We start from the raw sequence: 55,347 nt of genomic DNA, 5'->3' as shown, positions 1-55,347 counted from the left end.
AGAGTTGTTGCATGCTAAGAAAGCGGAGCTTTTTGAGTTGCGCGTTAAATTAAAGGCTATGCAATTGAGTAATCCTAACGAGATTAAGAAAGCCAGAAGAAATATCGCTCGCATTAACACGGCCATTAATGCGCATTATTTTTCTAGCGTTGAGTAAAAAAGGGTAAGCAATGAATACGAAAGAGCCGCATAAGAGGTTAGTGCAAGGCAAGGTCATCAGCAAGTTTGCTGAAAAAAGCACTGTGATTCTTGTGGAAAGAAAAGTGGTGCATGAAAAATACCGCAAGATTGTTAAAAAGTTCAAAAAATACACCATTCATGATGAAAACAATCAGGTGAAAGTAGGGGATTTTGTGAGCGCGATTGAGTGCAGACCGCTTTCTAAAACCAAGTCCTTCACGCTTAAAGAAATTTTAGTAGTGGGAGTATAAGCATGATACAGAGTTTTACAAGATTGAATGTCGCTGACAATAGCGGTGCTAAAGAAATCATGTGCATTAAGGTGTTAGGAGGCAGCCACAAACGCTATGCGAGCGTGGGTAGCGTGATCGTGGCTTCCGTGAAAAAAGCTATCCCTAATGGTAAGGTGAAGCGCGGTCAAGTCGTCAAAGCCGTTGTGGTGAGAACGAAAAAAGAAATCCAAAGGAAAAATGGTTCTTTGGTGCGTTTTGATGACAATGCAGCGGTGATTTTGGACGCTAAAAAAGATCCTGTTGGCACAAGGATTTTTGGGCCAGTGAGCCGAGAAGTGCGTTACGCTAATTTCATGAAAATTATTTCTCTAGCGCCGGAGGTTGTATAATGAAAAGCGAAATCAAAAAAAATGACATGGTGAAAGTCATTGCAGGAGACGATAAGGGTAAGGTCGCTAAGGTTTTAGCGGTGTTGCCTAAGACTTCTCAAGTGGTTGTTGAAGGGTGTAAGGTGGTGAAAAAAGCGATTAAACCTACTGATGATAACCCTAAAGGGGGCTTTATCCATAAAGAAAAGCCCATGCACATTTCCAATGTGAAGAAAGCCTAAGGAGTTGGATACATGTTTGGTTTGAAACAATTTTATCAAAATGAAGTGAGGGCAAAACTCGCTCAAGAATTAGACATCAAAAATCCCATGCTTTTGCCCAAGCTAGAAAAAATCGTTATCAGCGTGGGCGCTGGGGCTTATGCAAAAGACATGAAAATCATGCAAAATATCGCGCAAACGATTTCTTTGATTGCAGGGCAAAAAGCGGTTATCACTAAAGCGAAAAAATCCGTTGCAGGCTTTAAGATCAGAGAAGGCATGGCGGTAGGGGCGAAAGTTACCTTAAGGAATAAACGCATGTATAATTTCTTAGAAAAGCTGATTGTGATTTCGTTACCCAGAGTGAAAGACTTTAGAGGGATTTCACGGAATGGTTTTGATGGGCGCGGGAATTACACCTTTGGGATCAATGAGCAGTTGATTTTCCCGGAAGTGGTTTATGATGATATTATGGTCAGTCATGGCATGAACATCACTATGGTAACTTCTACGGACAACGATAAAGAAGCGTTCAAGTTGTTAGAATTGCTTGGATTGCCTTTTGCAAAAGTGAGATAAGGGGTTAATATGGCTAAAAAATCAATGATCGCAAAGGCTCAAAGGAAACCAAAATTTCAAGTAAGGGCTTATACTAGGTGCCGCATTTGTGGGAGACCTCATTCGGTTTATAGGGATTTTGGACTTTGTAGGGTGTGCCTAAGGAAAATGGGCAGTGAGGGACTCATCCCAGGCTTGAGAAAAGCCAGTTGGTAAGGATAAGATATGGTAAATGATATAATTGCAGATTCATTAACTCGTTTGAGAAACGCTTCTATGCGCCGCTTAGAATTCACACAGCTTTATTACGCAAAGATCGTGGTTTCTATTTTAGAGATTTTTAAAGAAAAAGGCTTCATTAAAGATTTCAATATCAAAGATAAAGACAAGAAACAATCGGTTTATGTGCAATTGGCTTATGATGAAAAAGGGCATTCAAAAATCAGCGAAGTGAAACGCTTAAGCAAGCCCGGTCGTCGTGTGTATAAACAAAAAAACGAGTTGAAGCGCTTTAAAAATGGCTATGGCGTGATTGTGGTAAGCACTTCTAAAGGGGTGATCACCAACGAAGAAGCTTACAGACAAAATGTCGGTGGCGAAGTGCTTTGCAGCATTTGGTAAAGGATTAAAAATGTCAAGAATTGGGAAAAGAATCATTGAAATTCCAAGCTCTGTGCAAGCGAGCGTTGAAGGGAGCAAGCTTCTTTTTAAAAACAGCAAAGAAAAGCATGAGTTAGAAACTCACAACCGCGTGAAAATCACGCTTGAAAACAACCAATTGAGCTTCCAGCCTGTGGGCGAAGACGCGCAGTCTAGGGCTTATTGGGGGACTTATGGGGCGTTAGCCAACAACATTGTAACAGGCTTAAGCGCCGGCTTTAGTAAGACTTTAGAAGTCAATGGCGTGGGCTATAAGGTGGCTTTGGGCAATAAAACTCTGGATTTGAGTTTGGGTTTTAGCCACCCGGTGAAATACCCCATTCCAGCAGGGATTGAAATGGTGGTGGAAAAAAACACGATCACGATCAAAGGGAGCGATAAGCAAAAAGTAGGGCAAGTCGCCGCTGAAATCAGGAACTTCAGACCCCCAGAGCCATACAAGGGCAAGGGCGTGAAATACAGCAATGAAGTCATTATTAGAAAAGCTGGTAAAACAGCTAAAAAATAAATAAGGTGGAGTGATGAACGCGAAAGCATTGTATAAAAAGAAAGCCTTAAGAGATCGCCGAAAATTAAGGATCAAAAGCAAACTCTTGGGCGATAAATTAAGGCCTAGGGTGAGCGTTTTTCGTTCGAATCGCTATTTCTATGCGCAAGCGATTGATGATGTTAAACAAAGCACTATAACGCATATTGACGGCAGGAAAATGGGCTTTAAAAACACGCAAGAAGACGCTAAAAAATTAGGCGCTCTCTTTGCTGAAGAATTGAGAAAAGCAGGGATTGAGCGAGCGGTTTATGACAGGAATGGTTACCTCTATCATGGCGTGGTGGCAGCGTTTGCTGAAAGCTTGAGAGAGAATGGGATCGCTCTATGACAGAAAGGAAAGGTATGGAAGAGATTAACAGAGAAGAGTTTCAAGAAGTCGTTGTGAATATTGGCCGTGTAACCAAAGTGGTTAAGGGCGGTAGGCGGTTTCGTTTTAACGCTTTAGTGGTTGTGGGCAATAAAAATGGGCTTGTAGGCTTTGGTTTGGGCAAGGCTAAGGAAGTCCCTGATGCGATTAAAAAAGCGGTAGATGATGCGTTTAAAAACCTGATCCATGTAACGATTAAAGGCACGACTATCGCTCATGACATTGAGCATAAATACAACGCAAGCCGTATTTTACTCAAACCGGCAAGTGAGGGAACGGGAGTGATTGCTGGGGGTTCAACGCGCCCTATCGTGGAATTAGCAGGCATTAAGGATATTCTCACCAAATCTTTAGGCTCCAACAACCCCTATAATGTGGTGCGCGCGACTTTTGACGCTTTAGCGAAAATCAAGGCGTAGTTAAAAAGGAGATATGATAATGGGATTAGAAAATTTAAAACCGGCTAAAGGTAGCGTTAAAAAAATCAAACGAGTGGGCCGTGGTCAAGGAAGCGGCATGGGAAAGACGGCCACTAGAGGCGGTAAAGGCCAAACCGCAAGGACAGGCTATAAGGCTAAAAGAGGCTTTGAAGGAGGGCAACAACCCTTGCAACGCCGTTTGCCTAAAATAGGTTTTAGGACTAAAGATTCTCATGTCTATTCTATCAATGTGGATAAAAATGAAGCGATCAAGCATTTAGAAGAAATCACTTTTTCAAGCTTGCGTTCTTTGCACCATTTCCCCCTTTATATTGAAGGCGTGAAATTGATCGGTAAAGACGCTAAAACTTTGGCTTCTAAAATTAAAGATGAGAGAATCAAAACAAGCGGGCAGAAGTAATGCCCCTATCAGCTTGATTTAAGAGGAATAAGTTATTATGAATAAAGCTATTGCTAGTAAGATACTCATCACTTTGGGTTTTTTATTTCTCTACAGAGTCTTAGCTTATATCCCCATTCCTGGCGTAGATTTAGCAGCGATCAAGGCTTTTTTTGACAGCAATTCCAACAACGCTTTGGGGTTGTTTAACATGTTTAGCGGGAATGCGGTTTCTCGCTTGAGCATCATCTCTTTGGGTATCATGCCCTATATCACTTCTTCAATTATCATGGAGCTTTTGAGCGCGACTTTCCCCAACCTGGCTAAAATGAAAAAAGAGCGAGACGGCATGCAAAAATACATGCAAATCGTGCGCTATTTGACCATTTTAATCACCCTAATCCAAGCGGTGAGCGTTTCAGTGGGTTTAAGGAGCATTAGTGGAGGAGCCAATGGAGCGATCATGATTGATATGCAAGTCTTTATGATCGTTTCAGCGTTTTCTATGCTTACAGGGACGATGCTGCTCATGTGGATAGGGGAGCAAATCACGCAAAGGGGCGTGGGGAATGGGATTAGCCTCATTATTTTTGCCGGGATTGTTTCAGGGATCCCATCGGCTATTTCAGGCACATTCAACTTGGTCAATACGGGCGTGATCAATATCTTAATGCTCATCGGTATTGTGCTGATTGTTTTAGCGACTATTTTTGCGATCATCTATGTGGAATTAGCTGAGCGCAGAATCCCTATTTCTTATGCGCGTAAAGTGGTGATGCAAAACCAAAACAAGCGCATCATGAATTACATTCCTATTAAGTTGAATTTAAGCGGGGTGATCCCCCCTATTTTCGCTTCAGCTTTGCTCGTGTTCCCTTCTACGATTTTACAGCAAGCCACAAGCAACAAAACCTTGCAAGCGGTTGCGGATTTTTTAAGCCCGCAAGGGTATGCGTATAATATTTTGATGTTCTTGCTCATCATCTTTTTTGCTTACTTTTATTCTTCTATCGTGTTCAATTCTAAGGATATTGCGGATAATTTGAGGCGTAATGGTGGGTATATTCCAGGTCTTAGGCCTGGAGAGGGGACTTCATCGTTTTTAAATTCTGTAGCGAGCAAGCTCACTTTGTGGGGTTCGTTGTATCTAGCGCTCATTTCTACCGTGCCTTGGATTTTGGTTAAGGCTATGGGCGTGCCTTTTTACTTTGGAGGCACAGCGGTGCTGATTGTGGTTCAAGTTGCTATTGATACCATGAAAAAGATTGAAGCACAAATTTATATGAGCAAGTATAAAACTTTAAGCGCGGTAGGCTTTTAATGGCAATCTCTATTAAAAGCCCAAAAGAAATCAAAGCTCTAAGAAAAGCTGGGGAATTAACCGCTCAAGCACTAGCCCTTTTAGAGCGAGAAGTAAGGCCTGGGATTTCACTTTTAGAGTTGGATAAAATGGCTGAAGATTTTATCAAATCCTCTCATGCTAGGCCTGCTTTTAAGGGGCTGTATGGATTTCCTAACTCTGTGTGCATGTCCTTAAATGAGGTGGTTATTCATGGCATTCCTACGGATTATGTTTTACAAGAAGGGGATATTATAGGCTTGGATTTGGGGGTGGAGGTGGATGGCTATTATGGCGATTCAGCTCTCACGCTTCCCATAGGTGCAATAAGCCCGCAAGATGAAAAATTGCTCGCTTGCTCTGAAGAGAGCTTGATGCATGCCATTAATTCAATTAGAGTGGGCATGCATTTTAAAGAGTTGAGTCAGATTTTAGAGAGTGCTATTACAGAAAGGGGCTTTGTGCCTTTGAAAGGATTTTGTGGGCATGGCATTGGTAAAAAACCCCATGAAGAGCCAGAAATCCCCAACTACCTAGAAAAAGGCGTCAAAGCTAATAGCGGCCCTAAAATCAAAGAGGGCATGGTATTTTGCTTAGAGCCTATGGTGTGTCAAAAACAGGGCGAGCCTAAAATACTAGCGGATAAGTGGAGCGTGGTTTCAGTGGATGGGCTTAACACAAGCCACCATGAGCATACTATCGCCATAGTTGGCAATAAAGCAGTGATTCTTACGGAGCGTTAATGGCAAGAGATGATGTTATAGAAGTGGATGGGAAAGTGATTGAGGCGTTGCCTAACGCCACTTTTAAGGTGGAGTTAGACAATAAGCATGTGGTGTTGTGCCGTATTTCTGGAAAGATGCGCATGCACTATATTAGGATTGCTTTAGGCGATAGGGTCAAGCTAGAGCTTACGCCCTATAGCTTAGACAAGGGTCGGATAACTTTTAGATATAAATAATTTAAGGGTTATTTCAATGAAAATATGTTAGTATAAAAGTTTTTAGTAGTGCCTAATTTTTTCAAAGGAGAAAAATCATGAAAGTCAGGCCATCAGTGAAAAAGATGTGCGATAAGTGCAAAATTATTAAAAGAAGGGGCGTTATTAGAGTCATCTGCGCTACCCCTAAACACAAACAAAGACAAGGATAAAGCATGGCAAGGATTGCTGGTGTGGATTTACCAAAAAAGAAGAGAGTGGAGTATGCCCTTACCTATATTTATGGGATTGGGCTTAAGAGTTCTAGAGAGATTTTAGAAGCGGTAGGCATTTCTTTTGACAAGCGCGTGCATGAATTGAGCGAAGATGAAGTGTCTAGTATCGCTAAAAAAATCCAGCAAAGCTACTTAGTAGAGGGCGATTTGCGTAAAAAAGTTCAAATGGATATTAAATCTTTAATGGACTTAGGGAATTATCGTGGGATCAGGCATCGTAAGGGTCTTCCTGTAAGAGGTCAAACCACTAAAAATAATGCTAGGACTCGTAAGGGTAAGAAAAAAACCGTGGGTAGCAAGTAGCGAATAAGGAGATGATGATTTAATGGCTAAGAGAAATGTAGTGGCTAAAAAGAAAGTAGTCAAAAAGAATATTGCGAGAGGGGTTGTTTATATTTCAGCGACCTTTAATAATACCAACATCACTATCACTGATGAAATGGGCAATGTGATTTGCTGGAGCACGGCGGGCGGTTTAGGGTTTAAAGGCTCTAAAAAATCCACCCCTTATGCGGCCCAACAAGCTGTAGAAAGCGCTCTAAGCAAGGCTAAAGAGCATGGCGTTAAAGAAGTGGGTATTAAGGTTCAAGGGCCAGGTAGTGGGCGTGAGACCGCCATTAAGAGCGTGGGCGCGACAGAGGGCGTTAAAGTGCTTTGGATTAAAGACATCACCCCGCTCCCTCATAATGGTTGCAGACCCCCTAAAAGAAGAAGAGTGTAAGGAGGCTTTATGGCAAGATATAGAGGCGCAGTAGAAAGACTAGAAAGGCGTTTTGGGGTTTCTTTAGCTTTAAAAGGTGAAAGGCGATTGAGTGGGAAGAGTGCACTAGATAAAAGGGCTTATGGGCCAGGCCAGCATGGGCAAAGACGCACTAAGACTTCTGATTACGGGTTGCAATTGAAAGAAAAGCAAAAAGCTAAAATGATGTATGGCATTTCTGAAAAGCAATTTAGGAGTATTTTTGTGGAAGCCAATCGCTTGGACGGCAATACGGGTGAAAACCTTATCCGTTTGATTGAAAGAAGATTGGACAATGTTGTCTATCGCATGGGGTTTGCGACCACTAGAAGCTCTGCTAGGCAATTGGTAACGCATGGGCATGTGCTTGTGGATGGTAAGCGTTTGGATATTCCCTCTTATTTCGTGCGTTCAGGGCAAAAAATTGAGATCAAAGAAAAAACCAAGAGCAACCCTCAAGTGGTGCGCGCGATGGAATTGACAGCTCAAACAGGGATTGTGCCATGGATTGATGTGGAAAAAGATAAAAAATACGGCATCTTCACCCGCTACCCTGAAAGAGAAGAAGTGGTTGTCCCTATTGAAGAAAGACTCATTGTAGAATTGTATTCTAAGTAAGGGGTTAGAGCATGAAAGTTATCAAAACAGCACCTTTGATCCCATCAGAAATTAAGGTGCTAGAGAAAGAGGGCAATCGGGTTAAGATTTCTCTGGCTCCATTTGAGTTTGGTTACGCTGTTACGCTCGCTCATCCTATTAGAAGGCTCTTGCTTTTAAGCTCTGTGGGGTATGCTCCCATAGGTTTAAAGATTGAAGGCGTCCATCATGAGTTTGACTCTTTAAGGGGGGTTACTGAAGATGTGTCGCTTTTTATCATGAATTTAAAGAATATCCGCTTTATAGCCAAGGCGTTAGTGGGGCAGGATAGCTCTTTAGAAAACCAATCGGTTGTGGTGGATTATTCTTTTAAGGGACCTATGGAGCTTAGGGCTAGGGATTTGAATTCTGAGCATATAGAAATCGTCAATCCGGAAATGCCCCTAGCGACAATCAACGAAGACGCTCAATTGAATTTTTCGCTCATTATTTATAAAGGAATGGGGTATGTCCCAAGCGAAAACACAAGGGAATTGATGCTTGAGGGCTACATGCCATTAGACGGATCTTTCACGCCGATTAAAAAGGTCGTTTATGAGATTGAAAATGTTTTGGTTGAGGGCGATCCCAACTATGAAAAAATCATTTTTGATATTGAAACAGACGGGCAGATTGACCCTTATAAAGCGTTTTTGTCAGCGGTGAAAGTGATGAGCAAGCAACTAGGCGTTTTTGGCGAAAGACCCATCGCTAACACGGAGTATTCAGGCGATTACGCTCAAAGAGATGACGCTAAAGACTTGAGTGCTAAAATTGAAAGCATGAATTTGAGCGCTAGGTGTTTTAATTGCTTGGATAAAATCGGCATCAAGTATGTGGGCGAACTCGTGTTGATGAGTGAAGAAGAGCTTAAGGGCGTGAAGAACATGGGTAAAAAATCCTATGATGAAATCGCTGAAAAATTGAATGATTTGGGCTATCCGGTAGGCACAGAATTGAGCCATGAACAAAGAGAGAGTTTAAAGAAAAGATTAGAAAAATTAGAAGATAAAGGAGGTAACGACTGATGAGACACAAACACGGATACCGCAAGCTTGGGAGAACCAGCTCGCACAGAAAGGCGTTATTAAAGAATTTAGCGATCGCTTTGATTGAGCATAACAAAATTGAAACAGGGATTTATAAAGCTAAGGAATTGCGCAGTTACATTGAGAAGTTAACGACAGCGGCTCGTGTGGGCGATTTTAATGCGCACCGCCATGTTTTTGCATATTTGCAAAACAAAGAAGCCACCCACAAGCTTGTAACTGAAATCGCGCCCAAATACGCACAAAGGAATGGCGGATACACTAGGATCCAACGCACCACTTTTAGAAGAGGGGACGCTTCCACTCTAGCCACCATTGAATTTGTGTGAAATTTAATAAACTGCTAGCCAAGATTTAGTCTTGGTTGGTGGTTATCGCTTTGATTTTATCTTTTTAAAAGAAGCGCTTAGAAGCTTTGATTTTGTTTTATTGATCATGAAATTTAAAAAATGCTAAAAAACATTTTCTGTAATCAAAATATAAAAGAGCTTAGTTAAGCGATAACCTCCAAACTGCAGAAATAAAGTAACTAAAAACCCATTTTTAAAAAATCAAAATAAACTCAAAACTCGCACTGGCTTTTATCCCACCCTTTAATTGAGCGGTATTTCTTGCATTTTTATTGAGATTTCTAATTGGTTTGATGATTTTAAGAAATCCAACTGCTGGAGGTTGATCCAGATGGATTCAAGTGTATTTTGAGACACGCTAGATATTGGCTATTCGTTTATGCTAAACTGCTTTGGATTTTAGCCGATATGAGTGATGGGTTGATTTGTTCGCTTTGTAGTGGTTTTGTTGAAAAAATATGAACTCCTATCATTGTGTCCGCCACACAATGCACATTAAAAACACTAAACCTACCACCTCCACGCAAAGCGAAACTGAATCAATCTTTCTATACTTGCTAACTCAAACGCTTCTTAACTTGACACAATATACAGACAAAAACTTGCCTAACAAAACCCGCTCATAAGAATTTTTGATACACCAACACCACCGATTTAGGTGTAGAGCTAAGGCTAAAAAAATGATCTGTAGCTTCATTGAGCGATCCAGAAAAGAGCGTTTTTAAATGCAAGTTTTTTAAGGGGTATTTGAGATTTTTAGAAGTGAATTGGGCTTTAAGATCCAGGCTAAAAAGCGAGATTTGCTCCCCTTTAAAACTAGGTAAAGTAAAAGGGGTTTCTAACACCCTAAAAAGACCATAGTCGCTTATGGCTTGGATTTTTTGGCAAAATTTAAAATACTCCAACAATAAAAAAGTGTTCGCTAAAGCGTGATCTTCTCGCTTGCCATTCAACCCTAAAAAATAAAGTCATCAAAGCCTTTATTCAAAGCATAAAAAAAGGCTTTGGACAAATCGTTGCTGTTTTGTTCGCTCATGCGTATAGGGTTATACAAAGCTTTCAAATGCGAATCAATGCTATCTAGATCGCCTATAACAACGCTGGGTTTGAATTGAAGTGCATGCAAGGACTGGACAGCCCCATCGCATGCGATTAAAAAGGGAGCGTTTTTTAAAAGGTCTAAGCATTTTTGAGATTTAGGAAACTCCCCATTGGCTAAAATCACTGCTTGCATGACTTGTTCCAGCGCTTAAGATAATACATGCCAATAAAAAGGTATAGAATCGTTGTGAAGAGTTGCACCAAGCTCTCTGTAGAAATTTGGAAAATACAAAACCACACGACAATAGACACGATATTCCCCAAAGTTACTAACGCATAATTCTCTACATAACGCAAAACTTGTAAAATAAAAGCAACAATAAAGATGACGAAATTAAAACTCTCTGCCCATAAAAAATTCGTTTTAATCTCTTTAAAAAACAAAGCGCTCACATAAGTTAAAACCCCTATGCCTAAAATGAGTATAAAACGCCAATTTTTGGGAAGTTTTTGAGCCTTGATAACGCCCTCATGCTGCTCTGTCTTTTTCCATGCGAACAGCCCATAAATCGTTACTGGCATATACAAAAAAAGGCATAAAATCACATCAGCGTTTAATTTCCACTGATAAGCGACATAAGCGTAACTCAAATTATAAACAAGACCAAACACAAAGCAAATCGTTTGCCTTTCTCCGGCAAAAAACGCATACAAAACCCCACTAAGCCCCGCTAAAAGATTGATAAACGAGCCTTTGACAAGGATATTAGTGATGGTTAAAAACACGCAAGAAAGAATGAGCGTAGCGTAAAATCGTTTGGATAGTTGGGTGGTTATTAACATGCTATTCCTTACGCAAGAATTACCTTGACAAGTTCTACGGGTTTGATCTCAGCCTTTTAAAAACTTGAGCGTTTTAAAAAGCACCCCTTAAATGCTCCTTATTGTAACACAAATCAGTGAGAACGCGCTTTAAAGTTTTTTTAATTTTTTACTCCCCCCTCCATTTAATGCTATTTGAGTTAAATCACCACCCTAATTTAGCGCAAAGCCTACAACAAATCCCAAAACACACAAGAAAGCCAAGCATAACCAAACCCTCTATAAGGAAGGTGCTAGGATGCCCGCAATACGCCGAGATCTCATGGATAGCGGCAATAAAGGGCATCGTTAAAAGCATCACATAAAAATCCCTTAGCCTTGCTCCTAACACAGCGTCATGAAACGCGCCAAAAAACCTAGCCTTAAAAATGGCTTTGAGAAACCTAGGGTATCTTACTTGGAAAGATTTATAACAATCCCTACCTCGTGGGTCAAATAAAAGGTTAGACAATAGGGTTGCTATTAAAAGCGTTAGCCATGCGTAATAGCTGTCTTTAGGGTTAAAAAGGATATCGCCTTGGCTCCAAGGAAATGTAGACAGACATCCAGCATAGACTATGACCACTGCCCATTGATATTCCCAGTCGCTCAAACGATTTTTGATATTCATGCTCTCTCCTTTCTTGCCCAAAGCTACCTATCATACACGAAATGACGATCATAGGTGGGTTCTCTTGGGGCTTGTGGCTCTCTATCAACGCCACGGATATAATCTTCTACCCTATCGCCTATTTCACGACCAAATTCTCTCCCTACTCCACCACCAACAAATCTCCCTAATCCAATACCCAATGGACCTCCAGGAGCCCCAATTGCTCCGCCCATTGCACCACCCACTGCACCCCCAACAGCTCCTCCTAAAAATCTGCCTAATTCACCCCTTGCCTCTATTTTAGGACTAGCTATAGCCACATTAGCCATTGCACCGCATAAAACCACTACACAACTAAATGTTCTTAATCCACTCATAACAAATCCTTTCATCAATTGAGATTCAAGGCATGTTTGGCACACCTTGATAAGAATATTTATACCACAACCCTATTAAAAGCATTGTTATAGATCGGAAAAATATCACAAGAAGCTCAATAAATGTTTTGTTTATACACAAATTACAATATTAAGGTAAATCATTGGTTTTATGGTTTTAGTATTTTTTAAGCGTTTTAGAGCGTTAAGTTTCAAGCATTAAAGCCTTTAATTGCGTTTTTACACCAACCGCTTAAAAATTGAACGCTTATTTTGAATATATTAGACGCTTTTTTATTTTTATGCTAAACTATTTGGAGTTTTGACCGATATGACTTCATACAGAGGTTAAACCAATCATAAATGGTAGGGTTAATTCCATCTCGCTCTGTAATAGGTTTGAAACCATGCATCTAAGATTGACTCCTATCTTGTAAGTGCCATACTACAAGTTCCCATAATAAAAACTTCTAAAAATCAAAACCTACAGAGCGAGATGGAATTAACCTTTTATGATTACAAAGGATAGCCAATCTTAAACAACATAAAGGTAATACAAGCCTTATAATATCATTAATCGCTATTCAAAATCACAGATATTTTAATACAGCGTTCAATTTTTGAAAACAAGAGCCCACTCACAAATCTTTTTAACAACAAATTTTTATACCATGTTGCGGGCTTTCGTGTTAGAATGCGTATTGAATTGATTTTAGGAGTGTAAAAATGCAAGTTTCACAATATCTGTATCAAAACGCGCAATCTATTTGGGGGGATTGTATTTCCCATCCGTTCGTTCAAGGCATAGGGCGTGGGACTTTAGAAAGAGATAAATTCCGTTTTTATATCATTCAGGATTATTTGTTTCTTTTAGAATACGCTAAGGTTTTTGCTTTGGGCGTGGTTAAGGCTTGTGATGAAGCGGTGATGAGGGAGTTTTCTAACGCTATACAAGATATTTTGAATAACGAGATGAGTATCCATAACCATTACATTAGAGAACTTCAAATCACTCCAAAAGAATTGCAAAACGCACGCCCCACTCTAGCGAATAAATCCTATACAAGCTACATGCTCGCTGAAGGGTTTAAAGGCTCTATCAAAGAAGTTGCGGTGGCTGTTCTGGCTTGCGCTTGGAGCTATTTAGTGATCGCGCAAAATTTAAGCCAAATCCCAAACGCTTTAGAGCATGCCTTTTATGGGCATTGGATTAAAGGCTATAGTTCCAAAGAATTTCAAGCGTGCGTAAATTGGAATATTAATTTGCTTGATTCCCTCACCCTCACTTCTTCAAAACAAGAAATTGAAAAATTAAAGGAGATTTTTATCACTACAAGCGAATACGAATATCTGTTTTGGGATATGGCGTATCAAAGTTGAATAAAGGTTTTTGTGCTGTTAGAAAAACGCAAGAGAAGAAGATATCTATCTCTTGCAAAACGATTATTGGGCGTAAGCTTCTAGTTTGAGCTCAATCTTTACCTCATCCCCGACGACAGCATCGCTAAAGGTTTTACCGATACCAAAATCCTTGCGGTTGATTTTGCCTTCAGCTTGTAGCACCATGAATTCTTTTTTATTCATGGGGTTTTGTAAGGGGGCTTGGATTTTGGCTTCCAATACGACAGGTTTGGTTACGCCATGAAGGGTCAAATCTCCATGGATTTTACCATCTTCGTATTTGGTCATTTTAAAGCTCCCTTTGGGGTATTTTACCACATCAAAAAACTCTGCTGTTTTTAGGTGGTCATCTCTTTTTTTGTTCCTAGTGTTAATGCTTTTAATATCAATTTTGCCTTCAAAAACATTGAGGGCTTTGGTATTAGGATCGGCATCAATTTTACCATCAAAATTATCAAACACGCCTCTTGTTTCATTGAATTTGAAGTGTTTGACCTCAAACCACACGCTAGAGTTTGCCTTATCAATCGTATAAGGTTTTGCAAACACCAAACTAACGCCCAAAAGGGTGAACATTAACGCTTTTTTCATTGTTTCCTCGCTTCATTTTGAATTAAAAACGCCAACTATACAACAAATTGGTTAATGGTAAAATACTCCTAATCATCTGTTTTAAGGTATAATACAAAAAATCCCCATTAGGTAGGTGTTGTTATGATAAAAAAGACCCTTGCATCAGTTTTATTAGGATTGAGTTTAATGAGTGTGTTAAATGCCAAAGAATGCGTTTCGCCCCTAACAAGAAGCGTTAAGTATCATCAGCAAAGCGCTGAGATCAGAGCCTTACAATTGCAAAGTTACAAAATGGCGAAAATGGCGCTAGACAATAATCTCAAGCTCGTTAAAGACAAAAAGCCAGCCGTCATCTTGGATTTAGATGAAACCGTTTTAAACACTTTTGATTATGCGGGCTATTTGACCAAACATTGCATCAAATACACCCCAGAAACTTGGGATAAATTTGAAAAAGAAGGCTCTCTTACGCTCATTCCTGGAGCGCTAGACTTTTTAGAATACGCTAATTCTAAGGGCGTTAAGATTTTTTACATTTCTAACCGCACGCAAAAAAATAAGGCATTCACTTTAAAAACGCTCAAAAGTTTCAAACTCCCCCAAGTGAGCGAAGAATCCGTTCTATTAAAAGAAAAAGGCAAGCCTAAAGCCGTTAGGCGAGAATTAGTCGCTAAGGATTATGCGATTGTTTTACAAGTGGGCGACACTTTGCATGATTTTGACGCGCTTTTTGCTAAAGACGCTAAAAACAGCCAAGAACAACGGGCTAAAGTCTTGCAAAACGCTCAAAAATTCGGCACAGAGTGGATCATTTTACCCAACTCTCTCTATGGCACATGGGAAGATGAGCCTATAAAAGCATGGCAGAATAAAAAATAAAGTTTATCCATCGCATAAGAACGATTTTTGCTAACATGACAAAAAATTTGATCTCTTAGGCGGAGTTATGGATTTTGTAGGGTTTGAAGATTTAAAATGCAAAGATAAAGAAAACTCTCAAAAAGTTTTTGTGATCCGTAACGACAAGTTAGGCGATTTTATTTTAGCCATACCCGCTTTAATCGCTCTAAAGCAAGCTTTTTTAGAAAAAGGCAAGGAAGTGTATTTGGGCGTGGTTGTGCCTAGCTATACCACCCCAATCGCTTTAGAATTCCCTTTCATTGATGAAGTCATTATAGAAGACAACCATTTGAGCACCACTCTCAAAAGTAAAACCATTGACGCTCTTATCTTTTTATTTTCTAATTTTAAAAACGCCAGACTCGCTTTTCGTTTGAGGAAATTTATTCCTTATATCCTAGCCCCTAAGACCAAAATTTATTCTTGGCTTTATCAAAAGAGCGTGCGCCAAAGCCGATCGTTATGCTTAAAAACCGAATACGAATACAATTTGGACTTAATCCATGCGTTTTGTAAAGATCATAATCTCCCTAACGCTTCAATTAAAAAAATCGCATGGAAGCTTAAAGACAAATCCAAAGAGCGATCCATCATCGCTTCAAAACTCAACGCTGATGTTGGTTTGTTGTGGATTGGCGTGCATATGCATAGCGGAGGCAGTTCGCCCGTATTGCCCGCTCCACACTTTATCAAACTGATTGATTGTTTACACAACAATTTGAGTTGTGAAATCATTCTTATTTGCGGGCCAGGCGAGAGGAAAGCCACAGAAGAACTCCTTAAAAAAGTCCCTTTCGCTCATCTCTATGATACGAGCCATAGTTTAGTGGATTTAGCCAAATTGTGCGCGAATTTAAGCGTCTATATCGGGAACGCTTCAGGCCCTTTGCATGTGAACGCTTTGTTTGACAACCAATCTATTGGGTTTTATCCTAACGAACTCAGCGCCTCCATTGCCAGATGGCGGCCTTTTAACGAGCATTTTTTAGGCATCACCCCGCCTAATGGCTCAAACGATATGGGTTTGATTGACATCAAAAAAGAAAGCGAGAATATTATTGAATTTATCGCACCCAATCTTTCTTGCACACAAGAAAGATAACGACAACAAGCACCACACAAGCAACCTTAACAACGCTCAAGAGTTGAATCTGATTAAAGTGGTTTTTCGCATTCCTAATTAAAATTTCTAATTTTCTCATAAATTGAGCCTTGAGAAATCCAATTTGAGTTTAAGTTAGATTAGCCCTTGCAGACTCTATAAGGCTATTAATTTATTGCCCATTTATCTATTTCTTGTAAAATACGAGTTTATTTTTAGTGTAAAGAAATTGATGGTTAGTCTTATAGAAAAAGCCCCTTACATTCCCTACCCCCTAGCTCTTTATGAAAAATTAGAGCGCGAGCACACCTTGCTTTTTGAAAGTGCTGAGATTGAGAGCAAAGCGCACACCAAATCCCTATTAATGGCTAAAGCCTGTTTGAAGCTAATTTGCAACCACAATATCGTAACCATCACTAGCCTAACGCCTAATGGTGGGGCGTTTTTGCAAAAATTGAGCGCGTTTTTTAAGACGCCCATACAAAACAACACCCTAACTTTAACCTACACCAAAAATAAAAAAACGCAAGATGAGTTTTTAAAACTCTTTGAGCCTAGCCCTTTTGACGCTTTAAGGGGGCTTTTTAAAAGCGTTAAGATAAATTCCAAACACCCCTTTACGCTTTTGAGCGCGGGCGTGTTTTCTTTTGAAATGCTCAATTTTTTTGAAGATTTGCCCCATTTAAAAGCAAAAGACAACACAGCGCATGATTTTATTTTTTATGTCGCGCAAAATTTGATCATCATAGACCACAAAGAAAAAAGCGCTGAAATTTTGGGGGCGTGTTTTGATAAACGCTTTAAAACAGAGGTGGCTAAAGAATTGCAAGATTTAAAAGAATTAGCTAAAAACATTCAAAGCGACTTTATCCCTAAAAAATCTAAGCAAAGCACAGAAGTTAGCGTTAATTGCGATGATAGCGAGTTTGAAAAAAAGGTGTTATCCTTGCAAGAAGAAATTAAAAAAGGCGAGATTTTTCAAGCGGTATTGTCGCGCAGTTTTTACATGGAGTGCTTGGAGGGTTTGAGTGCGTATTATCATTTAAAACTCTCTAACCCTAGCCCTTACATGTTTTATATCAAAGACAGCGATTTTATCCTTTTTGGGGCAAGCCCTGAGAGCGCCTTGAAATACAACGCTTTAACGAACATGGCTGAAATTTACCCCATTGCTGGCACTCGTTTAAGGGGTAAGGATAAAGAAGGGAATATTGATTACGATTTAGATAGTAAAATGGAATTTGATTTGCAACACGACTTTAAAGAAAGGGCTGAACACATCATGCTAGTGGATTTAGCCAGAAATGACATGGCCAGAGTTTCAAAAAAGCGTTATTGCGACAAGCTTTTAAAAGTGGATAAATATTCTAATGTCATGCATTTAGTTTCAAGGGTTGTGGGGGAATTGAAAAAAGGGTGCGATAGTTTGCATGCTTACAGGAGCTTTATGAACGCCGGCACGCTTAGCGGAGCGCCTAAAATCTCTGCAATCAAGCTCATTTACCAGTTAGAAAACCAAAGAAGAGGCTCTTATGGGGGGAGTGTGGGGTATCTAAATAGCGAAGGGTCTATGGATTCTTGCATCACTATCCGTTCATGTTTTGTCAAAAACAACCAAGCCGTGATCCAAGCAGGAGCCGGTATCGTTTTAGATAGCGTGCCACAAAATGAAGCGAATGAAACAAGAGCTAAAGCCCAAGCCCTTATTGATGCGATCAGGAAAACAAGCTTATGAAAATCTTTTTTATAGACAATTTTGATTCTTTCTCTTATAACTTGGTGTATGAATTGGAGTGCTTGGGCTATGAAGTGGCTGTTTATCAAAACGATATTGAGCCTAGTTACCTTATGGATTTAATGCTTAAAGAACCAACAACGCCCTTATTGTTTATTTCGCCCGGGCCTGGTAACCCTAGCAGTTCGGGCAATCTTTTAGAAATCATCGCAATGGCTAAAAAGAAATTCCCCATTTTAGGGGTTTGTTTAGGCTTGCAAGCCTTAGCACAAAGCTATGGGGCTAAAATCATAAGGAGTAAAGAAATCGTGCATGGCAAAGCGACCACTATCGCGCTCAAAAAGCATGCCGTTTTTAAAGGTTTAGGGGAGAGCATGGTGGTGGGTCGTTACCATTCTTTAATGGCGAGCGGGTTGCCTAAAAATTTAGAAGTGATCGCTGAGCACGACAATATCCCTATGGCCATTATCAATGAAGAAGATAAAATCTTAGCCTACCAATTCCACCCTGAAAGCATCATGACTTTACAAGGGAGGGCGTTGTTAGAGCAAAGCGTGGGGTTTTTAAGAGGGTTATAGCCATGAAAGATGTTTTAAACGCTCTCTATCATCAAAAAGACTTGAACGATGAAGAAGTTAAAAAGTTATTCACGCTCATTATTGATGAAAAAGTAAGCCCGGCGCAACTTGGGGCGGTTTTGTGCGCTTTAAAAATCAAGGGCGAGAGCTTTAAGGAGATTAGCGTCGCTGCAACCACGCTTTTAGAGCATGCCCCTAAGCCTTTTAATAGCGGCTTGGATTTAATAGATAATTGCGGCACAGGGGGCGATGGGTTAAAAACGATTAACATCAGCACGATTGCCACGCTCATTGCCAGCTCTATGGGGTTGCCCATGGCTAAACACGGATCAAGGAGCGTGTCCAGTCATAGCGGGAGCGCGGATTTGTTGGAAAATTTGGGCGTGAATATTGAAATGAACCCCATGCAATTAGAGAATTGCTTCAAACAAACGCATTTTGGGTTTTTATTCGCGCCTTTATACCATCAAAGTTTTAAAAAATCCGCCCCTTTAAGAAAAGAGCTTTTCACTAAAACGATTTTCAATTGCTTAGGGCCTTTAATCAACCCCTTAAGGCCAAAAATCCAGCTTTTAGGCGTGTATGACAAATCCTTGTGTAAGACTATGGCGCTAGCGTTGAAGGCTTTAGGCGTTAAAAGGGCGATGGTGGTTAATGGAGGGGGGACAGATGAAATCGTGTTGCACGATATTACGCATGCGTGTGAATTGAAAAATAACGAAATTTTAGAGTATGATTTGAGCGCTAAAGATTTTGATTTGCCCCCCTATGATTTGAAAGAATTACAGATTGAAAACGCCAAAGAAAGCGTTCAAGCGTGTTTAGATATTTTAGAAAATAAAGGCAAAAATTCGCACACGATGGTGGTTGCGGCGAATGTGGCGAGTTTGTTGTATTTAAGCCATAGGGCTAAAGATTTAAAAGAGGGCGTGGGCATGACTTTAGAACATTTAAAAACTAAAGCGCCTTATGCTCATTTACAAAAAATCATAAGGTTAAGCCATGCCTAGCGTGTTAGAAAACATCCTTAAAGACAAACTCCTAGAAGTCTCTATGCTTAAAAAAAATCACACCTTGCCCGCAAACATAACCCCTAGCGATAAGGATTTTAAAAAAGCGCTATTGGAAAAAAAGACAAGCTTTATTTTAGAGTGTAAAAAAGCATCGCCCTCCAAAGGTCTGATCAGAAAAGATTTTGACTTGTTGGAAATAACGAAAACTTATGAAAAATTTGCCTCTTGCGTTTCGGTTTTAGCCGATTCTAAACATTTTTTAGGCTCTTATGAAAACATTAAGATCGTTTCGCAGCATTCCACCAAGCCCATTTTGTGTAAAGATTTTATCATTGACGCTTTTCAGATCAAACTCGCTAGAATGATGGGGGCTAATGCGGCGCTTTTAATGTTGAGCGCGTTAGATGATAAAAATTATTTAGAGCTTTTCAACCTCGCCAAATCTTTAAACATGAGTGTGCTAACTGAAGTTTCCAACCAGCAAGAAATTGAGCGCTTGCTCAAACTCCAATACGACATTATAGGCATCAATAACAGGGATTTACACACCCTAACAACCGATATTAACCACACGCTAGAATTACGCCCCTTATTGCCTAAAGATGCGCTCGTGGTGAGTGAGTCCGGTATTTATTCGCATGCGCAAATCAAAGCCCTAGCTCCCTATGTGAATGGCTTTTTAGTGGGCAGCTCTTTAATGAAAGAAAAGGATTTGAAAAAAGCGTGTGCTAAATTGATTTTAGGCGAAAATAAAGTGTGCGGGCTTACAAGGATTAAAGACGCTAAAGCCGTTTATAAAAACCATTTTATTTATGGGGGTTTGATTTTTGAAAAATCTTCGCCCCGATACATCAAGCCTAAAGAAGCCCTAAAAATCACAAAAGCGGTTAAAAAATTGGATTTTGTGGGCGTGTTTGTGAAAGATAAGATTAAAAAAATTCAAAAAATCGCTCAAAAGCTTGATTTAAAAGTGGTGCAGCTTTATGGCTATTCGCAAAAAGAAATCGCTCAATTGAAAAAAGCGCTCCCTAAAACTTGCGCGATCTGGCAAGTAATAAGCGTGATGAACGCTAACGATTTAGCACCTAAAACTAAAGAGGCCTCTCTAATCTTATACGACACTAAAGGGGATAAAATGGGAGGCAATGGCGTGAGTTTTGATTGGGGTATTTTAGAAAATGTCAAAACGCCTTTCATGTTAGCTGGTGGGCTTAATTTGGATAATATTCAAAAAGCCTTGAAAATTAAAGCGTTGGGGTTGGATTTCAATTCGGGTTTAGAAATAAGCCCTGGGATTAAAAATAAGGATAAAATCAAGCGATTAGCCCGAATTTTAAGAGAGTATTAAATGAATAAAAAAGCGTATTTTGGGGAGTTTGGAGGGAGTTTTGTTTCAGAATTGTTAGTGCCTGCATTAAGAGAGTTAGAACAGGCGTTTGATGCGTGTTTGAAAGATGAAAAATTCCAAGAAGAATATTTTCACCTTTTAAAAGATTTTGTGGGCCGTCCTAGCCCCTTAACCCTGTGTCAAAATATCGTTTCTAACCCTAAAGTCAAGCTTTATCTAAAACGAGAGGATTTAATCCATGGCGGGGCGCACAAGACCAATCAGGCTCTAGGGCAGGCTCTTTTAGCGAAAAAAATGGGTAAAACAAGGATCATTGCTGAAACAGGCGCCGGTCAGCATGGCGTGGCGACGGCTATCGCTTGCGCGTTATTGGGTTTAAAGTGCGTGATTTTTATGGGAGCTAAAGACATCAAGCGCCAGGAAATGAATGTTTTTAGAATGCGCTTATTAGGCGCTGAAGTGAGAGAGGTTAATTCAGGGAGCGCGACGCTTAAAGACGCTGTGAATGAAGCCTTAAGAGATTGGGCGAGCAGTTACAAGGACACGCATTATTTGCTAGGCACAGCCGCCGGACCGCACCCTTACCCCACAATGGTTAAAACCTTTCAAAAAATGATAGGCGATGAGGTTAAAAGCCAGATTTTAGAAAAAGAAAACCGCTTGCCTGATTATGTTATCGCATGCGTTGGAGGGGGGTCTAACGCTATAGGGATATTCAGCGCGTTTTTAAACGATAAAGAGGTTAAACTCATAGGCGTAGAGCCGGCGGGTTTAGGGCTAGAAACCAATAAGCATGGGGCGACTTTGAATAAGGGGCGTGTGGGGATTTTGCATGGGAATAAAACCTATCTTTTACAAGATGATGAAGGCCAGATTGCAGAAAGCCATAGCATTAGCGCCGGGCTTGATTATCCAGGAGTGGGACCAGAACACAGCTATTTAAAAAAAAGTGGGCGTGCGACTTATGAAAGCGCAAGCGATCTTGAAGCGTTAGAAGCCTTCAGGTTGTTGTGCCAAAAAGAAGGCATTATCCCGGCGCTAGAAAGCTCACACGCTTTAGCGTATGCCTTAAAACTCGCTCAAAAATGCGAAGAAGAAAGCATTATTGTAGTGAATTTAAGCGGTCGGGGGGATAAGGATTTAAACACCGTTTATAACGCTTTAAAGGAGGTTTAAAATGAGGTATCAAAACATGTTTGAAACCTTAAAAAAACAAGACAAAATGGCGTTTATCCCGTTTGTAACCTTGGGCGATCCCAATTATGAATGGAGTTTTGAAATCATTAAAACCCTAATTGCTAGCGGGGTGAGCGCTTTAGAGCTAGGCTTTGCTTTCTCAGACCCTGTAGCGGATGGCGTTATTATACAAGCGAGCCATTTAAGGGCGTTAAAACACGCTAGCATGGCTAAAAATTTCCAGCTTTTAAGGGCGCTCAGAGATTACAATCCCCACATTCCCATAGGGCTTTTAGCGTATGCGAATCTCATTTTTTCTTACGGCGTTGATGGCTTTTACGCTCAAATCAAAGAATGCGGCGTGGATAGCGTTTTAATAGCGGATATGCCCCTAATAGAAAAAGAATTAGTCATCAAATCCGCTCAAAAACACCAAATCAAGCAAATCTTTATCGCCAGCCCTAATGCGAGTGATAAAGATTTAGAACAAGTCGCTACGCATTCGCAAGGCTATATCTACACTTTAGCCAGGAGTGGGGTTACAGGGGCGAGCCATACTTTAAAAAATGACGCAAGCACTATTATTAAAACCTTAAAAACCTTTAGCTCTACCCCCGCATTACTAGGCTTTGGCATTTCTAAAAAAGAACACATCACAAACGCTAAAGGCATGGGCGCTGATGGCGTGATTTGCGGCTCAGCGTTAGTCAAAATCATAGAAGAAAATTTAAACAATGAAAACGCCATGCTAGAAAAAATTAAAGGGTTTGTGGGAGGAATGATTTTTTAAGGTTTTTAGGCTTTTGTTGCGTCAAAAATTAAAGATCATAAATTAACAATCATCAGGCTTTATTGCACACACTTTATTATGGCGTTAGTGCAGAAAATACCGCCATAAGCCTAACAACAATATAAAGGCAGCCTTGTAATGTGGTTGATAGCGGCTTAAAATCGCAGGTATTTTGATAATAAAAAAGGCTAGTTTTGATATACCAAGCCATAAGCTCTTTATAATACTTTTAAAAAGAACTATTGGTTGTTTAGTCCTCTTAATCTTCGGGTTCTATGTCTATTGTGTCATCATGTTCAATTTTAGGTTTATTTTTTGTGGTAAATAACCATTGTTGTAACAAATTTCTAGAATTTCTCTTTCAACTTGAAATCCTTTTTCCATGAGTTTCTTTTCTTCTTCAAGAGATTTTCGTTCTCTTTTAAAAGATTCTCGTTCTTTCTTTCTTGATTTTTCTTCTATTTCAGCCTGGATTTCCTTTTCTGCAAGTTGTTTTTTTCTTATATCATTCAGCTCATCTACCTCTTGTGTTATGAGAGCTTTCATGCTTGCCGTTTGAAGATCTCCATGGGTTTTTTTCATTTCGTGAGTGAGATGAGAAGCGTTTTTGTTGTTATTTTTGTTGTTATCCATTAAAATCCTTTACGATTAATTTAAAACTTTTCATTATAATAGGCTTAGGCTTAGCTTAAATAGCGTTCAATTTTTGGATAACTAGGGGGCTTACTCACAAATCTTTTTAGAAAGACATGGCTGTTAGCTTTAAGTTATTTTGATCTTTTTTAAAACTTAAAGCGTTTATTAAGCCAAATAAGGCTTAATTGGTATTGACTGGTTTAGAGCCTTATTTCTCTAACAAACTGAGCAACGCCCTTTTATATTCTAATGCCGTTTTTTCATCTTTGCCTTCAAAGCGAGTGACTAAATAGGGCGTGGTGTTGCTTGCGCGAATAAGCCCAAAACCATGTTCAAAAACCACTCTCACGCCATCAATGCTGATTATTTCTTTGATTTTAGGGAAATGACTTGGCGGGTTTTTAAGTGCTTTTTGTAGGTTATGAATGATTTCAAATTTTTCTTCTTCGCTCACGGCGATTTTTTCTTCAGGCGTGGTGTAGGAATAGGGGAGGTTTTTAATGGTGTTTTCCAAATCGCTTGGACTTTGTTCAAGCAATAATTCTAAAGCCCTTAAGCATGCATAAAGAGCGTCATCATAGCCAAAATAGCGCTCTTTAAAAAAGATATGCCCGCTCATTTCAGCCGCAAAATGCGCATGGGTTTCTTTGAGCTTGATTTTTAAATTGCTATGCCCGGTTTTATACATGAGCGTTTTACCAAAAGTATTAATCGTGTTATACATCACTTGAGAGCATTTGACTTCGCCGATCACAAAGGGGGTGATGCCTTGAGCATGCAAGCGTTTAGCGAATAAAATCGCTAATTCATCGCCCGCATAAATATGATGAGAGCTTAACATCGCAATCCTATCTGCATCGCCATCAAAAGCAAAGCCTATCAAAATAGCGTTTTCTTGCATGTGTTTTTCTAAATCTTTTAAGTTTTTCGCTTCGCTGGGGTCTGGGTGGTGGTTAGGGAAGTTCCCATCAGGATCGCTATAAAGGCTGCTAAAATCAATGTTTAAAGCCTTTAAAATAGGTTCTAAGCCTAACGCTCCCACGCCATTACCAAAATCCAGGGCGATTTTGTATTTAAGGTTTTTCAAATGCTGAAAATCCTTGATCAAATAGCGCTGATACGCTTCTAGGGCATTGACTTTCTCTGGTGTTTCTTTTAGGGGTTTTATTTCATGCTTGGCGTTTAAAAGCGTGTCTTTTAAAGCCTGAATGTCCTTGCCATAAAACGGGTTTTGGTTGAGCGTGATTTTAAAGCCGTTGTATTCTTTGGGGTTGTGAGAGCCAGTGATCATGATGGAATTAGGGCATTGAATGCCATTGATTTCATTAAAGGCCGCAAAATACGCTACCGGTGTGGGGATTAGCCCTAAATCATACACTTTCAAGCCGCTTGATTGCAGCCCCGCGCTCAAAGCTTCAAACAAAAAGCGCCCATGCACCCTGGCGTCATGCCCTACAAACACGCTTTTATCGCATGCTCGCATGATTTTCCCCAACTCCACGCCGATACTAAAAGCCGTATTTCCATCTAAAGTGGTGGGGTAAATGCCTCTAATATCGTATTCTCTAAAAATGCTAATGTCCATGTCATGACTCCTTGTTTTTGAATAAATTTAAACCCTGTTCGCATAAATTCTGCCATGCGTTTGTTTGATCTTTTTGTTTTAACTGAACGCATTTTTCTAAACTGGCTTTGGATTTTGCTTTTTGATTGGTTAAATCCAATAAGCTGGATTGCAAGTATAAGGCTTTTTGGTGATCTTCTAAAGAAAGCCTGCGGTTTAAGAGTTTGTCTAGCGTTTCTAACGCTTTTGAATAATCTTTGGTGGTTCTGTAAGCGTCAATAAGGGCAAATTCACTAAAGGGCGTGTAAGAATAGTCCTTGTAAGCGTCTTGGAGTTTGAGTAAGCTTGTGGCATAAATTTTGACGCTTTTAGGGTCTTTTTCATTCTCTAGTAATTTAAAATAAACCAACGCCATGCGTTTATCGTCTTTGAAATGCTTTTCTAAAAACGCATACAAATTGAGGGCCAATCCTTTTTCATTGTTTTGCATGTAATCTGAAAATAACACAAAAGCAATATCATAAAACTCTTTTTTATTTAAGTTTTGAGCGAGGATCAGGGCGTCTTTAGAAGCCAGAGTGGAATTTTTAAAATCCCCTAAGCGGTAGTAATTACGCCCCAAACGATAAAGCCATATTAATTTTTCGCTAGGGGTTTTAGCTGTTTTTAAAGCGTTTAGGGCAATAATTTGCGCTTTTTCTTTGAGCGATGCGAAATACAAGCAATCAAAGGCTTGGATTTCTTCTTGGGGGTTAAATTCAAAGGCGGTGATTTGGGATAAGTATTTTAAAGCTTCTTCGCAACGATGGTTCTCTAATGGGGTTTTAGCAAGGACATTGAGCGTTTTTTGGATCAAGAGAGAATCTTTGGGCAAATTTTTTTGCATGCCTAAAACTTCAGCATAGCGCTTATTGTCAAACAAGAGTTGGGCTTTCAACTCTAAAGCTTTTTGGGCTTCATTAGAATTAGGGAAATTTTGAATGATTTTATCGTAGTGAGCGATTTTTTCTTGCGTGTTCCCTTCCATGGAAAAAAGGGCTTTTTCATCGCGCGCTCTAACGACAGAGGCTTTATCCAATTCCGCATGGTCTTGCAAATATTGCAGATTGTAAAGGTGGGCGTTCTTAAAATCCTTGATCCTTGCATACAACGCCCCTAAATCATAGAGCGCTTGCTCTTTAGCTTTTACGTCATCATCTTGATTGAGGAGCAATTGAGCGATCTCAATCGCGCTTTCATTCATCTGGTTTTTTTTCAATAACTTGAGCAATTCTAGGGCTGATTCGCTGTGTTGAGAAATATAATCAGGGTTGGATTGGACCACTTTATCAATGAGGTATTTAGCGTTATTAAAGTTTTGATAGTTTATCTCTGCTTCAGCCCAATTAAGCGCGATTTCACTCGCGCTCTCTTTGTCTTTGGCGTTAGAAAAAGCTTCTTTAAAAAGCATGTTAGCGCTGCTCAAATCAGAAGCTTCAGCCGCTTCAATGGCTAAACGCATTTGGGCTAAGGGGGCGTAGCGGGAGTTTTTGTATTCTAAAAGGATTCGTTTGTAATAGCGCATGGCCTGTTTGTAATTGTTGTTTTCATCTAAAGCTTTGGCGACATAGTATAACGCTTCAGGGATATTGGGGTCAGTCGGGTAATTTTTAATCCATTGGGTGCCAATATCTATGAGTAAGGATTTTTTAATGCCTAATTTACCCAATGCGATAATTTCTAATAAATACAAGTCTTTTTTAAAAATCGTTTGAGGGTAGTTTTTAAACGCGCGGCTGATCGTGCGTAAAGCGTCAAAATAGGCTTGCGAATCCATTTGTTTTTTAGCCTCTAAATAAGCGTTTAAGTCATAGCCCTTTGTGGTGAGTAGGGGTTTGTTATTCACATCCAGTTCTTGAATGATAGGGGTTTGAGCGTCTTTAATGACAATGGGGAAATTCAAGCCTTTTTGAGCGTTGTCTTTTTCGCTCAAAAAAGGGATATCTTGATCATAGCCTATGATTTGCCACGTTTTGGCTTTAGGATCGTTTTCCACAAAAAGGGGGATCGCTTTTTTATAATCCCTATCAAAAGAAAAAAGGGTGAGTCTTCGCATCACTTTGGGTTTGATGTGTAAAATGAATTGTTGTTGGCGCATAGAATAGGTGATATTGAAAAAAGCGTTTTCTAAAGGGGTAAAACCCTCCTTAGGGATGGAGTCTATCACGCATTCTATGGGGCGTTTAGCGTGTATAATGGATAGAGAGGCTTCAATCCCGCTTGGCGGTTTTTCATTGGTATAAAAACAAGAAAATGCCTTATTGTGTCGTAAGGTTAAAACCGAAAAATCTTCCCCCCCTTCTTTGCCTTGCGTGAGCGTGAGACTTAAGGCGTTGAGCGAATGGGAGAGCAAGCCCATTAAAAGAAAGATTTTTGACTTAAGCCACAAACTCTAAAAGCCCTCGCATCATAAACACAGAGAACAAGCACGTTAACGCCATAGCAATAATGACCGCATAAATGGGCATGGTAGCGTTTTGGGTGTAAATATCGCTTTGAGCGTAACCTTGGGTTTGTAAGGGCTTATTGAAAAACATTGCTACGAGCCAACGGAAATAATAAAACGCAGCCACCGCGCTATTAACTAACATCACCACCGCTAAAAGAATGTGATTGCTCTCTAAAGCGCTTTCAACGGCTAAAAATTTCCCCCAGAACACGCTAAAAGGCGGGATCCCTGCAAGCCCAAAAACAAAAATAGCGCCCAAGATCGCCACTAAAGGGTGGGTTTTGATAAGGCCGTTGAATTTGGAATAAGGGTGATCGTAGCGTTCATCCCATGTTTTTTCCCGGCTTTTTAAGAGCCATAAAAGGCCAAAAGCCCCAATGTAAGTGAAGGCGAACATGAACCAATAAACAAACATCGCCTGTTGGCTATCTTCAGTGTGGATAAACACGCACGCTAAAGCGAACCCAGAATGCGAAATGGAACTGTAAGCGAGCATTCTTTTGACATCTTCTTGCCATAAAGCAATGAAATTAGGGATGGTGATAGTCATAAGGATCAAAACATAAAAAATGTCTTCTACCCAAGCGATGCGAGTGTCTATAAACGCCCCAAAAAGGCGAGTCGCTACCACAAAGCCAGCGATTTTAGGCACAATGGAAATATAGCTCGCAAAGACCGGGTTATTGCCCTCATACACATCAGGCATCCAGGTATGGAAAGGCACTAAAGAAACCTTAAAGCCAATCGCTCCAATCAAAAAAATAGCGCCCATCGCAAAGAGCATGGGGTTTGTAACGCCCTCGGTGTGCAAGTATAGGGTAATGACTTCAAGATTCAAGCTCCCTGTGAGCAAGTAAAAAGCCATAGCCCCCATAGCAAAAAACGCACTCGCCATCGCCCCCATAGTGAAATATTTGATCCCTGCTTCCAAGCCGTAGCGTTTATCGCTCAACGCCATTAACACACAAAGGGGTAAGGACGCTGTTTCTAACCCAATAAGGATTAACAATAAATGGTTGCTTGAAACCATGAACTGAAAGCCAGCGACAATAAACAAGTATAAGGAATAAAATTCAGCGGTTTGAAATTCGTTGAAGCGCTCTTTTGAAAGGGCTAAGAAAATGAGCAAAAAGGCTGAAATCAAGACAATGCTTTGAGAGATGAGCGAGAGCGTATCCAAGCTCAAAAACCCAAAAAAGGCGTTTTCTTGCTCTTCTAACCCTAAAACCACTAAAAAATCCAAAACCAAAAAGAGCATGCATAAAAACACATTCAAATTGCGTGAAAACCTGGAAGTGAAAGCGTTGATTAAGAGCGTGAAAATCCCCCCACACACCAACACCAGCATGGGTAAAATGCTCTCAAAACTAAAGCTATCAAAAGAGATATGGAGACTATCTATTAACATAAGAGACCTCTTTTATCTTAGTGTCCAATGAACCTAAAAAAGGGAGCGAGCGGATTTCTATCACCTCTAAAAGCTGCTTAGAGCCTTGCTCAATCGGTTTTAAAAGCACTTTAGGATAAATCCCTAAAATTAAGATCAAAGCTAAAATCACGCTTAAAACCCCTACCTCACGAGCGTTCAAATCTTCAAACACGCTGATTTGATTGTTCCCAGCTTTCAAATTACCAAAGAAGACATCTTTATATGAAGTGAGCATGTAAACCGCTGACAGAATGATGCTTGTCCCGGCAATGATAGCCAAAAGAGGGTAAGTGGCAAAAAACCCTAACAAGCTTAAAAACTCTCCCACAAAACCAATGCTTAAAGGCATGCCCACATTCGCCATTAAAACGATCATAAAAAAGGCTGCAAAAACAGGAGCGCTTTTAGCGATCGATCCAAAGCGAGCGATTTCTAAACTGCTAGCACGCTCTTCTAAGATACCAGCGAGCAAAAACAATCCCATGACGATAATACCATGCGCAAACATCATAAACACCGCCCCTGAAACCCCCTCAACATTGAAAGAAAAAACCCCAAGCACCACGACTCCCATGTGCGAGAACGAGCTATAAGCGATGAGGGTTTTTAAATCTTTTTGAGCGTAGGCTAGAAAACCTCCATAAATGATCATGCATAGCGCCACAATGGCTATGGGGGTTAAATAAATTTCTGAAAGCTCAGGAAAAAGCGGGAGTAAGAAGCGTAATAAAGCGTAAGTCCCCATTTTAGAAAGCAAGGCCGAAAGCATGACAGAGCCTAAAGTAGGAGCGTTAGAATACGCATAAGGCAGCCATGTGTGTAAGGGAAAGAGTGGGATTTTAACCGCAATCCCTATTAAGAAAGCCACAAAGAGCCAGGTTTTAACCCCGCTAGAAAAGTTCAATTGATACCAGTCTAAAATATCAAAACTCATCATGCCGTAATTGCTAGCGTAGTAATACCCAATGTATAAAATGCCTAAAAGCATGCATAACGACGCTAAAAAGGTGTAGAGGAAAAACTTCATGCCCGAATAGATTTTGTTATTGCGCCCAAAGCGACCGATGAGATATAAAACCGGCAAGAGCGAGATTTCCCAAAAAGCGTAGAAAAAGATCATATTGAGAGAAGAAAACACGCCCATCAAAATCCCCTCTAACAACAAAAGACAGATCGCAAAGTCTTTACGACGCTCTTTGACATAAATCACGGACAATAACACCACGATAGCGTTTAAGAGCAGCAAAAAGAGCGCGATGCCATCAACGCCCACATGGTAATTCACGCCAATTTGATAGACTAATTCCTTCATTTCTTCAAACTGCATGCCTGCTGTTTGAATATCAAACCCATGCCACAACAACAAGATTAATAACAATTCAATCAAAGCGATGACAATCGCATACGCCCTGCTCGCTTGATCGCTCATAAAGAACGCTAATAGCGCGCTCAGCATGGGGAAAAAGATCACCACACTTAAAAGATGCGCATGTAAAAACTGCATTTCTTATCTCCCAAAAAAAGCTACAAACGCTAACAAGATTAAAACCCCAGCCACCATGAAGCGCAGCATGGAGGTTAAATTCCCATCTTGACTGATCCTAAACACACGTCCTATAACAAAAACGCTTCTTCCTATGGTATCCACTATCGCATCAATGATCCTTAATTCCACGACCTGGTGCAAGAATGAAGCGATGGCGCTAAAAACTTTTGCAATCCCTTGATAGAGTTGCGGGATATAGTATTGGTTGAGCAAGAGCTTGTATAAAAAACCCCCCTCTTTTTTGGAAGTGATACCATTTTTATATTTAAATATGGCATAAGCAATACTCAATAACACCACTATGGTGGTGATACTGATTAAAAGAGCGAGCGGGACAGGATACTCTCCAACGCTAGGGATCACTTGAGAGATGAAATGAAAAAACGGCTCTTCAAAAAAACCGGCAATGACCGCTAAAACCCCTAAGGGTAGCATGCTTAAAAGCATGAAATTTTTAGCTTCATGGGGGTGGTTGATTTCGTGTTGTTTGGGGGCAAAGAATACTAGCATGATGAGCCTGAAGCTATAAAAAGCGGTAAAGATCGCCCCAATTAGAAGAACAAACCATAAAATGTGGTGGTGCATCCCAAAAGCCACTTCTAAAATCTTGTCTTTAGAAAAGTATCCTGCGAAAGGGTAGATCCCGCACAAAGCCACTGAACCTATAATCATAAAGATCGCTGTGATTTTCATAGGCTTGTATAAAGCGCCCATTTTAGTAATATCCAGATTGTCTTCCATCGCATGCATGACATTGCCTGATCCTAAGAAAAGGAGGGATTTGAAAAACGCATGCGTGAAGAGGTGGAAAAGTGCGATCGCATAAGCCCCAAGACCGGCCGCTACAAACATATAGCCTAATTGAGAAAGCGTGGAATAAGCCACAATGCGTTTTAAATCTTTATTGACTAAGGCCATGCTCGCTCCAAAAAGAGCCACAAACGCCCCTAAACATGCGATGAAATAACCCACTTCAAACACCGCGCTATACAAAGGATTGGCTCTAATGACCAGATACACCCCAGCGGTTACCATCGTCGCTGCATGGATGAGGGCGGATACAGGGGTAGGCCCCTCCATAGCGTTGGCTAACCATGTGTGCATAGGGAATTGAGCACTCTTGCCCATAGCGCCAATGAAAAGAAACACGCTAATGTAAAAGAGCATGGGATAATCGGCATTATTGAGCATGCTAAAGACTTCTTTATACTGGAGGGTGCCAAAATTCCAAAAGATCAAAATAATCCCCATGAGCATGCCTAAATCCGTGATTCGATTCATCACAAAGGCTTCAATAGAAGCGTTGTTCGCGCTTGCTTTATGATACCAAAAGCCAATGAGCAAGTAAGAGCATAGCCCCACCCCTTCCCAGCCAATGAAAAGCCCTAAAAAATTATCGCTCAACACCAACACCAGCATGGAAAACACAAAGCCGCTGAGGTAGGAAAAATAGCGGTTAAACCCTTCATCATGCTCCATATAGCCTATAGAATACACATGCACTAAAAAAGAAACTAAAGTTACCACGACAATCATGACCGCATTGATATTGTCCAGCATGAGAGAAAAGCCGACTTTAAAATTCCCCACCACGATCCAGTCAAATAAATATTTTTCATAGCTTTGATGGTGCCAGGCTTGAATGAAAAGAACCACCGCACCAATGAAAGAAACCAGCACGCACAAAGAATTGAAAACGCCCACATGCAACGCTTTAGCTTTAGCCCCAAACAGCCCCGCATAAATCGCGCTGATTAAAGGCAAAAACAACACCACTGACAGCAAAGAAGGATACTGCATGCTCAACCTTTCATAGCGTTTAAAGAATCAATGTCTAAGCTCTTGTATTTCTTAAACCACAAAATCACCAAGCCCAAACCAATAGCCACCTCACTAGCAGCAATAGCGATAATAAAGAGCGCAAACATCTGTCCGTCTAAATTGTGCGTGTATTTAGAGATCGCTATAAAACCGATATTGATCGCATTGAGCATGATTTCTGTGGAAAAAAAGAGCAACAGAATGTTTTTGCGTTTCAGCATGCCCGCTAAACCAATGCAAAAGAGCAACCCTGAAACAATCAAATAGTGGTTCAACCCTATCATAGAGATTCCTTTATAAATTGCGTGTGATTTTTCCCATGGATTTTTTGAATCCCTGTAGCGATGCCTCCAACCATAGCGACTAAAAGCATTAAAGCCGCCGCTTCAAAAGGGATGAGGTAATTGGTAAAAAGCACATAACCAATGGCTTTAATGTTGGGGATTTGCGCATCAATAGCGTTAGAATTGACTTGCTTAGAAAGGTTTTCGCCAATGCTAGGAGCGCTTAAAATCAAGGTGAGCAACAGCGCCACGCCAAATGAAAGTGCACACAGGATTTTAGGGCTTTGCTTGCGTTCAATCACTTCTGCAGCGGAGTTGAAAAACATCATGCCAAACGCATACATCACAATGACCGCGCCCACATACACCGTGATTTGCACCACGCCCAAAAACTCAGCGTCTAGCAAAAAGAAAAAAGCGGAAATAAAAACCATGCTGCTAGCAAGAGCGGTAATGGCGTAGAGGATATTCGTGGTGGTGATCACCACTAACGCCATGCTCAAAGTAAGGATCGCAAAGAAATAAAAGGCAATGGTTTCAAACATTTTCATCTCCCTTATGGCTTTCTGGGTTTGTTGGAGTTTCTTCTTGTGATTCTTCTTTTGAAGGCTCTTGGACATAATCTAAAGGGGTGGCTTGCATGCGTTCATTGTAATTAGGGCTTACCGCACCAAAGCCTAAAAACTCGGCATGCGAGCAGTTTTTAGCGTCTTGTTCGCTCGTTAAAAACTCGCTTTTAGAGCCGTATTGGGAGCGTTGGGTGCTGGCGTTTTCAAACCGATTCCCCATAACAATCGCTAATTCTGGGCAAACTTCTGCGCACAACCCGCAATAAATGCAACGCCCCAAATTGATCGTGTAAGAATCGATCTTTTTGCGGTTGTCTTCGCCCTTATGCGTGATGATCCTTATGCAATTGCTCGTGCAAATCTTTTCGCACAGCCCGCAGCCAATACACCTTTCAGAGCCTGAGTCTAAAAGCCGTTGCAAATGATGCACCGCGCGATAACGAGGGCTTAAAGGGAGTTGCTCCATAGGGTAATGGATGGTTACGCTTGGGCTAAAAAATTCCTTGATCGTAAGCCCTAGCCCTTTGAATAGATCCAAACCCAAGCTCGTTTTAACGGTGTCTTTAAACTGCTCGGTCGCGCTATGGACTTCGGATCGTTTAGGAAGTTGCTTGTATTCTTGTTTGGCCATAAAACCTCCTTTAAATTAAAATGATAATGCCCGTTAGCACAATGTTCAATAACGCTAAAGGCAGCATGATTTTCCAGCACATATCCATCAGTTGGTCTGGGCGCACATGCGGATAAGTCGCTCTAACCCACATGGATAAAAAGACAAAAAAGCCCGCTTTAATCAAAATCGCTATGCCTCCAGGGATAAAGCCCCATGCGTTAAACCCGCCAAAAAACACAATAGAAATCACAAAGGAAAAAGCGAATAAATGCGCGTATTCCGCTAAAAAGAACATGCCCCATTTCAAGCCGCTGTATTCGGTGCAATACCCCGCCACGATCTCGGCTTCATGCTCTAACAAGTCAAAGGGGGTTCGATTCAATTCAGCGTAGCTTGCGATCAAAAACAAAACAAACGCTAGAGGCTGCTTAAACACAAGCCAGTCTAAAAACCCACCGCTTTGGTAATGATTGATTTCCACTAAAGAGAGCGATCCTACCACCATTAAGGGGGCTAGAATGGTTAAGGTGCTGACCACTTCAAAGCTGAGCAGTTGGATCGTCGCTCTTGCGGAGCCAATTAAAGAGTATTTGTTATTAGAGGCAAGCCCAGCTAAAATAGGTGCATAAATCCCTGCTGAACCCACAGCTAAGAAAAACAAAAAGCCAATGTTGATGTCAGAAATAAGGGGCTTGATCTCATAGCCAAACAGAGTGAAATTAGGGAAAAAAGGGATAGGTGCCATGGACACAAACGCGCTCACCATCGCAATAATGGGTGCTAGCGTGAAAATGAACTTATTCGCGCCTTGGGGGATAATGTCTTCTTTGGTGAAAAGCTTAATGCCGTCTGCTGCGACTTGCAAAAGCCCAAAAGGCCCCACATAACAAGGCCCTAAACGGCGTTGGAAATAGGCTAACACTTTCCTTTCAATATAAGTGGCAAAGCCTCCTAAAGCCGAAAAAACAGCGACTAAAATCAAAATTTTAATCAAGGTTTCAATGATATAAGCGCTCATGCTTGCTCCTTTAAATCCACGCTATCAAACACACCCTCTCTAAAAAAGCCAGAATGGTTTGTCAAAAGAGAAGGCGAAATGACAAACACCTCTTGATCCAAGCTTTCATCAAGATACAAAACGCCTGTTAATTCCTCTTCTTCTTTAAATAAAGTGATGTTTTGCCCCACTTCTTTATTCAATTTTTTTAAGAAAGCTTTAGACACATAGACACCGGCTTTTAATTGCAAATTCTCGCTTTTATTAGTAGCGTTATTGAATTGCGTTTCTGGGTATTTTAAATACGCGTTGAAAACGATTTTTTCTTTTAAAGGCTTGATAGGCTCGCATTCTGTGGTTTCGCATTCTTTAGCGCTGTTTTCAAAATGGCTTGTTCCTAATAAATAGCCTCTGTGATTGGCTCTGTCGTTAGTGAAATAGTTGGTTAGATAATCAAATTCTATGGCTTTAAAGCCTGCTTCTGTAGGGAGTTTGTGGGTGCATTCTGTGAGATTTTCTTCCACAAAGCCAAAGCCTTGCATGATATCGCTCAAGTCATAGCCCTCAAACCTCAAAGCCGGTTTTAAGGGCAACACACGCCCTTCAACATTAGTGATCGTGCCTTCTATCTGGTTGAGACTGGGCAAAATAAAATCCACTTTACTCACAGCGTCTTTCCCAAAAACCCTATCGTCGCTATTGATAGTGAAATCCCCTTGAGCGCGAATGCCTACAATTTTTTCATGTTCAAAAATTTCTTCGCTCAATTCACAAATAGAAGCGATGCCTAAAGCGTTCGCACTTGGGGGGATAAGAATGAGTTTAATAGCGCTTTTTTGGGCTAACAAACGCAACATTTTAGCGATATTGTGGGCTTGTTTGTGGCTATAAATTTCTTCGCCAACCACTAGCAGGGTGTTATTTGATTTTTGCAAAAGAGCGAGAATTTTTTCATAAGTTTCTAAATTGATGCCCGCTTCTTCAAGCAACAAATAAGTGGTTTTGGTAGGGACTTCAATTTTTTCTTCTTTAACCTCTGTCTTGTTTTCTTCTTGATTTTCTTTTGGAGTAGCTGCTTCTGTTTTATTCTCTTCTTGATTTTCTGCCTTATTCTCTCCAATACTGCACCCTTGCTCGGCTTGTTCTAAAGCTTTTTTCCGCTCTTCTTCTAAGGCTTTAAGAGCCGCTTCATCCACAATGCTTTGCTTGGAATCTTCTAAGCTTTTTAGAGCCGCGCTTTCAATGTTAAGCATTTTTAAAAGCATGCCTAAAAGGATTTCTTCAGCCCCCACTTCATGGGTGATGCAAAAAGAGCTTCGGCACAAATTCGCTAAAGCGTTATCCTTGATAGGGTGCATAGCGATTAAAGAAGCTTTATTGAGCTTGAGAGCGTTATTGATGGCATAGCGCACGAGCGGGTTTTCTGTTTTAATAGAAGATCCGATTGTGATGACTAAACTAGAAGTTTTAATTTCTTCAATGCTAGGGCGTTTAACCTCGCCCAATACCTTTAAAAATTGTTGGAAAGGGTATAAATCTTTGTTATAGATTTTAAAATCCAATTCTTTCCTCAAACGCTCTATTAAAAACGCCTCTTCATTAGTAACATCTCCTCCTATTCGCACTGCATCGCATTCTTTGAGGGCGTTTTGGGCTTCTTTAAGATTAGCGCTGCCTTTAGGGCTAGAGCTCACGTCAAAAGCGAAACGGCCTGCCCCACAAATAGGGTTATGGTAAAAATCATTAAGCACCCTAAAAATCTTAGATTCTTCGCCTAGAGTGTCAAAATGGCGCACATCATAAGAAATCAAACACCCAGCTGAACAATGCGAGCATGTAGAATGGATCTTTTTCAATTCCCATGCGTTAGCCGTGTAAGCGAAATCTTTGTAACTCAAAGCGCCCACAGGGCATACCGCAATGCATTCCCCACAATCATAGCAAGGCACGCTGCCCACAAAAGAAATAATGCCTTTTTGCTTACGACTCCACACGCTAAAAGCGTCTTTAGACATGCTGTCTTTGAATTTATCCGGAGCATGCAAGTCGGCTTTAGTGGCTTTTAAGTTGTTTTCTCCCACATTGTCCTTACAAGTGGTTACACACCTTTCGCACATGATGCACAAATTAGGATCATACAAGGCTTTTGCCCATGAATCTAGGGCTTTAAAATCATCAGCCACCGCATAGGGTTGGTGTTCTACGCCGGTTAAATGCGTCATGTCTTGCAATTCGCACTCCCCACTCTTATCGCACACGCCGCATTCTAGGGGGTGGTTGACATCATAGGTTTGCATGATGCTTTTCCTCTCGTCCATAAGCGTGGGGGTGTTCGTAAGGATGACGGCGTTGTTTTTGGTTTTCGTGTTGCAACTATAAACGCGTTTGCCATCCATTTCAACCATGCACATTTTGCATGCGACCGTGGGCGAGCAACCGCTCAAATAACAAATGGTAGGGATGTAAATCCCGGCACTCCTAGCGGCTTCTAAAACGCTTTGTCCCTCTTGGCATTCAATCGTTTTGCCATTGATATTCATTGTGATCATGAAATTCCTTGAGAGTGGGATAAAATAGGGATATAGGGGTAGGTGTCAAAAAACGCCCCTTCTAAAATCGCAACCAAGCCTTTCAAATAAGGGCTTTCTTCTAATTCGCATTCTATCGTTTTGCCTGAGATTTGAAAAGGGGCTTTGGAATGCTGGATCTTGTTAGCGATTTTAAATTGTTTGGAAAAAGATAGTTTGGGGGTTTCAAGGCTCTTATTGGAAGCATAGACAAACGAGCCGTTAGCTTCACTGATTTGTTCTAAAGGCTCTAAATCTTTTGGTTGGAGTTGTGTTTTAAAAGGTGGAATACCCTCTTTTAGGGCTGTTTCTAGCAACAATTCTTCATCTTTTGAACGATAAAAAACAGGCGTTGCATTCAAATCATTGCAAGGAATGTGTAAAATTTCTAGGTAGTTTTGCAACCCGCTTAAAAGGGCGTATAAAAACGCGCTATTTGCATGTTTAATGATTTCTCTATTGATCGCAAGCACCCCTTTTTTCGCTTTAACAATGAGCGCGATAAGCTCTTGCAATTCTTCTTCGCTCATGTTGGCTTCAGAGCTTAAATACCCCACATCAATGTTTTCTAAAACATGCCCTTTTAATCGGGAAGTTTTTTCTAAAATACCCCTTAAAATTAAAGCCAAAACCGCCGCTTCCGTGTTGATTTCATAAGAAATAAAAAGGCAAGTTTCTTGCAAATCTCTTGTATCTTGTAAGGGTCTTAATAAGGTGTAAGGGAGTTTTGATGGGTTGATATTTTCTAAAATCAATCGTTCATTTGCATTCAAACAAGCGTTTGAAAACCCCCCAAACAAAACGCACAAATCGCTTTTTTTTAAAAGGCTTAAATCGTTTTCAGTCATCTTGTAATTAATCTTAAACCCTTTTTTAAGGGATAATTTTTCCAAATAATAGGCCTCTTTCAAGCTAAGAGAAGAGCTGATGATTAAGGGAGAATTTAAGGGGTTAAAGCCGCTCAAAATCAAGCCTTTTTTCTCACGACAATCGTCCAATCCGCTTGGTTGAAACGCAAAGAATTAAGAAGCTCATGCCCTTTAGTTTGGATAAATTCAGCACTTTTAGGGATATTGGAAAAATCCCCCACTTCAAACATGAAAATAGCGACTTCATTAGGTTGCATTTCTTTTTCAATCAATTCTTCTAAGCGTTCAAAAATATCCGCTTTTAAGGGGCGTAAATCAAAGCGTTTCATCTATCCACCTCGCCAAATACCGCATTGGTTGATCCAATCACGGTTACTGCATCCGCTAAATACTGCCCCACTAAAATATCGCTCAAAGCCCCAATGTGATAAAAACTAGGGGCTCTAATCTTTAATCTATGCGGGTAAGGTTCACCCTCTGAATGGATAAAAAATCCTAATTCCCCTTTAGGGCTTTCTGTGGGGGCATACACTTCCCCAACGGGCGGGCGCATGCCTTGAGCGACCAAGACAAAATGCTGCATCAAGGCGTAGTTTTGCGTCATTATATCTTCTTTAGGGGCAGAAATGTAATGCGGATTTTGAGCCATGATAGGCGTATCGGTTTTGGCATACATAGGAATGAGTTGTTCAATGATGCGAATGCTTTCATCAATTTCTAGCATATACAAACAATACCTGTCATAGCTATCGCCATAATTGCCCACCGGCACATCAAAATCAAGCTCTTTATAAAGCTCATAAGGCTCTTCTTTTCTAATATCATAGGCGATCCCAGTCCCCCTTAACATGATACCGCTCAAGCCCCAACTTTGCGCCATTTTTGGCGTTACAACGCCCACATTTTCCAAACGCATCCGCCAAATGCGGTTTTTATCCAATAAACCTTGAATGAGCTTTTTGCACTCCCTTACTTCGTTTAAGAATTTTTTCAAACCTTCTAGCCAATTAGGGGGTAAATCTAAGGGAACGCCCCCAATCCTTATAGCGTTATGCGTGAGCCTAGCCCCGCAATAATCTTCCATCAAATCCAATCCGTATTCTCTTGTCTTAAACGCATACAAAAACACGCTCATCGCCCCCACATCTAAAGCATGCACGCTGATGAAAAAGATGTGTGAAATCATGCGGTTAAGCTCTAGTAAAATCGTGCGGATCACTTGCGCTCGGCGCGGGATTTCTAAATTGAGCAAGGTCTCTACCGCATAAGCGTAAGCGTAATTATTGCTGGTAGAAGAAGTGTAATCCAACCTGTCAGTAGTGGGCATGTATTCGTTATAGGTCATGTTTTCGCCCAACTTCTCACAACCCCTGTGCAAGTAGCCAATTTCAGGGGTAGCCTTAATGATTTTTTCGCCCTCTAATTCCAAAATCAAGCGCAATTGCCCATGGCTAGAGGGGTGTTGGGGGCCAAAGTTAAGCACCATTTGGTTATCGTCATGTTCAAAAATGATGTTTTCAAACTGGGGGTTGAGTTTCGTGAAATTTTGAGCCATTTTATAATCTCTTTTTTAAGATAGTGGGGGCCATTTTGTGCAAATCTTTGACAAAAGGGATTTTTTTAAACGCATGCTTTTCTTCTGTTTCTTTCAACTCTTCGCCCTTGCCCTGCTCATAGCCAATTTTTGCAAAATTGAAAGTGTCTTTTTCATCCACTCTTGCACTATCTCGTTGCTCTTTGCCCACCACTTCTCGGTATTCTTTACCAAAAATCTTATCCACTTCATACCATTGGGCAAATTCATCGCCCTTAAGCGGGTAAGAACGCAACAAGGGGTGTCCTACCCAATCATGCGGCATGATAAGGCGTTTCAAATAGGGGTGTTTGTCAAACACGATGCCAAGCATGTCATAGGCTTCTCTTTCGCTCCAATTAGCCGATCGGTATAAAAAACTCAAAGAATCCACGCTCTCATTAGGCAACAAAACGCATTTCACGCGCACCCTACGGCGGTTTTTGCAACTATCGCTAAAACCCACAAATTGATAAAACAATTCAAAATGCCCTTTTTTAGCGCACAAATCTATCGCGCTCATCTCGCTCAAAGATTCATAGCCTAAATGCCGTAAAATCGTAGCGACAGAAAAAATATCTTCTTTTTTAACCCAAAACACAGCCGTGTTAGTTTCTATATATTTGTCTAAAATTTCATGCTTGTAAGAAAGGTGGTTATAAATGACTTCATAAGCGCTGCCCTCTAAATATTTTTTAGGGGTAGGCTCTATGATTTTATAGGGGTCATGTTGACGCGATTGTTTTTGCACATCTTCATAGGGGGATTGTTTTCTTATCATCACACCAACCTTTTTGGGGCGTCTTGTTTGATCGCTTTAGAGCGTCTGATTTTATCTTGCAAAACCATAAGAGCGTATTGCAAAGTCTCTGGGCGCGGCGCACAACCGGGCAAATAAATATCTACAGGAATGATCCTATCAGCTCCTTGAACGGTCGCATAAGTGTTGAACATCCCACCCGTATTAGCGCAACTCCCCATAGAAATCACCCATTTAGGCTCAGGCATTTGATCATAAAGCCTGCGCATAAACTCGGCATGTTTTTTAGTGAGCGTGCCAGCGATGATCATCACATCAGATTGCCTGGGACTCGCTCTAAAAATCGTGCCAAACCTGTCAAAATCAAACCTTGAACCCCCTGTTGCCATCATCTCAATCGCGCAACATGCCAAGCCATAGGTTAAGGGCCAAAGCGAATTAGAACGCCCCCAATTCAATAATTTATCCAAAGTGCTTAGAACAACCGGTGCTTGTTGCATTATTTCACCTCTAAATTTTGCCAACTCAAAGCGTTTCGCTTCAAAGCGTAAATAAAACCAATCGTTAAAAAGAAAACAAAGCCTAGCATTTCAATTAGCCCAAACAAGCCTAACTTTTTAAAATCAATCGCCCAAGGGAACATGAAAACGATCTCTACATCAAATAAAATAAAAAGCATGGCCATGATATAGAAATGGTGCGACACTCTATTAGGCTGCTTGAGAGCCACAGGCCCGCATTCATAGGGAGCGAGCTTGAGCTTTTCGCCCTTTTTTTGAGCCATTTTACGGCTTAAAAACCTTTGGATCCTTAAGGTTAAGTTAAACACCCAAAAGGTGAATACCAACAAAACAAAAACGCCAAAATAGGGGTGATTCAATGCTTCTGCGGCTTGTTGCATCAGACTCTCAAACTCCTTTAATTATTCGCAAATAATGAAAACCAATTAAACCATGTTTTTGCTAATCGTTAGCTGAAAAAATAAAAATTATTTCAACATCTCTTAAGAGGCCATTTCTATGAGTTTAGGCATTAAATCTTGCATGGCATGCACCGCACTTTCATTAATGCATTGGATATTTTGAGACAAATGGGCGTTTTTAGCTTTAGGGTCAATGTAATAAATGAGAGCGTCTTTATGCGCATGCGTGTAGAGGCTAGCTGCAGGATAGACTTGCAAAGAAGTGCCAATGATGATTAAAAGGTGCGCTTGTTTGACTAAAGAAATCGCTTCTTCAAGCAACGGCACAGCTTCGCCAAACCACACAATATCAGGGCGTAATTGCGCTTTATCTTTAGCTAAATCGCCTAAATGCAAATCCTTTTCCCACCTATAAACCAAACTAGGATCTTTCTCGCTGCGAACGCCCAACAATTCCCCATGCAAGTGCAAAATGCGAGAAGAGCCCGCCCTTTCATGCAAATCATCTACATTTTGGGTGATGATATTAACTTGGTAGTGTTTTTCTAATTCCGCTAGAGCCTTGTGGGCTTTGTTAGGATAGACTTCAAAAAGCTGTCGGCGCCTTTGATTGTAAAAATCCAACACTTTTTGCGGGTTCTTTTTCCAGCCATAAGGCGAAGCGACCTCCATGATGTCATGCCCTTCCCACAAGCCATTGGCGTCTCTAAAGGTTTTAATCCCGCTTTCTGCTGAAATGCCAGCCCCGCTTAAGATCACTAAATTTTTCATTGTTCCTCCTTGATGGTTTCAATATGAGTGCCGCTGAGTTTGTCATGCAAAAAAAACTTAAAAATAAAAGGCGCAACAAACCCCACGAGTAACCCCATGCTCAATACCCACAAAACAAAACGCCACAACGCTAGAAAAAAGCCCACTTCTTCGCCATTATTTTTGACTAATCTAAAATGAGCGTAACGCATGCCAGGGCTTTGGGATTTAAAAGCGATGAAAAAGCTGTGCGTTAGAGCGTAAAAAAGCAGACACAAAAAAATCGTGCTCTGATTTTCCCTAAAATCCTTCGCGCTCCCTAAAATCATGTAAGTCATGATATAAAGCATGGGGGTATAAATCATAAAAACATCGGTGATAAAGGCCTTTAAGCGTAAAGAGAGATACAGCCCTTTTAAGGGGCTTTCTAACGCTTGTTTTTTTTCTGGGGTTTTATTTTTTTTGGTTTTTTTAGTTGCCACGACTTCCTGGCTTGATAGCAACGCTAGTAGCGCATAAAGGGCAAGAACTAGGCTTGTGCATGTCAAAAACAAAATCTTCTAAAGCAAACAGGGGTAAATGGCTAGGCAAACACGCGCCCTCTTGGGCTTTCAAGTGAGAATGAGCGCGTTTGCAAATGCCCCGATTGGCTAAAGCGCCAAAAGCCACGATTTGAGCGCCCTTTTCTTCTAAAACTTGAGCGCATTCCATGGCGGATTTTCCCGTAGTGATGATGTCCTCACACACTAAAATTTTTTCGTTTTTTTTGACTTCAAAACCACGCCTTAATGTCATGATATTATCCACCCTTTCAGTGAAGATAAAACGCACGCCCAAAGCCCTTGCAAGCTCATACCCAGCCAGGATTCCCCCAATCGCCGGCGAGCACACGCATTCAACATTCAAATGAGCTTCTTGGATTTGTTTGGCTAATTCTAGCACTAATTGTTCGGCTAGTTTGGGGTCTTCTAAGACTTTAGCGGATTGCAAATAATAATTGGAATGAAACCCGCTGCTGAGCAAGAAATGCCCCTCTAACAAAGCTTGAGCGTTTTGATAACATGCCTTAATATCCATGGTTTAGACCTTTAAAATCGCGTCTTCTTTGTTTTTCACGCTTTCATCAATTTTTTTAATGGCTTCATCGGTGATTTTTTGGATCTGCTCTTGGGCTTTCTTGCTTTCATCTTCGCTGATTTCTTTGTCTTTTTCTAATTTTTTTATCTTGTTGTTAGCGTCTTGGCGGGTATTCCTTACAGCCACTTTAGCCTTTTCGCCCATCGCTTTGGCGTCTTTTGCGATGAGTTTTCTCTGCTCAGTTGTCATGGGTGGGAAAAAAAGTTTGATCGTTTCGCCGTCGTTATTAGGATTGACGCCGATATTGGCTTCTTGAATGGATCTTTCAATTTCTTTGAGCAGGTTTTTTTCCCACGGGTTGATTTGAAGGGTGGTCGCATCCAAGCTCATCACGGAGCCAACTTGATTTAAAGCGGTGGGCGTGCCGTAATAATCCACTTTGATGTGATCTAAAATATTGACTGAAACTTTCGCGCTCCTTAGAGTGGAAAAATCCCTGTTTAAAGCTTGAACGCTTTTTTGCATCAAATCTTTGGTTTCATTATAAATGGCTTGTAACATTATTTTTCATCCTTTTTTTGGTTGGTATGGGCGTTGGTTTGTGTCGCATGCGTTTTAGGCTTTTGGTGGGTGGTTGGGGGCGTTTTGGCGTTCTCTTTGGTTTTTTCAACACCCTTTATACCATTCTCTTTGGCGTCATTTTTTTCATTTTTTTCATTCTGTTTGGGGCTTTCAACAGAAGGCGCTTTGGCTGGCTCTTTAGGGAGTTCGTTAGGCGTTTGTTGTGGCATTAAAGGACTAGCGGGGGCTTGCTCTAAAGGATTGAGCGTTGGGTTTAGCGTGGGATTGAGTGCAGGGTTAAGCGTGCCGGTGGCAGGGACTAGGGGCGAAAGCTCTTTGTTGGTTTTGGTTTCATCTAAAATGCTTTTGCCGTATTCTTTGTTATAAAAATAGCCCAAAGCGATGGTGTTGATGACAAATAACAGCCCTAAAAACATGGTTAATTTCGCCATAAAGCTTGCGGGCCCTTTAGCACCAAATAAAGAATCGTTGCTCCCGCTATAAGCCCCTAAGCCGATGCTAGAACTTTTTTGCAACAAAACCACCACCACAATCAATACCGCTAAAACAATTTGTAAGCCTAACAGAGCGCTCGTCATAAACACTGATTCCTTAAATGCCTAAAATTTAGAAAAAATTACGCTTGATCTTATCTAAAATTTGCTAAGAATACACTAAAATTTAGTTTTAATTTCAAGCGTGGTGCGTTAAAGGCGGTGGTGTTGGACTCTTTTTATTCATTCAATCAGCTTGCATTCAATCAGCATTCATTCAATAAGCATGCCAAAACTTATCACCTCTTTGCCCATATCCAGCAACAAATCGCTATTCATCTTGTTCAATTTTTAAAACAAAAACATTACGCTAAAGTTTTGGATTTAGGATCGGGGAGTGGGGCTGTTTTTAACGCTTTAGAGCGGCAAAATATTGTGATTGAAGACTTTATCGCTTTGGATAATTCCATAAACATGCTCAAATTGCACCCCACGCATTCTATCAACATTCAAAAAATCTCTTTAGAGCATGCGGATTTTGAAGAACATGTTTTTCACGCTTACGATCTGGTTGTGTCCTCTTCATCTTTGCAATGGGCAAGGGATTTAAAAAGCGTTTTAGAAAAAATCGCTCTTTCTAGCAAGGAGGCTGCTCTAGCTATCCATACGGATTTTAGTTTGCATGAAGTGCATGAGTTTTTAGGCACGCCTTCGCCTTTAAGGGATCTCAAAACGCTCAAATCCTTAATCAAAAACGCTTTTAAACATTTTCAAATAGAATTAGAAAACAAGCGCTTCGCTCTTTATTTCAACCGCAAACAAGATTGCTTGAATTACCTTAAAAAATGCGGTCTTTTAGGAGGTTCAACGCTGAGTTTCAAGCAAAAAAAACATTTTTTTCAAAACATGGCGTTTGAAAAATTGAGCTATGAAGTGTTACTCTTTTCGGGGATCAAGCGTTCTTAAAAACTAAGATAAATTAAAATATTAAAATTAGGTGGTTACAATAACACTGACTAAAACAACGAGAAATAACATGCACAAAAAACGAGTCTTTTCAGGCATCCAACCGACCGGGCAAATCCATTTGGGCAACTATCTAGGAGCGATCAAGCATTGGGTAGAGATGCAAGATGAATATGAAAACCTTTTTTGCGTCGTCAATTCGCATGCGATCACCCTACCTATAGATCCTAAGTTTTTAAAATCCCAAACCTATGAGTTAGTCAAATTGCTTTTAGCTTGCGGGATTAATCCTAAGCGATCGGGGTTATTCATTCAAAGTGAAGTGGATGAGCACCCGGCTTTAGCATGGCTATTAAATTGCCAGGTGTCTATGGGGGAAATGCAACGAATGACGCAATTCAAAGACAAGTCTTTAAAAAACCCTAAAAGCGTGAATGTGGGGCTTTTCAATTACCCTATTTTGATGGCGTCAGATATTTTATTATACCAAAGCGATTTGGTGCCAGTGGGCGAAGATCAAAAACAGCATTTAGAGCTCACGCGAAACATCGCAGAAAAATTTAACAGGGATTTTGGGAACTGCTTTAAAGTGCCAGAGCCTTTGATCGCTAAAGTGGGGGCAAGGGTTATGGGGCTAGACGATCCAAAAGTGAAGATGAGTAAATCGCATCAAGGGGCTAACCATGCGATTTTTCTTTTAGATGAGCCGGACATTATTGTGAAAAAAATCAAAAAAGCGGCCACTGATTCTATGGGCGTTATTGCCTTTGATGAAAAAAGAGAGGGTATTTTTAACCTTTTAAATATTTACATGCTTTTGAGCAATGAAAGCCCAGAAAACATAGAAGAGCGTTTCAAAAATAAGGGCTATGGGGATTTTAAAAAGGAATTAGCTGAAGTAATGATCCAGGCTTTAAAACCCATCCAAGAAAAATACAAAGAAATCAGCGATGATGAAGTGAAAGCCGTTTTAAATGGCGGCGTGAAAAAAGCCAGGCCTTTAGCGAAAGCGACTTACCAAAAGGCTAAAGAATTGATGGGGTTGGTTTAGATGAAAATTTTAAGTTTATGGTTAGGGGTGTTTTGTTTCCTTAAGGCTACGCCTTATTTATACTTAGGCGAAGAGCCTAAATATAAAGACAATTTCACGCATTTTGAATACGCTAACCCTAACGCCAGAAAGGGCGGTGTCTTAAGGAATGACGCTATAGGGACTTTTGATAGCCTTAACCCTTTTGCGCTTAAAGGCACTAAAGCCGAAGGTTTGGATCTCATTTATGACACTTTAATGGTGCAAAGTTTGGACGAGCCTTTTGCAGAATACCCCTTAATCGCTAAAGACGCAGAAGTGGCTAAGGATAACAGCTATGTGATTTTTACCTTAGACAAAAGAGCGAGATTCAGCAATAACGCTCCCATTTTAGCGAGCGATGTGAAGTTTAGCTTTGATACGATAATGAAATTAGGATCGCCCATTTACAGGCAGTATTACCAAGATGTTAAAAAGGCGGTTATTTTAGACAAACACCATGTTAAATTCATTTTCAAAACCACTGAAAATAAAGAGTTGCCTCTCATTTTAGGGCAGTTGCAAATCTTTTCCAAAAAAGCGTTTCAAAAGGATTATTTTGAAAAAAACCCTTTACTCATTCCTGTTTCTAGTGGCCCTTATGTGATCGCTTCTTTTGATGTGGGCAAGAAAATCACCTACCAAAGAAACCCTAATTATTGGGCGAGGAATTTGCCTAGCAGAAAGGGGCAATTCAATTTTGATCAAATCAAATTTGAGTATTACAAAGATGAAACCGTCGCCTTACAGGCTTTTTTAAGCGGGGCGTATGATTGGCGCCTTGAAAGCACGGCTAAGGTTTGGGCTAGGGGCTATGTGGGGAAAGCTATGGATAATAAAAAAATCACTAAATACCTCATAGCCCACAAAATGCCAAGCGGCATGCAAGGGTTTTTCTTCAACACGCGCCGAGAAATTTTCAAGGATAAAAGGGTGCGTGAAGCCTTATTTTATGCGTTTGATTTTGAATGGGCGAATAAAAATTTGTTTTTTTCGCAATACAAGCGCACCACCAGTTTTTTCAGTAACTCTATCTATGCGTCCCCTCCTCTCCCAAGCCCTGAAGAAAAAGCCCTGTTAGCCCCTTATGAAAAGAGTTTGGATGAAAGGGTTTTTAAAGAGCCTTATATCGTGCCTAGAACCGATGGGCCTGATGTTTTAGGCTATAATTTGAGGGAAAATTTAAAATACGCCCAAAAGCTTTTAGAGAGCGCGGGCTTTTCTTACAAAAACATGCGTTTGGTGGATAAGAATAACAAGCCTTTCAGTTTCACTTTGCTTTTAAACAGCCCGGCATTTGAAAGACTGGCCCTAGCTTTTGCTAAAAACTTAAGGGTGTTAGGGATTGAAATGAAAATCCAAAGAGTGGATTTAAGCCAGTATGTCAATCGGATCAAAAGCTATGATTTTGACATGATTGTAGGAGTGATTGGCCAATCGTCTTTCCCAGGTAATGAGCAGCGCTTTTATTTTGGCTCTTTGAGCGCGAAAGAAAAAGGCACAAGGAATTATGCGGGAATCTCTAGTAAAGCGGTAGATGATTTGATTGAAAAAATCATTAACGCTAAAGATTATAAGGAGCAATTGGCTGCCATTCAAGCGATGGATAGGGTGTTGTTGTGGGGGTTTTATGTGATACCGCATTTTTATTTGCCTAATTACAGGATCGCAGCGTATAATTACATTGGCATGCCTGAAATCAGCCCTAGTTATGGATTTTCGCCGTATTTGTGGTGGATAAAAAAAGAAAAGGATCTTCAATGATTGCTTACATCCTCAAACGCTTGCTTTTGATTATCCCTACTTTACTAGCTATCATGACGATTAATTTCTTTCTGATCCAATCGGCTCCTGGAGGCCCTATAGAGCAGATGATGGCTAAAATCAATAACACGCAATCCAAAGAAACTCAAGGCGTTGTTAAAGAGCGTTCGTATAGGGCGTCTCAAGGGTTGGAGAGCGATTTGTTAGAAAATTTAAAAAAACTCTATGGTTTTGACAAGCCTATAGGGGAGCGCTATCTTCTCATGCTCAAAAAATATCTGCAATTTGATTTTGGGGAGAGTTTTTACCGCCAGATTAAGGTGATAGATTTGATTAAGGAAAAATTGCCGGTATCCATTTCGTTAGGGCTTTTTAGCACGCTTTTGATTTATCTTATTTCTATCCCTTTAGGGATTTTCAAAGCCAAACGCAATAACGAGCCTTTAGACGTGCTAAGCAGCGTGGTGATCATTGTCGCTAACGCTATCCCGGCCTTTTTGTTTGCAGTGGTGTTGATCGTGTTTTTTGCTGGAGGGAATTATTGGCACTGGTTCCCTTTAAAGGGGCTAGTGAGCGATAATTTTGAAAGTTTGAGCGCGTTAGGTAAAATCAAGGATTATTTATGGCATATCACTTTGCCTGTTCTTTGCATTTCTTTAGGGGGTTTTGCAAGCCTCACGCTTTTAGTGAAAAACTCTTTTTTAGATGAAATGGGCAAGCTCTATGTGGTGAGCGCTAAGGCTAAGGGCTGTTCAGTGGGGCGTATTTTTTATGCGCATGTGTTCCGTAATGCGATTTTATTAGTGGTGGCGGGTTTTCCGCAGGCTTTTTTGGGCATGTTTTTTAGCTCAAGCTTGTTGATAGAGATTGTTTTTAGCCTAGACGGGTTAGGGCTTTTAGGGTATGAAAGCATTGTGAGCAGGGATTATCCTGTTGTGTTTGGTTCGCTTTATATTTTCACGCTTTTAGGTTTGGTAGCGAGTTTGATAAGCGATTTGCTTTGCGTGGTGATTGACCCTAGGATTGATTTTGAAAAGCGTTGAGGGTAGGAATGAAAACTGAGATGAAATCTTCTTTAAAACTTTTTATGCGGCCTTTTTTGGTGGTTTTGGCGTTCATGTTGTTGTATGCTTTAGCGCATGCTGCGCTTGGTTTTTATGCGAAAAAAGACAATGTTCAAATAAACCAGAATTTAGAAAAAACCGAGACAGAGCGTCAAAACGGCGTGCTTTCGCCCAAACAAGAAGAAGCCAACGCAACCACAACCGCCACAGAAGAAAACCCCACCAAAGACACAGCGCCACCTTTAGAAACGACCGCGCAAAAACAAGAAACTAAACAAGAAACTAAACAAGAAACTAAACAAGAAACTAAACAAGAGCAAGAAAAAGAAAACGAGCCTAAACAAAACAATGCCTCGCCCATTCAAAACAACCAAAAAACCCCTACAACCCCCTTAATGGGAAAAAAACCTTTAGAGTATAAAGTCGCAGTCAGTGGCGTGAATGTGCGCACTTTTCCTAGCACAAAAGGTAAAATCTTGGGATTGCTTTTAAAAAATAAAAGCGTGAAGGTTTTAGAAATCCAAAACGATTGGGCTGAAATTGAATTTTCTAACAAAACAAAGGGCTATGTGTTTTTAAAATTTTTAAAAAAGGCTGAATGAAAGAATAATGAAATTAAAATCTTTTGGGGTTTTGGGAAATCCCATTAAACATTCCAAATCGCCCTTAATCCATAACGCTTGTTTTTTAACTTTTCAAAAAAAATTAGGGTTTTTGGGGCATTACCACCCCATATTACTCCCTTTAGAAAGCCACATCAAAAACGAGTTCTTGCATTTAGGATTGAGTGGGGCTAATGTAACCTTACCCTTTAAAGAAAGGGCGTTTCAAGTTTGCGATAAGATCAAAGGTATCGCGCTTGAATGCGGAGCAGTCAATACGCTTGTTTTAGAAAATGATGAGCTTGTGGGTTACAATACCGACGCTTTAGGGTTTTATCTTTCTTTAAAGCAAAAAAACTATCAAAACGCTTTGATTTTAGGCTCTGGGGGGAGCGCTAAAGCTCTAGCGTGCGAATTACAAAAACAAGGCTTGGAAGTGAGCGTGTTGAACCGCTCTTCTAGGGGATTGGATTTTTTCCAACGCTTGGGCTGTGATTGTTTCATGGATCCTCCTAAAAGTGCTTTTGATTTGATCATTAACGCCACTTCAGCGAGTTTAAATAACGAATTGCCTTTGAATAAAGAGGTTTTGAAAGGGTATTTTAAAGAGGGCAAGCTCGCTTATGATTTGGCGTATGGGTTTTTAACGCCATTTTTGTCTTTGGCTAAAGAGTTAAAAACCCCCTTTCAAGACGGGAAAGACATGCTCATCTATCAAGCCTCTTTAAGTTTTGAAAAATTCAGCGCTTCTCAAATCCCTTATTCAAAGGCGTTTGAAGTCATGCGAAGTGTTTTTTGATGCAAGGGTTTTTAAGAAGCTTGTTTTTTGGGGTTAAAAAGATCCCTAAACCATTCGCCACTCTAATAGAAAAGGGCGTTTTAAAAGAAGCGCTTCAATCAAATAAGGATCGCTATTTTTTAAAAGAAGGCTTTGATATAGGTAGGATTGAATGGGTAAAAAATAAGGCGTTTTTCATTTCTTTAGCAAAAAATTACCCTAAAGATCCTTTAATCAAAAACTTACTCCCCTCTTTTAAAACAGACGCTTTGATTTTATGCCAAATAGAATGTTCTAAAAAACGCCCCATAGCCTTTTTTAAAGCCGCTCTTTTTGATGCGCAAGACACGATGATAGCTTACTTGGCTAAAGAAAAAAACCAGATTGTGGCTATCCCTTTTAAAGAGCCTTTTAAAAAACCTATTTCTTTAAAGCACAGCCAAAGATCCTTATTAGAATTGCCTAGGCATTGCGTGGTAAAGATCGATCTTAAAAAGCGTGAAATCAGCGAAATTTTAGGGGCTTTAGAAGACCCTTTAATAGATGAAAACCTTTCTTTGAGCCTTTTTGACAGGGTGAAGGATTTTTCAAAAGATTGCTTGAATTTAGCCCAACATTACGCGCAACTTAAAGCGAGCGATTTTAAAGACAGGATCAATTATTCTCACATCCCTTTTATCACCATTGACCCCAAAGACGCTAAAGATTTTGACGATGCGATTTTTTATGACCAAGAAAAAAGGGTTTTGTTTGTGGCGGTTGCTGATGTGAGCGAATTTGTGCCGAAACATTCCAGTTTGGATAAAGAAGCTAGGGTTAGGGGCTTTAGCGTGTATTTCCCTAACAGCGTGTATCCCATGCTGCCTTTGAGTTTGTCTCAAGGGGCATGCTCACTAAAAGCGTTTGAAAAACGCCTGGCTTTAGTGTATGAAATCCCTTTAGATAATTTGAAAAACGCCCGATTATCTCAAGGCGTCATTGAAGTTAGGGCTAATTGCACTTATGAAGAAATCAACCATTTTTTAAGCGCTCAACAAAGCTCTTTAGATAAAGATTTGCAACAAAGCCTTTTAGGGTTTTTAGAAATGGCTTTAAAGTTAAAAAAGGAGCGTTTAAAAAAGGGGTTTAATTTCAATTCGTTTGAAAACAAGCTGTATTTGAATAAAGAAGGGCGTATAGAAAAAATTGAAACGCAAAAAGAAAGCGATGCGCACACCCTTATAGAAGAAGCCATGCTCTTAGCCAACCAGTCTAGCGCTAGGTTATTGGATGAACATTTTCACAATAAGGGGATATACCGCACCCACAAAGAGCCGAGTTTGGAGCAGCAAAAACGCCTCTACGCCAAGCTTTTTGATTATGAGGTTGTGCACCCTAAAAACATGGGTTTTTTCCCTTTTTTAGAGCATGCTTTACAGATAGCCAAAGAAAAGAGTATAGAAAGAGAAGTTTCACGCTTGATCATTAAGTCTCAAAATTTAGCCCTTTATAGCCCCATGCAAGAAAGCCATTTTGGTTTGGGGTTTGCTAGCTATACGCATTTCACTTCGCCCATTAGACGATACAGCGATCTAGCCTTACACAGGCTTTTAAAAGAATTGTTGTTTCATCAGGCTAAAGGCTGCTCGTATCTGTTAGAAGAAACGCCTGAATTATGCGCTGAATTGAACGCTTTACAAAAAAAGGTCGCTTTGATTGAAAGGGATTTTATCAAACGCAAATTCGCCCGCTTGGCTTTAGAATTTTTAGAAAAAGAATTTTTGGGCGTGGTTTTAGAGGTTAAAGATTGGGTGGTGGTGGGGTTAAAAGAATTTATAGGGCTTAAAGTTTTAGTCAAAACGAACAAGGTTTTTAAGCCTTTAGAAAAGGTGCGCGTTACAATCACGCATGCGGATTTGATTTTAGGGCAAGTTAGAGGCGAAATCACAGAAAGGATTAAAGAGCATGTATCGTAAAGATTTGGACCATTATTTAAAACAACGCCTCCCTAAAGCGGTGTTTTTGTATGGGGAGTTTGATTTTTTTATCCATTATTATATTCAAACGATTAGCGTGCTTTTTAAATGCAATAACCCTGACACAGAAACTTCGCTTTTTTATGCGAGCGATTATGAAAAAAGCCAGATTGCGACCCTTTTAGAGCAGGATTCTTTATTTGGAGGGAGCAGTTTAGTCATTTTAAAACTGGATTTTGCGCTGCATAAGAAATTTAAGGAAAATGATATCAATCTTTTTTTAAAAGCCCTAGAGCGGCCTAGCCATAACAGGCTCATCATAGGGCTTTATAATGCTAAAAGCGACACCACCAAATACAAATACACTAGCGATACTATCGTTAAATTTTTCCAAAAAAGCCCTTTGAAAGATGAAGCGGTTTATGCACGCTTTTTTACCCCTAAAGCTTGGGAGAGTTTGAAATTCTTGCAAGAAAGGGCTAATTTTTTACATTTAGACATCAGCAGCCATCTTTTAAACGCTCTTTTTGAAACCAATAACGAAGATTTAGGCGTTTCGTTTAACGATTTAGACAAGCTAGCGGTTTTAAATGCGCCCATCACTTTAGAAGACATTCAAGAATTAAGCTCTAATGCGGGGGATATGGATTTGCAAAAGCTCATTTTAGGGCTTTTTTTGAAAAAAAGCGTGCTTGATATTTATGATTATTTGTTAAAAGAGGGCAAAAAGGATGCGGATATTTTAAGGGGGTTGGAGCGGTATTTCTACCAGCTTTTTTTATTTTTCGCTCGCATTAAAACGACCGGTTTAGTGGACGCTAAAGAAGTGTTAGGCTACTCTCCCCCTAAAGAAATTGCTGAAAATTACGCCAAAAACGCCCTGCGTTTGAAAGAAGCCGGCTATAAGAGGGTTTTTGAAATTTTTAGGTTATGGCACCTTCAAAGCATGCAGGGGCAAAAGGAATTGGGCTTTTTGTATTTGACCCAAATTCAAAAAATCATTAACCCTTGAAAAATGCTGAAAGGTATTTTTTATAATCTAACAATAAAAGAGCTTGCGTCAAGCAAGCGATAACTTTACTAAAAAAGCGGTCTTCTTGGGTTAGGGGGATTTTAAGGGGGTTAAGGGGGAGAGTTATTTCAAAATACCCCCCTATCCCCTTAAGAGAATGAGTTTTGTTATAAAAATTGAAGTTAAAAACCCCATTTTTTAAAAAATTAAGAATAAAGTTTTGAGTTTCAATATTTGATGAGAAACATTTAATCCAAAAACAAGCGAAAGCAAGGTATAATTGAAAGCTTTTTAGACCTTGCTCTTTTTTAGTAAAAAAAGGGCTATACAACCACAAGGAGAATGGATGAGGCATTATGAAACGATGTTTATTCTCAAACCTACTTTAGTAGAAGAAGAGATTAAAACAAAGATTGAGTTTTATAAAGAAGTGATCACTAAGCATCACGGCGTGATTGAAACGAGCCTGGATATGGGCATGCGTAATTTAGCTTATGAAATCAAAAAGCATAAAAGAGGCTACTATTATGTGGCGTATTTCAAAGCAGAGCCGTCAATGATTTTAGAGCTTGAAAGATTGTATCGCATTAATGAAGACGTGTTGCGTTTCATTGTGATCAAATACGAAAGCAAGAAAGAAGTAGAGGCGTGGCATGCGTTAGTGGATAGGGCTAATAAAAAGCCATCACACGCTAAAGAAAAACACGAAAAAACCGAACACACGCACTCTCACCACACAGAGGCAGCAGGAAGTAAAGAATCTCATAGCGAGTGAAAATAGGGGCTTATCATGTTTAATAAAGTGATTATGGTAGGGCGTTTGACTAGGAATGTGGAGTTGAAATATTTGCCTAGCGGTTCAGCGGCAGCTACAATAGGTTTAGCGACAAGCAGGCGTTTCAAAAAACAAGACGGCACGCTAGGCGAAGAAGTGTGCTTTATAGACGCGCGCTTGTTCGGGCGAACGGCTGAAATCGCTAACCAGTATTTGAGCAAGGGGTCAAGCGTTTTAATAGAAGGGCGTTTGACTTATGAGAGTTGGATGGATCAAACGGGCAAAAAAAATTCCCGCCACACTATCACAGCGGACTCGTTGCAATTTATGGATAAAAAGTCAGACAATCCCCAAGCGAACGCCATGCAAGATAGCATGACGCATGAGAATTTTAACAACGTTTATCCCACTAATTACAACGCCCCTAGCCAAGATCCTTTTAACCAAGCCCCTAGCTATCCACAAAACGCTTACGCTAAAGAGAATTTGCAGGCACAGCCGTCTAAATACCAAAACAGCGTGCCTGAAATCAACATTGATGAAGAAGAAATCCCCTTTTAAGGGTGAAAATTTAAGGAGACATTATGGAAAGAAAACGCTATTCAAAACGCTATTGCAAATACACTGAAGCTAAAATCAGCTTTATTGACTATAAAGATTTGGACATGCTCAAGCACACGCTATCAGAACGCTATAAAATCATGCCCAGGCGGTTGACAGGTAACAGCAAAAAGTGGCAAGAAAGGGTGGAAGTGGCGATCAAAAGAGCCCGCCACATGGCTTTAATCCCCTACATTGTGGACAGGAAAAAGGTCGTGGATAGCCCTTTTAAACAGCATTAAAATCTTTGATTAGAACTAATAGGAGGGCATGCCCCCTTTGGTTTTAATCGTTGTTTGGCTTGGCTTTTGTTAAACGTTAATCATTAAAAAGCGTTAAAAAGCACTTTTTAAGAAATCAAAAAGCTTGATTTTGATCAAGCGGTGGTTTTCAACCCCACTCCAACAAAAGCACAAAAAACATAAAAAAGTGCAAAAATTCTAAAATTTT

General features: G+C 40.3%; 65 protein-coding genes and 2 pseudogenes (1 of these 67 only partly in view). 40 read left to right on the top strand and 27 right to left on the bottom strand.

What is annotated here, in order from left to right:
- The 20 genes from rpmC to rplQ all read left to right on the top strand — a co-directional run.
- Positions 1–157 carry the 3' portion of a 50S ribosomal protein L29 gene (gene rpmC, locus QT74_RS03050; protein ID WP_033764543.1) on the top strand. The gene continues 44 nt to the left of window position 1, outside the view, so 157 of the gene's 201 nt are visible here — the last part of the coding sequence; the start codon falls outside the window, past its left edge; it ends in the stop codon at positions 155–157.
- Positions 158–170: 13 nt separating this feature from the next.
- A complete protein-coding gene (gene rpsQ / locus QT74_RS03045) occupies positions 171–431 on the top strand; it encodes a 30S ribosomal protein S17 (protein ID WP_033764541.1) in 261 nt (86 codons plus the stop codon).
- 2 nt (positions 432–433) lie between these two features.
- A complete protein-coding gene (rplN, locus tag QT74_RS03040; protein ID WP_000616110.1) occupies positions 434–802 on the top strand; it encodes a 50S ribosomal protein L14 in 369 nt (122 codons plus the stop codon).
- Complete coding sequence (gene rplX / locus QT74_RS03035) at positions 802–1,023, top strand: 50S ribosomal protein L24 (protein ID WP_000834238.1); 222 nt, start codon at positions 802–804, stop codon at positions 1,021–1,023. The genes rplN and rplX overlap by 1 nt, the downstream gene beginning before the upstream one ends.
- Before the next feature lie 12 nt (positions 1,024–1,035).
- Positions 1,036–1,581 (top strand): 50S ribosomal protein L5, encoded by a 546-nt coding sequence (gene rplE / locus QT74_RS03030; protein ID WP_000467371.1) that lies wholly within the window; start codon positions 1,036–1,038, stop codon positions 1,579–1,581.
- 9 nt (positions 1,582–1,590) lie between these two features.
- Positions 1,591–1,776, top strand: a complete 186-nt coding sequence (locus QT74_RS03025) for a type Z 30S ribosomal protein S14 (protein WP_001085694.1) — start codon at positions 1,591–1,593, stop codon at positions 1,774–1,776.
- Positions 1,777–1,785: 9 nt separating this feature from the next.
- Entirely contained in the window at positions 1,786–2,181 is a 396-nt protein-coding gene (gene rpsH, locus QT74_RS03020) for a 30S ribosomal protein S8 (protein ID WP_000245802.1), read from the top strand.
- Between the two features lie 10 nt (positions 2,182–2,191).
- A complete protein-coding gene (rplF, locus tag QT74_RS03015) occupies positions 2,192–2,728 on the top strand; it encodes a 50S ribosomal protein L6 (RefSeq protein ID WP_033764539.1) in 537 nt (178 codons plus the stop codon).
- Between the two features lie 13 nt (positions 2,729–2,741).
- Complete coding sequence (gene rplR / locus QT74_RS03010; RefSeq protein WP_033764536.1) at positions 2,742–3,098, top strand: 50S ribosomal protein L18; 357 nt, start codon at positions 2,742–2,744, stop codon at positions 3,096–3,098.
- Between the two features lie 14 nt (positions 3,099–3,112).
- On the top strand, positions 3,113–3,556 hold the full coding sequence (gene rpsE / locus QT74_RS03005; RefSeq protein ID WP_001860543.1) for a 30S ribosomal protein S5: 444 nt from the start codon (positions 3,113–3,115) through the stop codon (positions 3,554–3,556).
- A 19-nt stretch (positions 3,557–3,575) separates the two neighbouring features.
- Positions 3,576–3,977, top strand: a complete 402-nt coding sequence (gene rplO / locus QT74_RS03000; protein ID WP_033602313.1) for a 50S ribosomal protein L15 — start codon at positions 3,576–3,578, stop codon at positions 3,975–3,977.
- Positions 3,978–4,014: 37 nt separating this feature from the next.
- Positions 4,015–5,277, top strand: a complete 1,263-nt coding sequence (secY, locus tag QT74_RS02995; RefSeq protein ID WP_001030187.1) for a preprotein translocase subunit SecY — start codon at positions 4,015–4,017, stop codon at positions 5,275–5,277.
- Positions 5,277–6,038: a type I methionyl aminopeptidase gene (gene map, locus QT74_RS02990; RefSeq protein ID WP_033764534.1), complete on the top strand. Its 762-nt coding sequence runs from the start codon at positions 5,277–5,279 to the stop codon at positions 6,036–6,038. The genes secY and map overlap by 1 nt, the downstream gene beginning before the upstream one ends.
- Entirely contained in the window at positions 6,038–6,256 is a 219-nt protein-coding gene (gene infA / locus QT74_RS02985) for a translation initiation factor IF-1 (RefSeq protein WP_000090248.1), read from the top strand. Before map ends, infA begins: the two co-directional genes overlap by 1 nt.
- A 77-nt stretch (positions 6,257–6,333) precedes the next feature.
- Positions 6,334–6,447 (top strand): 50S ribosomal protein L36, encoded by a 114-nt coding sequence (gene rpmJ / locus QT74_RS02980; RefSeq protein WP_000868339.1) that lies wholly within the window; start codon positions 6,334–6,336, stop codon positions 6,445–6,447.
- A 3-nt stretch (positions 6,448–6,450) separates the two neighbouring features.
- The gene (rpsM, locus tag QT74_RS02975; RefSeq protein WP_000090809.1) at positions 6,451–6,813 is read left to right on the top strand and encodes a 30S ribosomal protein S13; all 363 of its coding nucleotides are present in this window, start codon (positions 6,451–6,453) and stop codon (positions 6,811–6,813) included.
- A 22-nt stretch (positions 6,814–6,835) separates the two neighbouring features.
- On the top strand, positions 6,836–7,231 hold the full coding sequence (gene rpsK / locus QT74_RS02970; RefSeq protein WP_001129297.1) for a 30S ribosomal protein S11: 396 nt from the start codon (positions 6,836–6,838) through the stop codon (positions 7,229–7,231).
- Between the two features lie 9 nt (positions 7,232–7,240).
- Complete coding sequence (gene rpsD / locus QT74_RS02965; RefSeq protein WP_000135258.1) at positions 7,241–7,867, top strand: 30S ribosomal protein S4; 627 nt, start codon at positions 7,241–7,243, stop codon at positions 7,865–7,867.
- 11 nt (positions 7,868–7,878) lie between these two features.
- The gene (locus QT74_RS02960; RefSeq protein ID WP_033764531.1) at positions 7,879–8,913 is read left to right on the top strand and encodes a DNA-directed RNA polymerase subunit alpha; all 1,035 of its coding nucleotides are present in this window, start codon (positions 7,879–7,881) and stop codon (positions 8,911–8,913) included.
- The gene (gene rplQ, locus QT74_RS02955) at positions 8,913–9,263 is read left to right on the top strand and encodes a 50S ribosomal protein L17 (RefSeq protein ID WP_001216119.1); all 351 of its coding nucleotides are present in this window, start codon (positions 8,913–8,915) and stop codon (positions 9,261–9,263) included. Before QT74_RS02960 ends, rplQ begins: the two co-directional genes overlap by 1 nt.
- Before the next feature lie 641 nt (positions 9,264–9,904).
- On the opposite strand, the pseudogene QT74_RS02950 reads toward rplQ, so the two are convergent.
- The 4 genes and pseudogenes from QT74_RS02950 to QT74_RS02935 form a co-directional block, all read right to left on the bottom strand.
- A pseudogene (locus QT74_RS02950) lies at positions 9,905–10,518 on the bottom strand (thiamine diphosphokinase).
- Positions 10,506–11,168, bottom strand: coding sequence for a nicotinamide riboside transporter PnuC (pnuC, locus tag QT74_RS02945; RefSeq protein ID WP_033764529.1), 663 nt, complete (start codon positions 11,166–11,168; stop codon positions 10,506–10,508). Before pnuC ends, QT74_RS02950 begins: the two are co-directional and overlap by 13 nt.
- Before the next feature lie 184 nt (positions 11,169–11,352).
- Positions 11,353–11,817, bottom strand: a complete 465-nt coding sequence (locus QT74_RS02940) for a hypothetical protein (protein WP_024750994.1) — start codon at positions 11,815–11,817, stop codon at positions 11,353–11,355.
- 23 nt (positions 11,818–11,840) lie between these two features.
- Positions 11,841–12,176, bottom strand: coding sequence for a hypothetical protein (locus QT74_RS02935; protein ID WP_033615928.1), 336 nt, complete (start codon positions 12,174–12,176; stop codon positions 11,841–11,843).
- Positions 12,177–12,902: 726 nt separating this feature from the next.
- Here QT74_RS02935 and tenA point away from each other — a divergent pair.
- Positions 12,903–13,556, top strand: coding sequence for a thiaminase II (gene tenA / locus QT74_RS02930; RefSeq protein ID WP_033764526.1), 654 nt, complete (start codon positions 12,903–12,905; stop codon positions 13,554–13,556).
- Positions 13,557–13,619: 63 nt separating this feature from the next.
- Here tenA and QT74_RS02925 read toward each other — a convergent pair whose 3' ends face one another.
- Complete coding sequence (locus QT74_RS02925; protein WP_033764524.1) at positions 13,620–14,168, bottom strand: YceI family protein; 549 nt, start codon at positions 14,166–14,168, stop codon at positions 13,620–13,622.
- A gap of 123 nt (positions 14,169–14,291) precedes the next feature.
- Here QT74_RS02925 and QT74_RS02920 point away from each other — a divergent pair, with 123 nt between their 5' ends.
- The 8 genes from QT74_RS02920 to trpA all read left to right on the top strand — a co-directional run bounded on the left by QT74_RS02920 (position 14,292) and on the right by trpA (position 22,792).
- Positions 14,292–15,029, top strand: a complete 738-nt coding sequence (locus QT74_RS02920; RefSeq protein WP_024111883.1) for a 5'-nucleotidase, lipoprotein e(P4) family — start codon at positions 14,292–14,294, stop codon at positions 15,027–15,029.
- 67 nt (positions 15,030–15,096) lie between these two features.
- Complete coding sequence (locus QT74_RS02915; RefSeq protein WP_033764522.1) at positions 15,097–16,152, top strand: glycosyltransferase family 9 protein; 1,056 nt, start codon at positions 15,097–15,099, stop codon at positions 16,150–16,152.
- A gap of 232 nt (positions 16,153–16,384) precedes the next feature.
- Positions 16,385–17,887, top strand: a complete 1,503-nt coding sequence (gene trpE, locus QT74_RS02910; protein WP_033764520.1) for an anthranilate synthase component I — start codon at positions 16,385–16,387, stop codon at positions 17,885–17,887.
- On the top strand, positions 17,884–18,465 hold the full coding sequence (locus QT74_RS02905; RefSeq protein ID WP_033764518.1) for an aminodeoxychorismate/anthranilate synthase component II: 582 nt from the start codon (positions 17,884–17,886) through the stop codon (positions 18,463–18,465). The genes trpE and QT74_RS02905 overlap by 4 nt, the downstream gene beginning before the upstream one ends.
- Positions 18,466–18,467: 2 nt before the next feature.
- Positions 18,468–19,475 (top strand): anthranilate phosphoribosyltransferase, encoded by a 1,008-nt coding sequence (gene trpD / locus QT74_RS02900; RefSeq protein ID WP_033764517.1) that lies wholly within the window; start codon positions 18,468–18,470, stop codon positions 19,473–19,475.
- Complete coding sequence (gene trpCF, locus QT74_RS02895; protein WP_033764515.1) at positions 19,468–20,826, top strand: bifunctional indole-3-glycerol-phosphate synthase TrpC/phosphoribosylanthranilate isomerase TrpF; 1,359 nt, start codon at positions 19,468–19,470, stop codon at positions 20,824–20,826. Before trpD ends, trpCF begins: the two co-directional genes overlap by 8 nt.
- Complete coding sequence (trpB, locus tag QT74_RS02890) at positions 20,827–22,002, top strand: tryptophan synthase subunit beta (protein ID WP_033764513.1); 1,176 nt, start codon at positions 20,827–20,829, stop codon at positions 22,000–22,002.
- A 1-nt stretch (position 22,003) separates the two neighbouring features.
- Positions 22,004–22,792, top strand: coding sequence for a tryptophan synthase subunit alpha (gene trpA / locus QT74_RS02885; protein WP_033764511.1), 789 nt, complete (start codon positions 22,004–22,006; stop codon positions 22,790–22,792).
- Positions 22,793–23,051: 259 nt separating this feature from the next.
- Here the strand turns inward: trpA and QT74_RS02880 are convergent.
- From QT74_RS02880 to secG, 22 genes and pseudogenes are all read right to left on the bottom strand, one after another.
- Positions 23,052–23,425, bottom strand: a pseudogene (locus QT74_RS02880) (hypothetical protein).
- A gap of 211 nt (positions 23,426–23,636) precedes the next feature.
- Positions 23,637–25,013, bottom strand: coding sequence for a phosphomannomutase/phosphoglucomutase (locus QT74_RS02875; protein ID WP_033764507.1), 1,377 nt, complete (start codon positions 25,011–25,013; stop codon positions 23,637–23,639).
- A 1-nt stretch (position 25,014) separates the two neighbouring features.
- On the bottom strand, positions 25,015–27,420 hold the full coding sequence (locus QT74_RS02870) for a DUF7494 domain-containing protein (RefSeq protein WP_080247156.1): 2,406 nt from the start codon (positions 27,418–27,420) through the stop codon (positions 25,015–25,017).
- Positions 27,410–28,888, bottom strand: coding sequence for an NADH-quinone oxidoreductase subunit NuoN (gene nuoN / locus QT74_RS02865; RefSeq protein ID WP_033764506.1), 1,479 nt, complete (start codon positions 28,886–28,888; stop codon positions 27,410–27,412). The genes QT74_RS02870 and nuoN overlap by 11 nt, the downstream gene beginning before the upstream one ends.
- Positions 28,875–30,413: an NADH-quinone oxidoreductase subunit M gene (locus tag QT74_RS02860; protein ID WP_033764505.1), complete on the bottom strand. Its 1,539-nt coding sequence runs from the start codon at positions 30,411–30,413 to the stop codon at positions 28,875–28,877. Before QT74_RS02860 ends, nuoN begins: the two co-directional genes overlap by 14 nt.
- Before the next feature lie 3 nt (positions 30,414–30,416).
- Positions 30,417–32,255, bottom strand: coding sequence for an NADH-quinone oxidoreductase subunit L (nuoL, locus tag QT74_RS02855; protein ID WP_033764503.1), 1,839 nt, complete (start codon positions 32,253–32,255; stop codon positions 30,417–30,419).
- Positions 32,256–32,257: 2 nt separating this feature from the next.
- Positions 32,258–32,560 carry an NADH-quinone oxidoreductase subunit NuoK gene (nuoK, locus tag QT74_RS02850; RefSeq protein WP_000579754.1) on the bottom strand — a complete coding sequence of 101 codons (303 nt, stop codon included), beginning with the start codon at positions 32,558–32,560 and terminating at the stop codon, positions 32,258–32,260.
- On the bottom strand, positions 32,557–33,105 hold the full coding sequence (locus QT74_RS02845) for an NADH-quinone oxidoreductase subunit J (RefSeq protein ID WP_033123861.1): 549 nt from the start codon (positions 33,103–33,105) through the stop codon (positions 32,557–32,559). The genes nuoK and QT74_RS02845 overlap by 4 nt, the downstream gene beginning before the upstream one ends.
- Entirely contained in the window at positions 33,098–33,760 is a 663-nt protein-coding gene (gene nuoI / locus QT74_RS02840) for an NADH-quinone oxidoreductase subunit NuoI (protein ID WP_033764499.1), read from the bottom strand. The genes QT74_RS02845 and nuoI overlap by 8 nt, the downstream gene beginning before the upstream one ends.
- Positions 33,761–33,770: 10 nt before the next feature.
- Positions 33,771–34,760: an NADH-quinone oxidoreductase subunit NuoH gene (gene nuoH, locus QT74_RS02835; protein ID WP_001277308.1), complete on the bottom strand. Its 990-nt coding sequence runs from the start codon at positions 34,758–34,760 to the stop codon at positions 33,771–33,773.
- Positions 34,757–37,288, bottom strand: a complete 2,532-nt coding sequence (locus tag QT74_RS02830; RefSeq protein WP_033764497.1) for an NADH-quinone oxidoreductase subunit G — start codon at positions 37,286–37,288, stop codon at positions 34,757–34,759. Before QT74_RS02830 ends, nuoH begins: the two co-directional genes overlap by 4 nt.
- Positions 37,285–38,271 carry a hypothetical protein gene (locus QT74_RS02825; protein ID WP_033764495.1) on the bottom strand — a complete coding sequence of 329 codons (987 nt, stop codon included), beginning with the start codon at positions 38,269–38,271 and terminating at the stop codon, positions 37,285–37,287. Before QT74_RS02825 ends, QT74_RS02830 begins: the two co-directional genes overlap by 4 nt.
- Positions 38,272–38,273: 2 nt before the next feature.
- Positions 38,274–38,504, bottom strand: a complete 231-nt coding sequence (locus tag QT74_RS02820) for an NADH-ubiquinone oxidoreductase subunit E family protein (protein ID WP_033751013.1) — start codon at positions 38,502–38,504, stop codon at positions 38,274–38,276.
- Positions 38,501–39,730 carry an NADH dehydrogenase (quinone) subunit D gene (gene nuoD / locus QT74_RS02815; RefSeq protein ID WP_033754528.1) on the bottom strand — a complete coding sequence of 410 codons (1,230 nt, stop codon included), beginning with the start codon at positions 39,728–39,730 and terminating at the stop codon, positions 38,501–38,503. Before nuoD ends, QT74_RS02820 begins: the two co-directional genes overlap by 4 nt.
- 1 nt (position 39,731) lies before the next feature.
- On the bottom strand, positions 39,732–40,529 hold the full coding sequence (locus QT74_RS02810) for an NADH-quinone oxidoreductase subunit C (RefSeq protein WP_033738634.1): 798 nt from the start codon (positions 40,527–40,529) through the stop codon (positions 39,732–39,734).
- Positions 40,529–41,008, bottom strand: coding sequence for a NuoB/complex I 20 kDa subunit family protein (locus QT74_RS02805; RefSeq protein ID WP_001183507.1), 480 nt, complete (start codon positions 41,006–41,008; stop codon positions 40,529–40,531). Before QT74_RS02805 ends, QT74_RS02810 begins: the two co-directional genes overlap by 1 nt.
- Positions 41,008–41,409, bottom strand: a complete 402-nt coding sequence (locus tag QT74_RS02800; protein ID WP_001183384.1) for an NAD(P)H-quinone oxidoreductase subunit 3 — start codon at positions 41,407–41,409, stop codon at positions 41,008–41,010. Before QT74_RS02800 ends, QT74_RS02805 begins: the two co-directional genes overlap by 1 nt.
- A gap of 102 nt (positions 41,410–41,511) precedes the next feature.
- Positions 41,512–42,201, bottom strand: a complete 690-nt coding sequence (locus QT74_RS02795; protein WP_033764493.1) for an SIR2 family NAD-dependent protein deacylase — start codon at positions 42,199–42,201, stop codon at positions 41,512–41,514.
- Complete coding sequence (locus QT74_RS02790; RefSeq protein ID WP_033764492.1) at positions 42,198–42,662, bottom strand: RDD family protein; 465 nt, start codon at positions 42,660–42,662, stop codon at positions 42,198–42,200. The genes QT74_RS02795 and QT74_RS02790 overlap by 4 nt, the downstream gene beginning before the upstream one ends.
- Entirely contained in the window at positions 42,652–43,257 is a 606-nt protein-coding gene (pyrE, locus tag QT74_RS02785; protein ID WP_033764491.1) for an orotate phosphoribosyltransferase, read from the bottom strand. Before pyrE ends, QT74_RS02790 begins: the two co-directional genes overlap by 11 nt.
- 3 nt (positions 43,258–43,260) lie before the next feature.
- Positions 43,261–43,818 (bottom strand): ribosome recycling factor, encoded by a 558-nt coding sequence (gene frr, locus QT74_RS02780; RefSeq protein ID WP_033764488.1) that lies wholly within the window; start codon positions 43,816–43,818, stop codon positions 43,261–43,263.
- Positions 43,818–44,417 (bottom strand): preprotein translocase subunit SecG, encoded by a 600-nt coding sequence (gene secG / locus QT74_RS02775; protein WP_033764486.1) that lies wholly within the window; start codon positions 44,415–44,417, stop codon positions 43,818–43,820. Before secG ends, frr begins: the two co-directional genes overlap by 1 nt.
- A gap of 123 nt (positions 44,418–44,540) precedes the next feature.
- On the opposite strand from secG, the gene QT74_RS02770 reads away from it, so the two are divergent.
- The 11 genes from QT74_RS02770 to rpsR all read left to right on the top strand — a co-directional run bounded on the left by QT74_RS02770 (position 44,541) and on the right by rpsR (position 55,139).
- Positions 44,541–45,278, top strand: a complete 738-nt coding sequence (locus QT74_RS02770) for a methyltransferase domain-containing protein (protein WP_033764483.1) — start codon at positions 44,541–44,543, stop codon at positions 45,276–45,278.
- A gap of 70 nt (positions 45,279–45,348) precedes the next feature.
- Positions 45,349–46,329, top strand: a complete 981-nt coding sequence (gene trpS / locus QT74_RS02765) for a tryptophan--tRNA ligase (protein WP_033764481.1) — start codon at positions 45,349–45,351, stop codon at positions 46,327–46,329.
- Positions 46,330–48,111 (top strand): extracellular solute-binding protein, encoded by a 1,782-nt coding sequence (locus QT74_RS02760; RefSeq protein WP_033764480.1) that lies wholly within the window; start codon positions 46,330–46,332, stop codon positions 48,109–48,111.
- A complete protein-coding gene (locus tag QT74_RS02755; RefSeq protein ID WP_033593039.1) occupies positions 48,108–49,154 on the top strand; it encodes a microcin C ABC transporter permease YejB in 1,047 nt (348 codons plus the stop codon). Before QT74_RS02760 ends, QT74_RS02755 begins: the two co-directional genes overlap by 4 nt.
- Positions 49,155–49,162: 8 nt before the next feature.
- Positions 49,163–49,777: an SH3 domain-containing protein gene (locus QT74_RS02750; protein ID WP_033764476.1), complete on the top strand. Its 615-nt coding sequence runs from the start codon at positions 49,163–49,165 to the stop codon at positions 49,775–49,777.
- Between the two features lie 7 nt (positions 49,778–49,784).
- Entirely contained in the window at positions 49,785–50,576 is a 792-nt protein-coding gene (locus tag QT74_RS02745; protein WP_033764475.1) for a shikimate dehydrogenase, read from the top strand.
- Positions 50,576–52,510, top strand: a complete 1,935-nt coding sequence (locus QT74_RS02740) for an RNB domain-containing ribonuclease (RefSeq protein WP_033764473.1) — start codon at positions 50,576–50,578, stop codon at positions 52,508–52,510. Before QT74_RS02745 ends, QT74_RS02740 begins: the two co-directional genes overlap by 1 nt.
- Complete coding sequence (gene holA / locus QT74_RS02735; RefSeq protein ID WP_033764471.1) at positions 52,500–53,522, top strand: DNA polymerase III subunit delta; 1,023 nt, start codon at positions 52,500–52,502, stop codon at positions 53,520–53,522. Before QT74_RS02740 ends, holA begins: the two co-directional genes overlap by 11 nt.
- Positions 53,523–53,868: 346 nt before the next feature.
- Entirely contained in the window at positions 53,869–54,297 is a 429-nt protein-coding gene (gene rpsF, locus QT74_RS02725) for a 30S ribosomal protein S6 (protein ID WP_033764468.1), read from the top strand.
- Between the two features lie 15 nt (positions 54,298–54,312).
- Entirely contained in the window at positions 54,313–54,858 is a 546-nt protein-coding gene (locus QT74_RS02720; RefSeq protein WP_033764467.1) for a single-stranded DNA-binding protein, read from the top strand.
- 23 nt (positions 54,859–54,881) lie between these two features.
- Positions 54,882–55,139 carry a 30S ribosomal protein S18 gene (rpsR, locus tag QT74_RS02715; RefSeq protein WP_000440196.1) on the top strand — a complete coding sequence of 86 codons (258 nt, stop codon included), beginning with the start codon at positions 54,882–54,884 and terminating at the stop codon, positions 55,137–55,139.
- The last annotated feature ends 208 nt before the right edge of the window (positions 55,140–55,347 follow it).

Source organism: Helicobacter pylori SA213A (assembly GCF_000476275.1).
Lineage (GTDB): Bacteria > Campylobacterota > Campylobacteria > Campylobacterales > Helicobacteraceae > Helicobacter > Helicobacter pylori_CL.
This window is presented reverse-complemented; position numbering and strand designations above follow the sequence as displayed.

Coding starts and splice junctions, on each gene's coding strand:
- rpsQ (WP_033764541.1), top strand. CDS start 171: ATGAATACGAAAGAGCCGCATAAGAGGTTAGTGCAAGGCAAGGTCATC.
- rplN (WP_000616110.1), top strand. CDS start 434: ATGATACAGAGTTTTACAAGATTGAATGTCGCTGACAATAGCGGTGCT.
- rplX (WP_000834238.1), top strand. CDS start 802: ATGAAAAGCGAAATCAAAAAAAATGACATGGTGAAAGTCATTGCAGGA.
- rplE (WP_000467371.1), top strand. CDS start 1,036: ATGTTTGGTTTGAAACAATTTTATCAAAATGAAGTGAGGGCAAAACTC.
- QT74_RS03025 (WP_001085694.1), top strand. CDS start 1,591: ATGGCTAAAAAATCAATGATCGCAAAGGCTCAAAGGAAACCAAAATTT.
- rpsH (WP_000245802.1), top strand. CDS start 1,786: ATGGTAAATGATATAATTGCAGATTCATTAACTCGTTTGAGAAACGCT.
- rplF (WP_033764539.1), top strand. CDS start 2,192: ATGTCAAGAATTGGGAAAAGAATCATTGAAATTCCAAGCTCTGTGCAA.
- rplR (WP_033764536.1), top strand. CDS start 2,742: ATGAACGCGAAAGCATTGTATAAAAAGAAAGCCTTAAGAGATCGCCGA.
- rpsE (WP_001860543.1), top strand. CDS start 3,113: ATGGAAGAGATTAACAGAGAAGAGTTTCAAGAAGTCGTTGTGAATATT.
- rplO (WP_033602313.1), top strand. CDS start 3,576: ATGGGATTAGAAAATTTAAAACCGGCTAAAGGTAGCGTTAAAAAAATC.
- secY (WP_001030187.1), top strand. CDS start 4,015: ATGAATAAAGCTATTGCTAGTAAGATACTCATCACTTTGGGTTTTTTA.
- map (WP_033764534.1), top strand. CDS start 5,277: ATGGCAATCTCTATTAAAAGCCCAAAAGAAATCAAAGCTCTAAGAAAA.
- infA (WP_000090248.1), top strand. CDS start 6,038: ATGGCAAGAGATGATGTTATAGAAGTGGATGGGAAAGTGATTGAGGCG.
- rpmJ (WP_000868339.1), top strand. CDS start 6,334: ATGAAAGTCAGGCCATCAGTGAAAAAGATGTGCGATAAGTGCAAAATT.
- rpsM (WP_000090809.1), top strand. CDS start 6,451: ATGGCAAGGATTGCTGGTGTGGATTTACCAAAAAAGAAGAGAGTGGAG.
- rpsK (WP_001129297.1), top strand. CDS start 6,836: ATGGCTAAGAGAAATGTAGTGGCTAAAAAGAAAGTAGTCAAAAAGAAT.
- rpsD (WP_000135258.1), top strand. CDS start 7,241: ATGGCAAGATATAGAGGCGCAGTAGAAAGACTAGAAAGGCGTTTTGGG.
- QT74_RS02960 (WP_033764531.1), top strand. CDS start 7,879: ATGAAAGTTATCAAAACAGCACCTTTGATCCCATCAGAAATTAAGGTG.
- rplQ (WP_001216119.1), top strand. CDS start 8,913: ATGAGACACAAACACGGATACCGCAAGCTTGGGAGAACCAGCTCGCAC.
- pnuC (WP_033764529.1), bottom strand. CDS start 11,168: ATGTTAATAACCACCCAACTATCCAAACGATTTTACGCTACGCTCATT.
- QT74_RS02940 (WP_024750994.1), bottom strand. CDS start 11,817: ATGAATATCAAAAATCGTTTGAGCGACTGGGAATATCAATGGGCAGTG.
- QT74_RS02935 (WP_033615928.1), bottom strand. CDS start 12,176: ATGAGTGGATTAAGAACATTTAGTTGTGTAGTGGTTTTATGCGGTGCA.
- tenA (WP_033764526.1), top strand. CDS start 12,903: ATGCAAGTTTCACAATATCTGTATCAAAACGCGCAATCTATTTGGGGG.
- QT74_RS02925 (WP_033764524.1), bottom strand. CDS start 14,168: ATGAAAAAAGCGTTAATGTTCACCCTTTTGGGCGTTAGTTTGGTGTTT.
- QT74_RS02920 (WP_024111883.1), top strand. CDS start 14,292: ATGATAAAAAAGACCCTTGCATCAGTTTTATTAGGATTGAGTTTAATG.
- QT74_RS02915 (WP_033764522.1), top strand. CDS start 15,097: ATGGATTTTGTAGGGTTTGAAGATTTAAAATGCAAAGATAAAGAAAAC.
- trpE (WP_033764520.1), top strand. CDS start 16,385: ATGGTTAGTCTTATAGAAAAAGCCCCTTACATTCCCTACCCCCTAGCT.
- QT74_RS02905 (WP_033764518.1), top strand. CDS start 17,884: ATGAAAATCTTTTTTATAGACAATTTTGATTCTTTCTCTTATAACTTG.
- trpD (WP_033764517.1), top strand. CDS start 18,468: ATGAAAGATGTTTTAAACGCTCTCTATCATCAAAAAGACTTGAACGAT.
- trpCF (WP_033764515.1), top strand. CDS start 19,468: ATGCCTAGCGTGTTAGAAAACATCCTTAAAGACAAACTCCTAGAAGTC.
- trpB (WP_033764513.1), top strand. CDS start 20,827: ATGAATAAAAAAGCGTATTTTGGGGAGTTTGGAGGGAGTTTTGTTTCA.
- trpA (WP_033764511.1), top strand. CDS start 22,004: ATGAGGTATCAAAACATGTTTGAAACCTTAAAAAAACAAGACAAAATG.
- QT74_RS02875 (WP_033764507.1), bottom strand. CDS start 25,013: ATGGACATTAGCATTTTTAGAGAATACGATATTAGAGGCATTTACCCC.
- nuoN (WP_033764506.1), bottom strand. CDS start 28,888: ATGTTAATAGATAGTCTCCATATCTCTTTTGATAGCTTTAGTTTTGAG.
- QT74_RS02860 (WP_033764505.1), bottom strand. CDS start 30,413: ATGCAGTTTTTACATGCGCATCTTTTAAGTGTGGTGATCTTTTTCCCC.
- nuoL (WP_033764503.1), bottom strand. CDS start 32,255: ATGCAGTATCCTTCTTTGCTGTCAGTGGTGTTGTTTTTGCCTTTAATC.
- nuoK (WP_000579754.1), bottom strand. CDS start 32,560: ATGATAGGGTTGAACCACTATTTGATTGTTTCAGGGTTGCTCTTTTGC.
- QT74_RS02845 (WP_033123861.1), bottom strand. CDS start 33,105: ATGTTTGAAACCATTGCCTTTTATTTCTTTGCGATCCTTACTTTGAGC.
- nuoI (WP_033764499.1), bottom strand. CDS start 33,760: ATGGCCAAACAAGAATACAAGCAACTTCCTAAACGATCCGAAGTCCAT.
- nuoH (WP_001277308.1), bottom strand. CDS start 34,760: ATGAGCGCTTATATCATTGAAACCTTGATTAAAATTTTGATTTTAGTC.
- QT74_RS02830 (WP_033764497.1), bottom strand. CDS start 37,288: ATGATCACAATGAATATCAATGGCAAAACGATTGAATGCCAAGAGGGA.
- QT74_RS02820 (WP_033751013.1), bottom strand. CDS start 38,504: ATGAAACGCTTTGATTTACGCCCCTTAAAAGCGGATATTTTTGAACGC.
- nuoD (WP_033754528.1), bottom strand. CDS start 39,730: ATGGCTCAAAATTTCACGAAACTCAACCCCCAGTTTGAAAACATCATT.
- QT74_RS02810 (WP_033738634.1), bottom strand. CDS start 40,529: ATGATAAGAAAACAATCCCCCTATGAAGATGTGCAAAAACAATCGCGT.
- QT74_RS02805 (WP_001183507.1), bottom strand. CDS start 41,008: ATGCAACAAGCACCGGTTGTTCTAAGCACTTTGGATAAATTATTGAAT.
- QT74_RS02800 (WP_001183384.1), bottom strand. CDS start 41,409: ATGCAACAAGCCGCAGAAGCATTGAATCACCCCTATTTTGGCGTTTTT.
- QT74_RS02795 (WP_033764493.1), bottom strand. CDS start 42,201: ATGAAAAATTTAGTGATCTTAAGCGGGGCTGGCATTTCAGCAGAAAGC.
- pyrE (WP_033764491.1), bottom strand. CDS start 43,257: ATGGATATTAAGGCATGTTATCAAAACGCTCAAGCTTTGTTAGAGGGG.
- frr (WP_033764488.1), bottom strand. CDS start 43,818: ATGTTACAAGCCATTTATAATGAAACCAAAGATTTGATGCAAAAAAGC.
- secG (WP_033764486.1), bottom strand. CDS start 44,417: ATGACGAGCGCTCTGTTAGGCTTACAAATTGTTTTAGCGGTATTGATT.
- trpS (WP_033764481.1), top strand. CDS start 45,349: ATGCACAAAAAACGAGTCTTTTCAGGCATCCAACCGACCGGGCAAATC.
- QT74_RS02760 (WP_033764480.1), top strand. CDS start 46,330: ATGAAAATTTTAAGTTTATGGTTAGGGGTGTTTTGTTTCCTTAAGGCT.
- QT74_RS02755 (WP_033593039.1), top strand. CDS start 48,108: ATGATTGCTTACATCCTCAAACGCTTGCTTTTGATTATCCCTACTTTA.
- QT74_RS02750 (WP_033764476.1), top strand. CDS start 49,163: ATGAAAACTGAGATGAAATCTTCTTTAAAACTTTTTATGCGGCCTTTT.
- QT74_RS02745 (WP_033764475.1), top strand. CDS start 49,785: ATGAAATTAAAATCTTTTGGGGTTTTGGGAAATCCCATTAAACATTCC.
- QT74_RS02740 (WP_033764473.1), top strand. CDS start 50,576: ATGCAAGGGTTTTTAAGAAGCTTGTTTTTTGGGGTTAAAAAGATCCCT.
- holA (WP_033764471.1), top strand. CDS start 52,500: ATGTATCGTAAAGATTTGGACCATTATTTAAAACAACGCCTCCCTAAA.
- rpsF (WP_033764468.1), top strand. CDS start 53,869: ATGAGGCATTATGAAACGATGTTTATTCTCAAACCTACTTTAGTAGAA.
- QT74_RS02720 (WP_033764467.1), top strand. CDS start 54,313: ATGTTTAATAAAGTGATTATGGTAGGGCGTTTGACTAGGAATGTGGAG.
- rpsR (WP_000440196.1), top strand. CDS start 54,882: ATGGAAAGAAAACGCTATTCAAAACGCTATTGCAAATACACTGAAGCT.